This window comes from Erwinia sp. B116 (assembly GCF_002865965.1).
GTDB lineage: Bacteria > Pseudomonadota > Gammaproteobacteria > Enterobacterales > Enterobacteriaceae > Erwinia.
Window position 1 is genome coordinate 102,026 of sequence record NZ_JRZZ01000008.1, and the last position, 57,671, is coordinate 159,696.

49 protein-coding genes, 1 tRNA gene and 2 pseudogenes (1 of these 52 cut by a window edge) are annotated in these 57,671 nt (G+C 58.2%); 39 read left to right on the top strand and 13 right to left on the bottom strand.

Annotation, left to right across the window (positions count from 1 at the left end; genetic code table 11):
- Positions 1–129: 129 nt before the first annotated feature.
- The 3 genes from NV64_RS08525 to NV64_RS08535 form a co-directional block, all read right to left on the bottom strand.
- Positions 130–214: transfer RNA gene (locus tag NV64_RS08525), tRNA-Tyr, on the bottom strand.
- Between the two features lie 147 nt (positions 215–361).
- Entirely contained in the window at positions 362–1,210 is an 849-nt protein-coding gene (gene purU / locus NV64_RS08530) for a formyltetrahydrofolate deformylase (protein WP_056242134.1), read from the bottom strand.
- 40 nt (positions 1,211–1,250) lie between these two features.
- Positions 1,251–1,712: a YchJ family protein gene (locus NV64_RS08535; protein ID WP_056242138.1), complete on the bottom strand. Its 462-nt coding sequence runs from the start codon at positions 1,710–1,712 to the stop codon at positions 1,251–1,253.
- A 96-nt stretch (positions 1,713–1,808) separates the two neighbouring features.
- On the opposite strand from NV64_RS08535, the gene rssA reads away from it, so the two are divergent.
- From rssA to NV64_RS08560, 5 genes are all read left to right on the top strand, one after another.
- Positions 1,809–2,708: a patatin-like phospholipase RssA gene (gene rssA, locus NV64_RS08540; protein ID WP_056242141.1), complete on the top strand. Its 900-nt coding sequence runs from the start codon at positions 1,809–1,811 to the stop codon at positions 2,706–2,708.
- A 95-nt stretch (positions 2,709–2,803) separates the two neighbouring features.
- Positions 2,804–3,817 carry a two-component system response regulator RssB gene (rssB, locus tag NV64_RS08545; protein ID WP_056242145.1) on the top strand — a complete coding sequence of 338 codons (1,014 nt, stop codon included), beginning with the start codon at positions 2,804–2,806 and terminating at the stop codon, positions 3,815–3,817.
- A gap of 191 nt (positions 3,818–4,008) precedes the next feature.
- Positions 4,009–4,917, top strand: a complete 909-nt coding sequence (gene galU, locus NV64_RS08550) for a UTP--glucose-1-phosphate uridylyltransferase GalU (RefSeq protein WP_056242148.1) — start codon at positions 4,009–4,011, stop codon at positions 4,915–4,917.
- Positions 4,918–4,942: 25 nt separating this feature from the next.
- The gene (locus NV64_RS08555; protein WP_056242150.1) at positions 4,943–6,283 is read left to right on the top strand and encodes a UDP-glucose/GDP-mannose dehydrogenase family protein; all 1,341 of its coding nucleotides are present in this window, start codon (positions 4,943–4,945) and stop codon (positions 6,281–6,283) included.
- Between the two features lie 14 nt (positions 6,284–6,297).
- Complete coding sequence (locus NV64_RS08560) at positions 6,298–7,305, top strand: NAD-dependent epimerase (protein ID WP_056242153.1); 1,008 nt, start codon at positions 6,298–6,300, stop codon at positions 7,303–7,305.
- A 136-nt stretch (positions 7,306–7,441) separates the two neighbouring features.
- Here the strand turns inward: NV64_RS08560 and hns are convergent, their stop codons facing one another.
- Entirely contained in the window at positions 7,442–7,849 is a 408-nt protein-coding gene (gene hns / locus NV64_RS08565) for a histone-like nucleoid-structuring protein H-NS (protein ID WP_056242155.1), read from the bottom strand.
- 286 nt (positions 7,850–8,135) lie between these two features.
- On the opposite strand from hns, the gene tdk reads away from it, so the two are divergent.
- The gene (gene tdk, locus NV64_RS08570; protein ID WP_056242158.1) at positions 8,136–8,750 is read left to right on the top strand and encodes a thymidine kinase; all 615 of its coding nucleotides are present in this window, start codon (positions 8,136–8,138) and stop codon (positions 8,748–8,750) included.
- A 128-nt stretch (positions 8,751–8,878) separates the two neighbouring features.
- Here tdk and adhE read toward each other — a convergent pair whose 3' ends face one another.
- Positions 8,879–11,557, bottom strand: coding sequence for a bifunctional acetaldehyde-CoA/alcohol dehydrogenase (adhE, locus tag NV64_RS08575; RefSeq protein ID WP_101505735.1), 2,679 nt, complete (start codon positions 11,555–11,557; stop codon positions 8,879–8,881).
- A gap of 462 nt (positions 11,558–12,019) precedes the next feature.
- Here adhE and NV64_RS08580 point away from each other — a divergent pair, with 462 nt between their 5' ends.
- The 7 genes from NV64_RS08580 to oppF all read left to right on the top strand — a co-directional run bounded on the left by NV64_RS08580 (position 12,020) and on the right by oppF (position 20,640).
- Positions 12,020–12,667: a YchE family NAAT transporter gene (locus NV64_RS08580; RefSeq protein ID WP_056242164.1), complete on the top strand. Its 648-nt coding sequence runs from the start codon at positions 12,020–12,022 to the stop codon at positions 12,665–12,667.
- 606 nt (positions 12,668–13,273) lie between these two features.
- Positions 13,274–14,905, top strand: a complete 1,632-nt coding sequence (locus tag NV64_RS08585) for an ABC transporter substrate-binding protein (protein WP_101505736.1) — start codon at positions 13,274–13,276, stop codon at positions 14,903–14,905.
- 168 nt (positions 14,906–15,073) lie between these two features.
- On the top strand, positions 15,074–16,705 hold the full coding sequence (oppA, locus tag NV64_RS08590) for an oligopeptide ABC transporter substrate-binding protein OppA (RefSeq protein ID WP_056242170.1): 1,632 nt from the start codon (positions 15,074–15,076) through the stop codon (positions 16,703–16,705).
- 83 nt (positions 16,706–16,788) lie between these two features.
- A complete protein-coding gene (oppB, locus tag NV64_RS08595) occupies positions 16,789–17,709 on the top strand; it encodes an oligopeptide ABC transporter permease OppB (RefSeq protein ID WP_056242173.1) in 921 nt (306 codons plus the stop codon).
- A 14-nt stretch (positions 17,710–17,723) separates the two neighbouring features.
- Entirely contained in the window at positions 17,724–18,632 is a 909-nt protein-coding gene (gene oppC / locus NV64_RS08600) for an oligopeptide ABC transporter permease OppC (protein ID WP_101505737.1), read from the top strand.
- Positions 18,633–18,643: 11 nt separating this feature from the next.
- The gene (locus NV64_RS08605) at positions 18,644–19,642 is read left to right on the top strand and encodes an ABC transporter ATP-binding protein (RefSeq protein ID WP_056242180.1); all 999 of its coding nucleotides are present in this window, start codon (positions 18,644–18,646) and stop codon (positions 19,640–19,642) included.
- Entirely contained in the window at positions 19,639–20,640 is a 1,002-nt protein-coding gene (gene oppF / locus NV64_RS08610) for a murein tripeptide/oligopeptide ABC transporter ATP binding protein OppF (RefSeq protein WP_101505738.1), read from the top strand. The genes NV64_RS08605 and oppF overlap by 4 nt, the downstream gene beginning before the upstream one ends.
- A 183-nt stretch (positions 20,641–20,823) precedes the next feature.
- Here the strand turns inward: oppF and NV64_RS08615 are convergent, their stop codons facing one another.
- Together NV64_RS08615 and cls are read right to left on the bottom strand one after the other, a co-directional pair.
- Positions 20,824–21,147, bottom strand: a complete 324-nt coding sequence (locus NV64_RS08615) for an HI1450 family dsDNA-mimic protein (protein ID WP_056242186.1) — start codon at positions 21,145–21,147, stop codon at positions 20,824–20,826.
- A 45-nt stretch (positions 21,148–21,192) separates the two neighbouring features.
- Positions 21,193–22,653 (bottom strand): cardiolipin synthase, encoded by a 1,461-nt coding sequence (cls, locus tag NV64_RS08620; protein WP_056242190.1) that lies wholly within the window; start codon positions 22,651–22,653, stop codon positions 21,193–21,195.
- Between the two features lie 172 nt (positions 22,654–22,825).
- On the opposite strand from cls, the gene NV64_RS23130 reads away from it, so the two are divergent.
- On the top strand, positions 22,826–22,999 hold the full coding sequence (locus NV64_RS23130; protein ID WP_146005466.1) for a YciY family protein: 174 nt from the start codon (positions 22,826–22,828) through the stop codon (positions 22,997–22,999).
- A gap of 80 nt (positions 23,000–23,079) precedes the next feature.
- Here NV64_RS23130 and NV64_RS08625 read toward each other — a convergent pair whose 3' ends face one another.
- A complete protein-coding gene (locus NV64_RS08625; RefSeq protein ID WP_056242390.1) occupies positions 23,080–23,376 on the bottom strand; it encodes a YciI family protein in 297 nt (98 codons plus the stop codon).
- A gap of 198 nt (positions 23,377–23,574) precedes the next feature.
- On the opposite strand from NV64_RS08625, the gene tonB reads away from it, so the two are divergent.
- The 19 genes from tonB to NV64_RS08720 all read left to right on the top strand — a co-directional run bounded on the left by tonB (position 23,575) and on the right by NV64_RS08720 (position 48,367).
- Positions 23,575–24,315, top strand: coding sequence for a TonB system transport protein TonB (tonB, locus tag NV64_RS08630; protein ID WP_199177638.1), 741 nt, complete (start codon positions 23,575–23,577; stop codon positions 24,313–24,315).
- A gap of 333 nt (positions 24,316–24,648) precedes the next feature.
- Entirely contained in the window at positions 24,649–24,849 is a 201-nt protein-coding gene (locus NV64_RS08635; RefSeq protein WP_056242397.1) for a hypothetical protein, read from the top strand.
- A gap of 744 nt (positions 24,850–25,593) precedes the next feature.
- Complete coding sequence (locus NV64_RS08640; RefSeq protein ID WP_101505740.1) at positions 25,594–26,598, top strand: ImpA family type VI secretion system protein; 1,005 nt, start codon at positions 25,594–25,596, stop codon at positions 26,596–26,598.
- 18 nt (positions 26,599–26,616) lie between these two features.
- Positions 26,617–27,180 carry a type VI secretion system contractile sheath small subunit gene (gene tssB / locus NV64_RS08645; protein ID WP_056242401.1) on the top strand — a complete coding sequence of 188 codons (564 nt, stop codon included), beginning with the start codon at positions 26,617–26,619 and terminating at the stop codon, positions 27,178–27,180.
- Positions 27,177–28,700 carry a type VI secretion system contractile sheath large subunit gene (tssC, locus tag NV64_RS08650; protein ID WP_101505741.1) on the top strand — a complete coding sequence of 508 codons (1,524 nt, stop codon included), beginning with the start codon at positions 27,177–27,179 and terminating at the stop codon, positions 28,698–28,700. The genes tssB and tssC overlap by 4 nt, the downstream gene beginning before the upstream one ends.
- Before the next feature lie 125 nt (positions 28,701–28,825).
- Complete coding sequence (locus NV64_RS08655) at positions 28,826–29,344, top strand: type VI secretion system tube protein Hcp (RefSeq protein ID WP_056242405.1); 519 nt, start codon at positions 28,826–28,828, stop codon at positions 29,342–29,344.
- 50 nt (positions 29,345–29,394) lie between these two features.
- Positions 29,395–29,838, top strand: a complete 444-nt coding sequence (locus tag NV64_RS08660) for a type VI secretion system baseplate subunit TssE (RefSeq protein WP_101505742.1) — start codon at positions 29,395–29,397, stop codon at positions 29,836–29,838.
- A gap of 10 nt (positions 29,839–29,848) precedes the next feature.
- Positions 29,849–31,690 carry a type VI secretion system baseplate subunit TssF gene (gene tssF / locus NV64_RS08665; protein WP_101505743.1) on the top strand — a complete coding sequence of 614 codons (1,842 nt, stop codon included), beginning with the start codon at positions 29,849–29,851 and terminating at the stop codon, positions 31,688–31,690.
- The gene (gene tssG, locus NV64_RS08670; RefSeq protein WP_158239887.1) at positions 31,680–32,642 is read left to right on the top strand and encodes a type VI secretion system baseplate subunit TssG; all 963 of its coding nucleotides are present in this window, start codon (positions 31,680–31,682) and stop codon (positions 32,640–32,642) included. The genes tssF and tssG overlap by 11 nt, the downstream gene beginning before the upstream one ends.
- A gap of 17 nt (positions 32,643–32,659) precedes the next feature.
- On the top strand, positions 32,660–35,233 hold the full coding sequence (gene tssH / locus NV64_RS08675; RefSeq protein ID WP_101505745.1) for a type VI secretion system ATPase TssH: 2,574 nt from the start codon (positions 32,660–32,662) through the stop codon (positions 35,231–35,233).
- 27 nt (positions 35,234–35,260) lie between these two features.
- Positions 35,261–37,438 carry a type VI secretion system Vgr family protein gene (locus NV64_RS08680; protein ID WP_101505746.1) on the top strand — a complete coding sequence of 726 codons (2,178 nt, stop codon included), beginning with the start codon at positions 35,261–35,263 and terminating at the stop codon, positions 37,436–37,438.
- Between the two features lie 14 nt (positions 37,439–37,452).
- The gene (locus tag NV64_RS08685) at positions 37,453–39,642 is read left to right on the top strand and encodes a pentapeptide repeat-containing protein (RefSeq protein ID WP_056242420.1); all 2,190 of its coding nucleotides are present in this window, start codon (positions 37,453–37,455) and stop codon (positions 39,640–39,642) included.
- Positions 39,639–40,775, top strand: a complete 1,137-nt coding sequence (locus tag NV64_RS08690) for a pentapeptide repeat-containing protein (protein ID WP_101505747.1) — start codon at positions 39,639–39,641, stop codon at positions 40,773–40,775. The genes NV64_RS08685 and NV64_RS08690 overlap by 4 nt, the downstream gene beginning before the upstream one ends.
- A complete protein-coding gene (locus tag NV64_RS08695) occupies positions 40,768–41,376 on the top strand; it encodes a DUF3540 domain-containing protein (protein WP_158239888.1) in 609 nt (202 codons plus the stop codon). Before NV64_RS08690 ends, NV64_RS08695 begins: the two co-directional genes overlap by 8 nt.
- A gap of 3 nt (positions 41,377–41,379) precedes the next feature.
- Positions 41,380–41,745, top strand: a complete 366-nt coding sequence (locus NV64_RS08700) for a PAAR-like domain-containing protein (protein WP_056242428.1) — start codon at positions 41,380–41,382, stop codon at positions 41,743–41,745.
- Between the two features lie 34 nt (positions 41,746–41,779).
- Positions 41,780–43,141 carry a type VI secretion system baseplate subunit TssK gene (tssK, locus tag NV64_RS08705; protein WP_101505749.1) on the top strand — a complete coding sequence of 454 codons (1,362 nt, stop codon included), beginning with the start codon at positions 41,780–41,782 and terminating at the stop codon, positions 43,139–43,141.
- Positions 43,138–44,487, top strand: a complete 1,350-nt coding sequence (locus NV64_RS08710) for a DotU/TssL family secretion system protein (protein ID WP_101505750.1) — start codon at positions 43,138–43,140, stop codon at positions 44,485–44,487. The genes tssK and NV64_RS08710 overlap by 4 nt, the downstream gene beginning before the upstream one ends.
- Positions 44,488–44,496: 9 nt before the next feature.
- Positions 44,497–47,958, top strand: coding sequence for a type VI secretion system membrane subunit TssM (gene tssM, locus NV64_RS08715; protein WP_101505751.1), 3,462 nt, complete (start codon positions 44,497–44,499; stop codon positions 47,956–47,958).
- A 55-nt stretch (positions 47,959–48,013) separates the two neighbouring features.
- Entirely contained in the window at positions 48,014–48,367 is a 354-nt protein-coding gene (locus tag NV64_RS08720) for a DUF6277 family protein (protein WP_101505752.1), read from the top strand.
- 121 nt (positions 48,368–48,488) lie between these two features.
- On the opposite strand, the gene yciA is transcribed toward NV64_RS08720, so the two are convergent.
- The 3 genes from yciA to NV64_RS08735 all read right to left on the bottom strand — a co-directional run bounded on the left by yciA (position 48,489) and on the right by NV64_RS08735 (position 50,375).
- Entirely contained in the window at positions 48,489–48,908 is a 420-nt protein-coding gene (gene yciA, locus NV64_RS08725) for an acyl-CoA thioester hydrolase YciA (RefSeq protein ID WP_056242441.1), read from the bottom strand.
- A 113-nt stretch (positions 48,909–49,021) separates the two neighbouring features.
- Positions 49,022–49,561: a septation protein A gene (locus NV64_RS08730; protein WP_101505753.1), complete on the bottom strand. Its 540-nt coding sequence runs from the start codon at positions 49,559–49,561 to the stop codon at positions 49,022–49,024.
- A gap of 76 nt (positions 49,562–49,637) precedes the next feature.
- Entirely contained in the window at positions 49,638–50,375 is a 738-nt protein-coding gene (locus NV64_RS08735) for a YciC family protein (protein WP_101505754.1), read from the bottom strand.
- A gap of 318 nt (positions 50,376–50,693) precedes the next feature.
- Here NV64_RS08735 and ompW point away from each other — a divergent pair, with 318 nt between their 5' ends.
- Positions 50,694–51,326 (top strand): outer membrane protein OmpW, encoded by a 633-nt coding sequence (gene ompW, locus NV64_RS08740; protein WP_056242450.1) that lies wholly within the window; start codon positions 50,694–50,696, stop codon positions 51,324–51,326.
- Between the two features lie 130 nt (positions 51,327–51,456).
- On the opposite strand, the gene NV64_RS08745 is transcribed toward ompW, so the two are convergent.
- Positions 51,457–51,771, bottom strand: coding sequence for a BON domain-containing protein (locus NV64_RS08745; protein WP_056242453.1), 315 nt, complete (start codon positions 51,769–51,771; stop codon positions 51,457–51,459).
- Positions 51,772–52,192: 421 nt separating this feature from the next.
- Between NV64_RS08745 and NV64_RS08750 the strand changes: the two genes are divergently transcribed.
- The 3 genes from NV64_RS08750 to nagB all read left to right on the top strand — a co-directional run bounded on the left by NV64_RS08750 (position 52,193) and on the right by nagB (position 55,771).
- On the top strand, positions 52,193–53,692 hold the full coding sequence (locus tag NV64_RS08750; protein ID WP_101505755.1) for a PTS transporter subunit EIIC: 1,500 nt from the start codon (positions 52,193–52,195) through the stop codon (positions 53,690–53,692).
- A gap of 77 nt (positions 53,693–53,769) precedes the next feature.
- A complete protein-coding gene (gene malI / locus NV64_RS08755; RefSeq protein ID WP_101505756.1) occupies positions 53,770–54,786 on the top strand; it encodes a Mal regulon transcriptional regulator MalI in 1,017 nt (338 codons plus the stop codon).
- 184 nt (positions 54,787–54,970) lie between these two features.
- Positions 54,971–55,771: a glucosamine-6-phosphate deaminase gene (nagB, locus tag NV64_RS08760; protein WP_101505757.1), complete on the top strand. Its 801-nt coding sequence runs from the start codon at positions 54,971–54,973 to the stop codon at positions 55,769–55,771.
- Between the two features lie 236 nt (positions 55,772–56,007).
- Here nagB and NV64_RS23985 read toward each other — a convergent pair.
- Positions 56,008–56,106 (bottom strand): annotated as a pseudogene (locus tag NV64_RS23985) (N-acetyltransferase); the annotation flags it as partial.
- 536 nt (positions 56,107–56,642) lie between these two features.
- Here NV64_RS23985 and NV64_RS08770 point away from each other — a divergent pair.
- Together NV64_RS08770 and NV64_RS08780 are read left to right on the top strand one after the other, a co-directional pair.
- Positions 56,643–56,777, top strand: a pseudogene (locus tag NV64_RS08770) (YiaA/YiaB family inner membrane protein); the annotation flags it as partial.
- A gap of 358 nt (positions 56,778–57,135) precedes the next feature.
- Positions 57,136–57,671, top strand: part of the annotated coding region (locus NV64_RS08780; RefSeq protein WP_101505759.1) for a type VI secretion system Vgr family protein (this coding region is incomplete at its 3' end). Its footprint extends 1,173 nt past the window's final position; 536 of its 1,709 annotated nt are in view.

Sequence of the window (57,671 nt, forward strand, 5' to 3'; positions counted from 1 at the left end):
GGGGAAGCGTGTTAACTCAGCAACAGCGGTATCAGTGCCTGCTGTCCGTCAGGACTTAAGCGTCTTATCAACCCGGCCCGGGCGATAAATCTGAGAAGCCATCTTCAGCCGCTGGTCAGGTGAAGAAGATGGTGGTGGGGGAAGGATTCGAACCTTCGAAGTCGATGACGGCAGATTTACAGTCTGCTCCCTTTGGCCGCTCGGGAACCCCACCACTACTGGCCTTGCTGCTGTGCGTGTTAAGCGGGGCGCATCATATCAAATGCGATGACGCTGTAAAGCCCCGATTTGCATAAATGAATCCGTTTGCAGGATTTTTGCACATGATGCTGTTTTGTCAGCCAAAACAGCATCATGTGGCTTACAGAATAATGGTGCGGTTACCGTAGACAAACACCCGCTGCGCCAGTACCTGGTACAGCGCACGGCTGAGGGCGTTTTTCTCCACGTCACGACCGGCGCGCATCATATCTTCGGCGGTGTAGGTGTGATCGACGTGGATCACGTCCTGCATGATGATCGGGCCTTCATCCAGATTGTCATTCACGTAGTGCGCGGTGGCACCGATAATCTTCACGCCGCGCTCATATGCCTGGTGATACGGACGCGCACCGATAAACGCCGGCAGGAACGAGTGGTGAATATTGATGATCTGGTTCGGATAACGCTGCACGAAGCCCGGCGTCAGCACGCGCATATATTTTGCCAGCACCACGTAGTCCGGCTGATAGCGGTCAATCTCTGCGGCCATTCTGGTGTCGTGATCGTCCCGGGTCAGACCTTCGTGACTGACCAGCACGAACGGAATATCAAAACGTTCGACCAGCGTGCGCAGCGTTTCGTGGTTGCCGATCACCGCAGCGATCTCCACGTCGAGCCCGCCGTAGGCGCTTTTCATCAGCAGGTCGCCGAGGCAGTGCGCCTCTTTGGTCACCAGAATCACGATGCGGCGGCGGCCGGCAGGCTGCAGCTCACGTACGGAACCGACCGGCAGGGCGCTGTCGAGATCGGCCAGCAGGGTGCTGTCGTTAAAGATGCCTTCCAGCTCGGTGCGCATAAAGAAGCGCCCGGTGCGGTGGTCGACGAATTCATTGTTCTGCACAATGTTCAGTTCGTGCTTGTAACAGATATTGGTGATCTTGGCGATCAGCCCTTTAGCATCCGGGCAGATGGTGCGTAGTACTTTTCGTTGCATGGTTTGCGCTTGCATTGCGATGGTAATCCTGTCGATACAAAAGGGAAATCAGGGGTCAAGACTGACCACAGCACTTCTTATATTTACTGCCGGAACCGCACGGGCAGCGGTCGTTGCGGCCGACCGGCGGGAACACGCCGTCGATATAGTACCAGCGTTGATCCTCACGAAGGAAGCGTGAACGTTCATATATAAAGCGTTTATCTTCTTTTTCGAGGAATTGCGCGCAGAACGTCACGTAGCCCTCGTTGCCGCCGGGCTGCAGGGCGGTTTCAATCACCCGCAAACCCAGCCAGCGCGTCTGCGCGTAGCTCTCTTCGATACTGTCGGCGAAACGGGCGGCGTTACAGCTGGGGTGCCAGCTGGCCACCAGGTAGCCCGTCTGCTGCCTGACATAGGCGCTGTAGCGCGAGCGCATCAGCGCTTCAGGCGTCGCGGGATGGGACGTCCCGTTTAGATACGGCTCGCAACATAGGTTATACTGCGATCCGCTCCCGCATGGACAAGGTTCAGACACGGTTGACTCCGGTGATATGGGTCGTAAAAGTGGATGGCGCATGGTAACTGACGCAATGCGGTGATGTCATTTTTGTTATGTAAGACCAGGGGTGGAATGCGACAGATAAAAATCGGACTGGCGCTGGGCGCGGGCGCGGCCAAGGGCTGGTCACATATCGGGGTGATCCACGCGCTGGAACGCGCCGGCATCCGCATTGACGTCGTCGCCGGCTGCTCGGTTGGCGCGCTGGTCGGGGCGGCGTATGCCTGCCACCGGCTGAAACCACTGGAAAAATGGGTGCGCTCCTTCAGCTACTGGCAGGTGCTAAGGCTGATGGACTTCTCCTGGCAGCGCGGCGGCCTGCTGCGCGGCGAGCGGGTGTTCAGCCACGTGCGCCGGCTGATCGCGGAAGATCAAATTGCCGGCTGCGCATTGCCGTTTGGTGCGGTGACGACTAACCTCAGTACCGGCCGCGAGCTGTGGCTGACCGAAGGCGACCTGCATCAGGCGGTTCGCGCTTCCTGCAGTATGCCGGGGCTGCTGGCTCCGGTCAGCTGGAACGGCTACTGGCTGGTGGATGGCGCGGTGGTTAACCCGGTGCCGGTGTCGCTGACCCGGGCGCTGGGGGCCGACATAGTCATTGCGGTGGATCTGCAGCACGACGCGCACCTGATGCAGCAGGATCTGTTCTCGGTGACGCCGCAGCCCGACGATACGCCACAGGCGAGCAGCTGGGGCGGCCGGCTCCGTCAGCAGCTGGGCCGCATGACCCAGCGCCGCAGCGTGCAGTCGCCGGGTGCGATGGAGATCATGTCGACCTCGATCCAGATCCTTGAGAACCGTCTGAAACGTAGCCGTATGGCCGGCGATCCGCCGGACGTTCAGCTGCAGCCGTTCTGCCCGCAAATCTCGACGCTGGACTTCCACCGCGCGGACGAAGCCATAGAGGCCGGGCGTCTGGCGGTGGAGAAAAAACTGGATGAACTGTTACCTCTGATTCGTGACAGACAATAACGTGGTCAAATGAGACTGTTACTTAGGCCAATTCTGACAGGCACAATGTCAATTTTTGAACCACTATATAGGTATCTGTTATGCCGGGGGGAGCAATGGAAAAACCGTTAAGTGGGAAACGCATTCTGATCGTCGAGGACGAAGCCGTTTTCCGCACCCTGCTGGATAATTTTCTTGTGGCGCTGGGTGCGGTTACCAGCCTGGCTGAAGACGGCTTGCAGGCGCTGGAAAGCCTGAACCATACCGTGCCGGATCTGATGATTTGCGACCTGGCGATGCCGCGTATGAACGGTATGGCGCTGGTCGAGCATCTGCGCAGCTCCGGCAATACTTTACCGATTCTGGTGATCTCGGCCACCGAAAATATGGCTGATATCGCCAAAGTTTTACGGCTGGGCGTGCAGGACGTGCTGCTGAAACCGCTGAAAGATCTGGCTCGCCTGCGGGAAGCGGTGTTCGAGTGCCTCTATCCGTCGATGTTTACCTCGCAGGTTGAAGAAGAGGAGCAGCTGTTCCAGGACTGGGACGCGCTGGTCAGCGATCCCCAGGCGGCGGCTAAGCTGCTGCAACAGCTGCAGCCGCCGGTGCAGCAGACCCTCGCCAGCTGTCGCGTTAATTACCGTCAGCTGACCATGGCCGAGCAGCCGGGGCTGGTGCTTGACGTGGCCGCGCTGTCCGAACGCGATCTGGCATTTTACTGCCTTGACGTCACCCGGGCCGGGGATAACGGCGTGCTGGCCGCGCTGCTACTGCGCGCGCTGTTTAACAGCCTGCTACACGAACAGCTGTCGGGGATGTCGCAGCGGTTGCCGCAGCTGAATACGCTGTTAAGGCAGGTCAACCTGCTGTTGCGGCAGGCTAATCTGCAGGGACAGTTCCCGCTGCTGGTCGGCTATTATCACCGCGAACTGCGCAATCTGATCCTCGTTTCCGCCGGCCTGAACGCCACGCTGACCATTCCCAATCACCAGATCCAGCTCAGCAACGGCGTGCCGCTGGGCACGCTGGGCAGCACCCACCTTAACCAGATCAGCCAGCGCTGTGACGGCTGGCAGTGCCAGGTATGGGGCGCCGGCGGGCGGTTGCGGCTGATGTTGTCTACGGAGTAGGCGGTTCGCCGCCATTTGTCGCGCCGCGGGCAGACAGCGCCTAAGATAACCTTTACAATTGGGTAAAAGTCCTAATTTATGCACAAATGAATATCCAGGATAAATCCGCGTGAATTTGGCTGGTATACTCATTTCGTTTTTAACCAGACAGATCAAGCAATAACTTGAACGGCCTAACGAGAGGTATTTTGATGTCTGCCTATAAGTCTAAAGTAAAAAAAGCGGTTATCCCGGTTGCTGGTTTGGGAACGCGTATGTTGCCTGCTACCAAAGCTATCCCGAAAGAGATGTTGCCTCTGGTGGACAAGCCGTTAATCCAGTACGTGGTTAACGAGTGCATCGCAGCCGGTATCAACGAAATTGTTCTGGTTACCCACTCGTCTAAAAACTCGATCGAAAACCACTTCGATACCAGCTTCGAGCTGGAAGCGATGCTGGAAAAGCGCGTTAAACGTCAGCTGCTGGAAGAGATCCAGTCAATCTGCCCACCGCACGTGACCATCATGCAGGTGCGTCAGGGTCTGGCCAAAGGCCTTGGCCACGCGGTGATGTGTGCCCAGCCGGTGGTTGGCAACGAGCCGTTTGCGGTGATCCTGCCGGACGTGATCCTGGATGAGTACGAATCCGATCTGACCAAAGATAACCTGGCCGACATGATGAAGCGTTTCGATGAGACGGGCCACAGCCAGATTATGGTTGAGCCGGTTGCGGACGTGACCGCTTACGGCGTGGTCGACTGCCAGGGCGCTGAGCTGCAGGCGGGCCAGAGCGCACCGATGGTTGGCGTGGTTGAAAAACCGAAAGCCGATCAGGCTCCCTCTAACCTGGCGGTCGTCGGGCGTTACATTCTCTCTGCCGATATCTGGCCGCTGCTGGCGAAAACCCCTCCGGGCGCCGGTGATGAGATCCAGCTGACCGACTCCATCGCCATGCTGATGGAAAAACAGACCGTCGAAGCCTATCACCTGAAAGGCGTCAGTCACGACTGCGGAAACAAGCTGGGCTACATGCAGGCCTTCGTCGAGTACGGCGTTCGTCACAGCACGCTGGGCGATGATTTCAAGGCGTGGCTGGAAAGCGCCGTCGGCATTAAAAAGTAAGTTTCATTTTAACCGGGACAACTCAATGAAAGTCACCGTATTTGGTATCGGCTATGTCGGTCTGGTTCAGGCTGCGGTTTTAGCCGAAGTCGGCCATGACGTTCTTTGTATCGATGTCGACGCTAACAAGGTCGAGAATCTGAAGAAAGGGATCATTCCAATTTTTGAACCAGGGTTGACGCCGCTGGTTATGCAAAACTATGAGGCCGGTCGCCTCAGGTTTTCCACTAACGCTGAAGAGGGCGTTAACCACGGCGTGATGCAGTTTATCGCCGTGGGCACGCCTCCTGATGAAGACGGCTCTGCGGACCTGAAGTACGTTACCGCCGTCGCCCGTACCATTGCGCAGCATATGCAGGACCACAAAGTGGTGCTGGATAAGTCGACCGTGCCGGTCGGCACCGCTGACCGCGTGCGCAAGGTGATGGAAGAAACGCTGCAGGCGCGTGGTCAGAATCTGACCTTTGACGTGGTGTCTAACCCTGAGTTCCTGAAAGAAGGTGCCGCCGTCAGCGACTGCATGCGTCCTGAGCGCATCGTCATCGGTACGGACAATGACGACGTCGTTGAGTTGTTACGCGAGCTGTATGAGCCGTTTAACCGTAATCACGATCGCATGATCCTGATGGATATCCGCAGCGCCGAGCTGACCAAGTACGCCGCGAACTGCATGCTGGCGACCAAAATCAGCTTTATGAACGAAATCTCCAACCTGGCCGAACGGCTGGGGGCAGATATCGAAAAAGTGCGTCAGGGCATCGGTTCTGACTCACGCATCGGCTACTCGTTTATCTATCCTGGCTGCGGCTACGGTGGATCCTGCTTCCCGAAAGACGTGCAGGCGCTGATCCGCACCGCAGAGCAGATCGGCTACACGCCGCGTCTGCTGCAGGCCGTGGAAGACGTCAACGACGCGCAGAAGAACAAACTGCCGACCTTTATCAAGCATCATTTCGGTGACAATCTGCAGGGCAAAACCTTTGCGCTGTGGGGGCTGTCATTTAAGCCGAATACCGATGACATGCGTGAAGCCTCCAGCCGCGTGCTGATGGAAGCGCTGTGGCAGGCGGGTGCTACGGTGCAGGCGTTCGATCCGGAAGCTATGGATGAAGCCCAGCGCGTCTACGGCCACCGTGACGATCTGAAGCTGATGGGCACCAAAGAAGCGGCGCTGCAGGGCGCAGATGGCCTGGTGATCTGCACCGAATGGCAGAACTTCCGCGCTCCGGACTTTGACGTGATTAAAAATTCACTGAAAGAAGCCGTGATTTTTGACGGTCGTAACCTGTATGATCCGGAAAGAATCAGCAAGCGCGGCTTCGTTTATTATGCAATCGGCCGCGGAGCATCTCTGAACATTGCATAATATTTGAGGCGAGTATGAAATATCTGGTCACCGGCGCAGCAGGTTTTATTGGCTTTCACGTCACGCAACGTCTGCTTGCCGCCGGTCACCAGGTTGTCGGTCTCGACAACCTGAACGACTATTACGACGTTAATCTGAAGACCGCACGCCTGGCATTGATCGCCGACTGTCCCGACTTCATCTTTATTAAAGCCGACCTTGCCGACCGTGAGGGCATTGCGGCGCTGTTTCGTACCCACGCTCCTCAGCGCGTTATCCACCTGGCTGCCCAGGCCGGGGTGCGTTATTCGCTGGAGAATCCGCTGGCCTATGCTGACGCTAATCTGATCGGGCACCTTAATATCCTGGAAGGCTGCCGTCATCAGCGCGTTGAACACCTGCTGTACGCCTCCTCCAGCTCGGTGTATGGCCTGAACCGCAAGCTGCCGTTCTCTACCGACGACACCGTAGACCATCCGGTCTCGCTGTATGCTGCGACCAAAAAAGCCAATGAGCTGATGGCGCACACCTATTCCCATCTGTATGCTATTCCGACCACCGGGCTGCGCTTTTTTACCGTTTACGGCCCGTGGGGACGTCCGGATATGGCGCTGTTCAAATTTACCCGAGCGATGCTGGCGGGCGATGCTATCGACGTCTATAACAACGGCGAAATGCAGCGCGACTTTACCTATATCGATGATATTGCCGAGGCGATTATGCGCCTGCAGGACGTTATTCCCGCAGCGGATAATAACTGGACGGTAGAGAGCGGCAGCCCGGCGACCAGTTCTGCACCTTACCGCGTCTATAATATCGGTAACAGTCAGCCGGTGAAGCTGATGGACTATATTCAGGCGCTGGAGAAAGCGCTCGGTATCGTGGCGGTAAAAAATATGCTGCCGATGCAGCCGGGGGACGTGCTGGACACCAGCGCCGATACCCGTGCGCTGTATCAGGCGATCGGATTTAAACCCGCCACCGACGTTGAGCAGGGTGTGGCACGCTTTGTCGACTGGTACCGTGATTTTTACCGGGTCTGATGCCGAAAAGATGCCATAGAAAAAAGGAAGCCTGAGCTTCCTTTTTTTGCGCCTGGATAAAAATCAAAACAAAAATGGGACCAAATCCCCATCCGGGACGGGGATAATAAGCAGGCCCTGAGCGGTTTACCGCCAATTACAGCAGGAAGTCTTCCAGCTGTTTACCTTGTTCTTCGATCGCTTTTTTAATCACGGCTGGGGTACGGCCCTGGCCGGTCCAGGTTTTCACTTCGCCGTTCTCTTCGGTGTACTGATATTTAGCCGGACGCGCAGCACGTTTCGCTTTACCCGGAGCTTTCGCAACGGTCAGGCTGTTCAGCAATTCGTTAGGGTCGATACCGTCGGCCAGCAGCATTTCGCGGTACTGCTGCAGTTTACGGGTGCGTTCTTCAACTTCAGCCTGGGCGTGGCTGTCTTCCTCACGACGCTCGTTAACCACCACTTCCAGTTTCTCAAGCATCTCTTCCAGGGTTTCCAGGCTGCATTCTCTTGCCTGCGCACGCAGGGTGCGGATATTGTTTAATACTTTAAGCGCTTCGCTCATGGGCCAATTCTCTTAATAATATTGATGGGGATCGTTCTGTCCTGGCAATAATAGTGATGGCGTTTGCGAACTGCAATAGATAATTTTGTAAGAAGTTAAAAACTGCTAATTTCCAGGCATTTTCCCGGTTATGGCAATGCTAAATAGTCACAGACTATAAATAGCGGGCACGGAAGATGTCCACGGCGCCTCGCCGGCAGACAATAAACCAAAAGTGGTGCATCCACCTTCGCCGCGGCTTCATGATACACTGGCGGCCTACAGTTGACTTCCGGAGTGGGGCTTGATGGCTCAGCTATATTTCTATTACTCGGCGATGAATGCCGGTAAATCCACCGCATTACTGCAATCTTCCTATAATTATCAGGAGAGGGGGATGCGTACGCTGGTGTATACCGCAGAAATTGATAACCGCTACGGCGTGGGGACAGTCAGTTCGCGGATTGGCCTTTCTTCTCCAGCCCGGCTTTATAATAACAGCAGTGCATTATTTGACGAAATTAGTCAGCAGCATCAGCTGGAACCGGTTCACTGCGTGCTGGTGGATGAAAGTCAGTTTCTGACCCGTGAACAGGTCAGGGCGCTGGCAGATGTGGTGGATATTCTGGATATACCTGTACTTTGTTACGGCCTGCGTACAGATTTTCGCGGTGAGTTATTCACCGGCAGCCAGTATCTTCTGGCCTGGTCAGATAAGCTGGTGGAGCTGAAAACCATTTGCCACTGCGGCAGGAAAGCCAGCATGGTGCTGCGCCTCGATGAAAAGGGTAAGCCCTTTAACGAAGGGGAGCAGGTACAAATTGGCGGGAATGAACGTTACGTTTCGGTGTGCCGTAAACATTATACCGAAGCACTGAACGGCGGTTCAACGCAGGCCATTTTCGGCGGCAAAAAAACCTGATTCTGGAATAATTCCCAACCGTCCACCGGCGTATCGATCCGGCAGGGTGGTCTTTAGTTGATTAGCGCAGCTAACGAATTAAAAAAACAAACCCGCCGCATGGCGGGTTTATTCGGCTTACGGCGCGATTATCTTCTCGCTTTTTTTAATGCTTTGACGTTGCTTTCAGCGTCAGCCAGCGCCTCTTCAGGCTTAACCCCTTCGCTAAACTTGCGGCCGTAATAGCTGTCCAGCAGGATCTGTTTCAGCTCGGCAATCAGCGGATAACGTGGATTGGCCCCGGTACACTGGTCGTCAAAGGCGTTTTCCGCCAGCTGATCCACCTTCGCCAGGAAATCGGCCTCCTGTACGCCAGCCTCGCGAATCGACGCTGGAATATCCAGCTGTACTTTCAGCTCGTCCAGCCACGCCAGCAGCTTTTCAATTTTCTGCGCGGTGCGGTCGCCCGGTGCGCTGAGGTTCAGATGGTCAGCGACCTCGGCGTAACGACGGCGCGCCTGCGGGCGGTCGTACTGGCTGAACGCGGTCTGCTTGGTCGGGTTATCGTTGGCGTTATAACGAATGACGTTACACAGCAGCAGGGCGTTGGAGAGGCCGTGCGGAATATGGAACTCTGAGCCCAGCTTGTGTGCCATCGAGTGGCAGACGCCGAGGAAGGCGTTGGCAAACGCGATGCCGGCGATGGTCGCGGCATTGTGCACCCGCTCCCTGGCCTGCGGATTTTTCGCCCCTTCACGGTAGCTGGCCGGCAGGTTTTCCTGCAGCAGTTTCAGCGCCTGCAGCGCCTGGCCGTCTGAAAACTCGTTGGCCAGTACCGACACGTAGGCTTCCAGCGAGTGGGTAACCGCATCAATACCGCCGAAGGCACAGAGTGATTTCGGCATATCCATCACCAGGTTGGCATCGACAATCGCCATATTCGGGGTCAGCGCGTAGTCGGCCAGCGGGTATTTCTGCCCGGTGGCATCGTCGGTCACCACCGCAAACGGCGTCACTTCAGAACCGGTGCCCGAGGTAGTGGCAATCGCCACCATTTTGGCTTTCACGCCCATTTTTGGGAATTTATAGATGCGTTTACGGATGTCCATAAAGCGCAGCGCCAGCTCTTCGAAATGGGTTTCCGGGTGCTCGTACATGACCCACATGATTTTCGCCGCGTCCATCGGGGAACCGCCGCCGAGGGCGATAATCACGTCAGGCTTAAAGGCGTGCATCTGTTCTGCGCCTTTACGCACCGTGGTCAGCGTCGGGTCCGCTTCCACTTCGAAGAACACGTCCGTTTCCACGCCGTGCGACTTCAGCACGCGGGTTACCTGCTCGGTATAGCCGTTGTTAAACAGGAAACGGTCGGTAACGATAAACGCGCGTTTTGCGCCGTCGCTGGCCACTTCATCCAGCGCGATGGGCAGGGAGCCGCGGCGGAAGTAGATGGATTCAGGAAGCTTGTGCCACAACATATTTTCTGCTCGCTTAGCCACGGTTTTTCTGTTGATCAGATGTTTCGGGCCAACGTTCTCAGAGATTGAGTTGCCCCCCCATGAGCCACAGCCCAGCGTCAGCGACGGTGCCAGCTTGAAGTTGTACAGATCGCCGATACCACCCTGGGACGCTGGCGTGTTGATCAGGATACGCGCCGTTTTCATCCGCTCGCCGAACAGGCCCACGCGCTCGCGCTGGTTATCCTGGTCGGTATACAGGCAGGAGGTGTGGCCGATGCCGCCCATCGCCACCAGCTGTTCGGCTTTGCCGACCGCATCGCTGAAGTCTTTCGCCCGGTACATCGCCAGCAGCGGCGACAGTTTTTCGTGGGCAAAAGGTTCAGACTCATCAATCAGCTGTACTTCACCGATCAGAATTTTGGTGCCGGCCGGCACGCTGATACCGGCTAAGGCAGCAATCTGCTCCGCCGACTGGCCGACGATCGCCGCGTTCAGCGCGCCGTTTTTCAGGATCACCGCCTGCACCGCCCTGAGCGCATCGCCCTGCAGCAGGTAGCCGCCGTGGCTGGCGAAACGTTCGCGTACCGCATCATAGACGCTGCCGACCACGATCACCGACTGCTCGGAGGCGCAGATCACGCCGTTGTCGAAGGTTTTTGACATCAGAATCGACGCCACGGCACGTTTGATATCGGCGGTTTCATCAATCACCACCGGCGTGTTACCCGCGCCGACGCCGATGGCCGGTTTACCGGAGCTGTAGGCGGCTTTCACCATCCCCGGGCCACCGGTAGCGAGGATCAGGTTGATATCCGGGTGGTGCATTAACTGATTAGAGAGATCCACGGTGGGCGCATCGATCCAGCCGATAATATCCGCCGGGGCACCGGCCGCCACGGCGGCACGCAGCACAATTTCAGCGGCTTTATTGGTGGCATCTTTGGCACGCGGGTGCGGGGAGAAAATGATGCCGTTACGGGTTTTCAGGCTGATTAGCGCTTTAAAGATCGCGGTGGAGGTTGGGTTGGTGGTTGGCACGATGCCGCAGATCAGCCCGACGGGCTCGGCGATAATCATGGTGCCGAAGGTGTCATCGCTACTCAGCACGCCGCAGGTCTGTTCATCCTTGTAGGCGTTGTAAATGTACTCTGAGGCGAAGTGGTTTTTGATCACCTTATCTTCAACGATGCCCATGCCCGACTCGGCAACCGCCAGTTTGGCCAGCGGAATACGCGCATCGGCGGCGGCGAGGGCGGCAGCGCGGAAAATCCGGTCTACCTGAGACTGGGTGAAGCTGGCGTACTGCTGCTGAGCCAGTTTGACCCGGGCGACGAGCGCATTCAGTTCAGCGACATTAGTAACGGCCATAATAGCTCTCCTGATGGAAGTTTAAACTCTGTTAGTAAACCGGCTGCTGCCCGAGAGAGGGAAAGGCCATTCGGTTCAGACAAGGTCTGCGAAATGGCGTCAGGGCGGTTTACTAACAGCGTCTTTGTGGCTCTCCTCAGTGCCTGTATTCCGTGTCGAGGTTAGATTTATCTGATGCCTAAGCATAGTCACTGCCACCCGGAGAAATACTGATGCAGATCATGAAAAGTGCAAGCTGACACCATTCAGCATGGATAAAAAACGATCCGGATCAATAACGCCCACCCGTCAGCGGCGTGCAGCGGGCCTGGCCGCTGCACGCCGAGAGCTGGCAGCAGCAGGCATGGTGAGAAAATGCGTTATTTCAATAAATTGCAGGATAACTGACGGTGTCGTCCCTGCTTCAGATATACTTTACGCCAGCGCGTTACCTCATTTTATTACGTTTGTTCAGGAGCTGCCGTGAACCCTGCTATTTCAGACCTCTCCGTCTATATCAAATTCTTTATCGGCCTGTTTGCCCTGGTCAACCCGATCGGCATCATCCCGGTGTTTATCAGTATGACCAGCTATCAACCGCCTGCCGCCAGAAATAAAACCAACCTGACCGCCAACCTGTCGGTGGCGATCATTCTGTGGACCTCGCTGTTCCTCGGCGACGCCATTCTGCGCGTATTCGGTATCTCCATCGACTCGTTCCGTATTGCCGGCGGCATCCTGGTGGTGACCATTGCCATGTCGATGATCAGCGGCAAGCTGGGGGAGGATAAACAGAATAAACAGGAGAAGTCGGAGACGGCGATCCGCGAAAGTATCGGCGTGGTGCCGCTGGCGCTGCCGCTGATGGCCGGGCCGGGTGCCATCAGCTCGACCATCGTCTGGAGCAGCCGTTATCACAACTGGCAGAACCTGCTGGGCTTCAGCCTGGCGATCGCGCTGTTTGCCTTCTGCTGCTGGCTGGTGTTCCGCGCCGCACCCTTAATGGTGCGGCTGCTGGGGCAGACCGGCATCAACGTGGTGACGCGCATAATGGGCTTGCTGCTAATGGCTCTGGGGATTGAGTTTGTCGTCACCGGGGTGAAGGCGCTGTTCCCCGGCCTGTCAGCCTGAACGGATTATCCTGTGTAAGATGTAAAAGGCGCATAATATGCGCTTTTTTTTTTATGCGTTGAATTTGATGCACCATAACGGTGCATAAAAGGGATTATTTGCACCATTTTAGGATCGTTATCTGATTTTCTTATTTAACCCACCTCTGAATTAGTTGTTTTAATGAAAATGACTTTTCATCGCAGGTCGTTATGGCGGCATGTGATCTCTCTCACCTTTTTGTTATTCCTTTAAAATCCATAAAACCAGCATTTTTTGCTGGTTAATTACAACAATTATGATTTTTGCGCTGTATTGCGCTTCTGTAGCGATGTTGAATAAAATTTCTCCTTGATTTAGTCTCTTGGCGGTCATAACGCATTTTTTCAGGTTTTTTATATTTTATATCAATGAGTTAATCGATATTTCCTGTTGAAAAATAAGTGAGTGGCCCTGCCGTTGATGCGGATAAAAGAGAAATGGTTAACATTTTTGTTAAATGGTCTTAGGGAAAAGGCCTCCGCTCTGCTAGTTTTTTCCAAAAGGTGCAACAACTGGCACCGGATGTGCAGTATCACAACGGACTCGGCTGCCAAAGCCTGAGGTAAGTCGATGGAGGGATTCATAATGAACCAGTTTTTGTCAGCCGGTGCCGCAGGCAGCGGTGTGCTGCTGCTGGCGTCCGCTGCGCTGCCGGTGACGGCGGCGCAGGTTCCCGCCGGGGTCACGCTTAACCCTGCACAGCAGATGGTGATCAATAACGGCACCGAGGTGGCGACCCTCGACCCGCAAAAGAATCAGGGCGTGCCCGAGAGTAACGTGATGGTTAACCTGCTGGAGTCGCTGGTCGGCACCGACAATCAGGGGCGGCTGGTGCCGGGCGTGGCGGAGAGCTGGCAACAGCAGCAGTTTAAAGTCTGGACTTTTACGCTGCGCGACGATGCTAAATGGAGCAACGGCGACCCGGTCACCGCCGCCGACTTCGTCTGGAGCTGGCAGCGCCTCGGCGATCCTAAAACCGCCTCGCCCTATGCCAGCCTGCTGCATGACGCGCATCTGCTGAACGCCGACGCGGTCATCGCCGGCAAGCTGCCGGTCAGCGAGCTGGGGGTGAAGGCGCTGGACGACCGCCACCTGCAGGTAACCCTGAGTGCGCCGGTGCCCTGGTTCCTGGCGATGGCGGCCAACACCGCGCTCAGCCCGGTACACCGTAAAACCGTGGAGCAGTGGGGCGATAAGTGGACGCTGCCTGAGCATTACGTTGGCAATGGTGCCTACCGGCTCAGCCAGTGGGTGGTTAACGAAAAAATCGTGGTGACCCGCAACCCCCACTACTGGAACAACGCCACTACGGTAATTGAGCAGGGCACCTTTCTGCCGATCGCCTCATCATCCAGCGCCATTAACCGCTACCTGAGCGGTGAAATCGACATGACCGAAGGGGCGCTGCCGCCGGAGCGCTTTGCACAGCTGAAAAAAGATCTCGGTAGCCAGGTACACGTCAATCCGCTGCTCTGCACTTTCCTCTATCAGCTGAACAGCGGCCGGCCACCGTTTAACGACCAACGGGTACGTACGGCGGTGAAGATGACGCTGGATCGCGACGTTATCGCCAACAGGATTATGGGCCAGGGGCAGATCCCGGCGTACTCGCTGACGCCGCCGTTCACCCGCGGCGCCAGCCTAAGCCCGCCGGCCTGGTTCGGGCTGAGCCAGGCAGAGCGTAATCAGCAGGCGCGTGCGCTGCTGGCGGAAGCCGGCTACGGCGCGGCCAATCCGCTGCGCTTCTCGCTGCTTTACAACACCTCCGACGTGAATCAGAAGCAGGCGATTGCGGCGGCCTCGATGTGGAAAAAGAACCTCGGCGCCGAGGTCACGCTGCAGAACCAGGAGTGGAAAACCTCGCTGGACACCGTGCGACAGGGGCAGTATGACGCGGCGCGCGCCACCTGGTGCGGCGACTATAACGACCCCGCCAGCTTTCTGACCATGATGCTCAGCCACTCGTCCAGCAACACCTTTTTCTATCGCAGCCCGGCGTTTGACCAGCTGATGCAGCAGTCGCTGACCGCCGGCGATGACGCCGCCCGTGCGGCGATCTACCAGCAGGCCGAACGCCAGCTGGATAACGACTCTGCGCTGGTGCCGGTCTACTACCGGGTCAGCGCACGGCTGATTAAACCCTGGGTCGGCGGCTTTACCGGCCGCGACCCGGCCGATCTGACCAACCTGAAATACTATTATCTGACCCAACACTGACCCTGGGGCGTTGCCGTGGGGCGGGGTGATAGCAGCAGTACCACAATAATAAGCAGTAACACGATAACAGGAAGCACCGGGCGGCATCGTTCGTCGCCCGCAGACAGTATCCCGCTAAGGGGGCCGTTCGACGCCCTCACGGGTCATGACCATAACTGGAGTAGGACAATGATCAACATCACGAAAAAAAGTCTGATTGCGGCAGGCATCCTTACCGCGCTGGCGGGCACGGCGGCGCAGGCGGCGGTCGTACCGGCAGGAGTACAGCTGGCGGAAAAGCAGGAGCTGGTCAGGGGTAACGGCGCCGAAATCCAGTCGATGGATCCGCATAAAATTGAGGGCGTGCCGGAGTCAAACGTCAGCCGCGACGTGCTGGAAGGGCTGGTGATTACCGATGAAAGCGGCAAGCTGGCACCGGGCGTGGCCGAAAGCTGGGAGAGCAAAGAGGGCGGCAAGGTGTGGATTTTCCACCTGCGCAACACCGCCAAATGGTCAAACGGCGAGCCGGTGACCGCGAAAGACTTTGTCTACAGCTGGCGACGACTGGCCGACCCGAAAACCGCCTCGCCTTACGCCAGCTACCTGCAGTACGGTCACCTGCTGAACGTCGATCAGATTATTGATGGTAAAGCTGCCCCGGATACGCTGGGCGTAAAAGCGCTGGATGACCATACGCTGGAAGTGACGCTGAGCGAAGCGGTGCCGTACTTCGACAAGCTGGTGATCCACCCGCCGATGTCACCGCTGTATCAGCCGGTGATCGACAAGTTCGGTGAGAAGTGGACCCAGCCGGCTAATTTCGTCGGCAACGGCGCGTTTAAACCGAAAGAGTGGGTGGTGAATGAGCGCATCGTGCTGGAGCGCAATCCGCAGTACTGGGATAACGCCCACACTGTGCTGAATAAAGTCACCTTCCTGCCGATCCCGTCTGAGGTTACCGACACCAACCGCTACCGCAGCGGCAGCAGCGATATGACCTACAACTACCTGCCAATTGAGCTGTATCAGAAGCTGAAAAAAGAGATCCCGCAGGAGATCCGCGCCGAGCCTTACCTCTGCACCTACTACTATGAGATCAACAACCAGAAGCCACCGTTTAACGACGTGCGCGTGCGTACCGCGCTGAAGCTGGGCCTGGATCGCGACATCATGGTCAAGAAGGTCAAGGCGCAGGATGAAGATCCGGCCTGGAGCTTCACCCCGCCGTACATTGACGACATCAAGCTGCAGGCGCCGGAGTGGACCACCTGGACCCAGGAAAAACGTAACGAGGAAGCGAAAAAGCTGCTGGCCGAAGCGGGTTATACGGCGGATAAACCGCTGACCTTCGACCTGCTGTACAACACCTCCGATCTGCATAAAAAGCTGGCGATCGCCGCCGCCTCGATCTGGAAAAAGAACCTCGGCGTCAACGTTAAGCTACAGAACCAGGAGTGGAAAACCTTCCTCGATACCCGCCATCAGGGCAACTTTGACGTCGCGCGTGCCGCCTGGTGTGCCGACTACAACGAACCGAGCACCTTCCTGAACATCATGCAGTCGGACAGCAGCAGTAACACCTCGCACTATAAGAGCGCGGAGTTTGACAAAACGCTGGCCGAAGCGCTGACGGTGGCGGACGAAGGCAAGCGTGCTGAAGTCTATGCCCGCGCCGAGAAAATTCTCGATAACGACTCTGCGATTGCCCCGGTCTATTACTACAAAAACATCCGCCTGGTGAAACCGTACGTCGGTGGCTACACCGGTAAAGATCCGCTGGATAATATCCGCGATAAGAATCTGTACATCATTAAACATTAAGAAGCGCGGGTAACCGGGTTGCCCCTTTTAAGCAATGTCGCCGCAGCGCCTGTGCGCTGCGGCATCAGCCAGCAGGTACGGCAATGTTAAAATTTATTCTACGACGCTTCCTTGAAGCGATCCCGACGCTGTTTATTCTGATCACCATCTCGTTCTTTATGATGCGGCTGGCACCCGGCAGCCCGTTTACCGGCGAGCGGGTGCTCAGCCCGGAGGTGATGGCCAACATCGAGGCCAAATACCACCTCAACGATCCGATGTGGAAGCAGTACCTCAGCTACCTCGGCCAGCTGGCCCACGGCGACTTTGGCCCGTCGTTTAAGTACAAAGACTATTCGGTGAACGATCTGCTGGCCACCTCGTTCCCGGTTTCCGCTAAGCTCGGCGCGGCGGCCTTCCTGTTTGCGCTGGTGATCGGCGTGACCGCAGGCACCATTGCGGCGCTGAAGCAGAACACCCGCTGGGACTACGCGGTAATGGGAGTGGCCATGACCGGCATCGTCATTCCCGGCTTTGTGGTAGCACCACTGCTGGTGCTGCTGTTCTCGATTACCCTCAAGTGGCTGCCCGGCGGCGGCTGGAATGGCGGGGCGCTGAAATATATGATCCTGCCGATGGTGGCGCTGTCGCTGGCCTATATTGCCAGCATCGCCCGTATCACCCGCGGGTCGATGATTGAGGTGCTGCACTCCAACTTTATCCGCACCGCGCGCGCCAAGGGGCTGCCGATGCGCCGCATCATCCTGCGCCACGCGCTGAAGCCGGCGCTGCTGCCGGTGCTCTCCTATCTCGGCCCGGCCTTTGTCGGCATCATTACCGGCTCGATGGTGATTGAAACCATCTACGGCCTGCCGGGCATCGGCCAGCTGTTCGTTAACGGCGCGCTGAACCGGGACTACTCGCTGGTACTCAGCCTGACCATTCTGGTCGGTGGCCTGACTATCCTGTTTAACGCGATTGTTGACGTGCTGTACGCCGTGATCGATCCGAAAATCCGTTACTGAGCAGGGGTCGGATAATGATTTTAAGTAAGAAAAACAGCCAGACCATGGAGAACTTCAGCGAAAAGCTGGAGGTGGAAGGGCGCAGCCTGTGGCAGGACGCCCGCCGGCGCTTTATGCACAACCGCGCGGCGATCGCCAGCCTGGTCCTGCTGCTGCTGATTGCGCTGTTCGTGGTGCTGGCCCCGCTGCTGTCGCCGTTCACCTACGATGATACCGACTGGGCGATGATGTCGGCCGCGCCGGATCTCAGCAGCGGCCACTACTTCGGCACCGACTCCTCGGGGCGCGACCTGCTGGTGCGGGTGGCGATCGGCGGACGCATCTCGCTGATGGTCGGCCTCGCCGCCGCGCTGGTGGCGGTGGTGGTCGGCACCCTGTACGGCACGCTGGCGGGCTACCTTGGCGGTAAAACCGACGCGGTGATGATGCGCCTGCTGGAGATCCTCAACTCCTTCCCGTTTATGTTCTTTGTGATCCTGCTGGTGACGCTGTTTGGTCAGAACATCCTGCTGATCTTTATCGCCATCGGCATGGTATCGTGGCTGGATATGGCGCGTATCGTGCGCGGCCAGACGCTGAGCCTGAAGCGCAAAGAGTTTATCGAAGCGGCCGAAGTCGGCGGCGTCTCCACCTTTGCCATCGTGATGCGCCACATCGTGCCAAACGTGCTTGGCGTGGTGGTGGTCTACGCCTCGCTGCTGGTACCGGGGATGATCCTGTTTGAATCCTTCCTCAGCTTCCTCGGCCTTGGCACCCAGGAGCCGCTGAGCAGCTGGGGCGCGCTGCTCAGCGACGGCGCCAACTCGATGGAGGTCTCGCCGTGGCTGCTGCTCTGGCCTGCCGGCTTCCTGGTGGTGACATTGTTTTGTTTCAACTTTATCGGCGATGGCCTGCGTGATGCCCTCGACCCGAAAGATCGTTAAGGAAAGTGCTGATGAACAACACAGAAACGACGGCGGCTGAACCCCGCTTGCTGGAAGTCAGCGACCTGCGCGTTACCTTCCGCACCCCGGACGGTGACGTCACCGCCGTTAACGACCTGAACTTCAGCCTCAGCGCCGGTGAGACGCTGGGCATCGTCGGCGAGTCCGGCTCCGGCAAATCGCAGACCGCCTTTGCGCTGATGGGGCTGCTGGCCGCCAACGGCGTCACCGGCGGCTCGGCGCGCTTTAACGGCCAGCAGATCCTCAACCTGCCGGAAAAGCAGCTGAATACGCTGCGCGCGCAGCAGATGGCGATGATCTTCCAGGACCCGATGACCTCGCTGAACCCTTACATGCGCGTCGGCGAACAGCTGATGGAGGTACTGAAGCTGCACAACGGCCTCAGCAGCGCGCAGGCGTTTGAAGAGTCGGTACGCATGCTGGATGCGGTGAAAATGCCGGAAGCCCGCAAGCGCATGCGCATGTTCCCGCACGAATTCTCCGGCGGCATGCGCCAGCGCGTGATGATCGCCATGGCGCTGCTGTGCCGGCCAAAGCTGCTGATCGCCGATGAACCGACCACCGCGCTGGACGTCACCGTCCAGGCGCAGATTATGACCCTGCTGAACGAACTGAAGCGCGAGTTCAACACCGCGATTATTATGATCACCCACGATCTGGGGGTGGTGGCCGGGATCTGCGATCGGGTGCTGGTAATGTACGCCGGGCGCACCATGGAGTACGGCAGCGCGCGCGACGTGTTCTATCAGCCGTCGCACCCTTACTCGATCGGCCTGCTTAACGCGGTGCCGCGGCTGGACGCCGACGAAAACGACACGCTGGTGACTATTCCAGGTAACCCGCCCAACCTGCTGCGCCTGCCGAAAGGCTGCCCGTTCCAGCCGCGCTGCGCCCACGCCACCGAGCGCTGTGCCGACACGCCGCCGCTCAGCCCGTTTGGTCAGGGCCGCCTGCGCGCCTGCTTTAAATCACCGGAGGCACTGGTATGACGCTGCCTGCTGAGAAGAAGGTGCTGCTGGAGATCGCCGATCTGAAGGTGCACTTTGAGATTAAAGACGGACGCCAGTGGTTCTGGCAGCCGCCGAAAACGCTGAAGGCGGTCGACGGCGTCAGCCTGCGGCTGTACGAGGGCGAAACCCTCGGCGTGGTCGGCGAATCCGGCTGCGGTAAGTCGACGCTGGCGCGGGCGATCATCGGGCTGGTCAAGGCGACCGAAGGGCGGGTGGCCTGGCTGGGGCGCGATCTGCTGGGGCAGAGCGCCGAGCAGTGGCGCGAGGCGCGCAGCGATATCCAGATGATTTTCCAGGATCCGCTGGCTTCGCTCAACCCGCGCATGACCATCGGCGACATCATCGCCGAGCCGCTGCGCACCTACCACCCGGAGCTGACCCGGGCGCAGGTGACGGAGAAGGTGCGCAGCATGATGCAGAAGGTCGGCCTGCTGCCCAACCTCGTCAACCGCTACCCGCACGAGTTCTCCGGTGGCCAGTGTCAGCGCATCGGCATCGCCCGCGCGCTGATCCTTGAGCCGAAACTGATTATCTGCGATGAACCGGTCTCGGCGCTCGACGTGTCGATCCAGGCGCAGGTGGTAAACCTGCTGCAAAAGCTGCAGCGCGAGATGGGCCTGTCGCTGATCTTTATCGCCCACGATCTGGCGGTGGTAAAGCATATCTCCGACCGCGTGCTGGTGATGTACCTTGGCCACGCGGTGGAGCTCGGCACCTACAGCGAGGTGTACCAGAACCCGCAGCACCCTTATACCCGGGCGCTGATGTCGGCGGTGCCGGTGCCGGATCCGGATCGGGAGCGGAATAAAACCCTGCAGCTGCTGGAGGGGGAGCTGCCTTCGCCGATCAACCCGCCGTCCGGCTGCGTGTTCCGCACCCGCTGCCCGGTGGCCGGGCCGGAGTGCGCCATCACCCGGCCGCTGCTCGAGGGCAGCTTCCGTCACGCGGTCTCCTGCCTGAAGGTCGACCCGCTGTAATACCGCGCCAGGCGGGTGGTGGCGTCTGTCACCACCCGCTTCAACGGGCATCTGTTTTGCTGCGCGACAGGCAATAAAAAACGGCTACCGTTGTCCGGTAGCCGTTTTTTAATCGTCTGGCAGAGAGGGTGAGACCGTCGGTTACATCCTGCAGACAGCCTGCCTCACTGCTCTGGCAGCGGCCTACTCACGCCACAGAATATGGCACAGCTTGTGGTCTTTCTCGCGGCACAGCAGCACGCGGGCAAACACGTCGGTGATCGGCTCACCGTCGGCTTCACCCAGCCCAATCACCACTTCGGCGAAGAAGTCCGGGTTGAGATCGAAATCAACGTGCTCGGCCCAGTCTTCGGCCGGGTCAAACAGCTCCGCGCCGCCGCGCTCCTCAAACTGCAGGTTGAACAGAATCACATCGGCCGGATCGAGGTTATCGACGGCCAGCTCAAGAAAAATATCGTAAGCCTGTTCCAGCGTTTCATCTTCGGTAAGGCGGTTGTTTAAATCCATAACATTTCCTGTAAGCCCGCGGGCTGGTGAACAACTTCGCCCGTTTTACAGCAAAGGGCTGAAGAAGTAAAACAGACGTTCGACGATGCGCTGCCACCAGGCGCGACGGTTCCAGCGGCTGGCGTCCAGCAGCCGTGAGCGGGCGATATAATCCGCCTGTACGCAGGCCAGATCGGTACCGAAACCGTCATCGTCCACCACCAGCGTCACCTCAAAGTTCAGCCACAGGCTGCGCATATCGAGGTTAACGGTGCCGACCAGACTGAGCTGACCGTCGACCAGCACGCTTTTGGTGTGCAGCAGGCCGCCCTCGAACTGGTAGATTTTCACCCCCGCCTCCAGCAGTTCGGCGAAGAAGGCGCGGCTGGCCCAGCCGACCAGCAGCGAATCGTTGTGGCGCGGCACGATAATGCTCACCTCAACGCCGCGCCAGGCGGCGGTGCAGATGGCGTGCAGCAGGTCATCGCTGGGCACGAAATAGGGGGTGGTCATAATCAGCTGTTCGCGCGCCGAATAGATGGCGGTCAGCAGCGCCTGGTGGATCATATCCTCCGGGAAGCCCGGTCCGGAGGCGATGGTCTGAGTGGTATGGCCGCTTTCGGCTTCAAACGGCATCATATTGGCGTCCGGCGGCGGCGGCAGGATGCGCTTGCCGGTTTCAATCTCCCAGTCACAGGCGTAGATAATGCCCATGGTGGTGGTCACCGGGCCTTCCATCCGCGCCATCAGATCCACCCACTGGCCGACGCCCGCGTCCTGTTTAAAGAAGCGCGGGTCGACCATATTCATGCTGCCGGTGTAGGAGATGGCGTTGTCGATCAGCACCATCTTACGGTGCTGGCGCAGGTCCATACGGCGCAGGAACACGCGCAGCAGGCTGACCTTCAGCGCTTCCACCACGTCGACGCCGGCGTTACGCATCATCGCCGCCCACGGGCTGCGGAAAAAGGCCACGCTGCCGGCCGAGTCCAGCATCAGGCGGCAGTGCACGCCGCGCCGGGCGGCGGCCATCAGCGCTTCGGCCACCTCATCCGCCAGACCGCCCGGATTCCAGATGTAAAACACCATCTCGATGTTGTGCCGCGCCAGCCGGATATCGCGGATCAGCGCCTGCAGCGTCTCATCGGTGCTGGTCAGCAGCTGCAGCTGGTTGCCCTTAACCCCGCCAATGCCCTGGCGGTGTTCACACAGCTGAAACAGCGGGCGGGCTACATCGCTGTTGCCCTCGGCAAAAATCGCCCGGGTTGACTTCAGCTCGTTGAGCCAGCGGGCGGTAAACGGCCACATGGTGCGGGCACGTTCGGCCCGGCGCTTGCCAAGATGCAGTTCGCCAAACGACAGATAGGCGATAATGCCGACCAGCGGCAGAATGTAGATTACCAGCAGCCAGGCCATCGCCGAGGTCACGGCGCGGCGTTTCATCAGGATGCGCAGCGTCACGCTGGCGATCAGCAGCCAGTATCCGAAAACCAGCAGCCAGCTCATCACGGTGTAAAAAGTGGTCATTAAGTGGAAATCCTGTTCGCGCCCGGGTGCTCAGAGTTTACGTGCAGATGACAGCGCAGGGAACCTTTTCGAAAGTATTCACCGATTTAACAGGTCTGATTGGGTGCGGCGGAAAAAAAGGCTATACTCGCGCCGCAGGTTTTGCCGGTCCACAAATCCGAGAGAGGGTGTCATGAGGAAGAGCAGGAATGAAGTCGCGCGCTGGCGCATGATGCGGCAGGTGCACCGCCGCCGGTCGCGCTGGTTAGAAGGGCAGTCCCGCCGCTATGGCCGTATGCACTCCTTCCGCCACCAGGTGGCCCAGCAGCAGCGCCGTTCGATCCTGTTTATTACCCAGATCCCCTGAGCGTGAGTGACCGGGCGACAGACGCGCCCGGTTGACCCGATGGGTGAGCGTGGGCGGCAAAGCCGACCGCGCGCCACGGGTCAGAACACCCGTTTGAATGGCTTCACCGCCACTTGCCGGTATACACCCGCCGCGACATATGGGTCGTCCTGCGCCCAGGTCTGCGCCTCTTCCAGCGAGGTGAACTCGGCGATCACCGTAGAGCCGCTGAAGCCTGCGGCACCGGGGTCGTTGCTGTCGACGGCGGGCATTGGCCCGGCGATAATCAGGCGTCCTTCATCGCGCAGCAGCTGCAGCCGTGCCAGGTGTGCAGGGCGCACCGCCAGCCGTTTTTCCAGTGAATCAGCATGATCTTCAGCGTATATTACGTAGAGCACTTTCGAACCCCTGTCGAAATAAATAGTTGCGCCACGTTAAGTGATCACCAGCGTTTGTGCAAACGAAAGATAAACGGAGGGAATCTGACCCGCCGGGCGGTGATTTAAGGGCTTATTGTCAATTGGATGCCGCTGGTTGTTGAAATTGATTGCTATTTGCATTTAAACTCACCCCTTCACATTTTGACCATAAAGACTATGACGACGCTGACAACCCCACTACCAGGCCGTTCACCCCTCTCGTTGCTGGTTTCCGTTGTACTGCACGGTACGGTGATCGGTGCGCTGCTTTACGCCTCGTACCACCAGACGACTGAGATGCCGAAACCGGCACAGCCCATCAGCGTGTCGATGGTCGCGCCGGAAGTGCAGCCGGAAGTGCAGCCTGCGCCGCCAGAGCCGGTGATCGAACCTGAGCCGGAACCTGAGCCAGAAATCGTTCCCGAGCCGCCAAAAGCCGAGCCGGTTCCGATTCCGATCCCCGAGCCGAAGCCCAAACCGAAGCCGAAGCCGAAGCCGAAACCGAAGAAGGTGGAAGAGAAGCCGAAGCCACAGGTGAAGCCGCGTGAAACGCGTCCGCCAGCCCCGGTTGAAAAGCAGGTCACCGAAGCACCGAAAGCGTCTACCGCGCCGACAACCAACCCGGCGCCGCCGTCGAATACCGTCTCAACCGGTACGCGGGCGATTAGCCAGGGCAACCCTGATTATCCGTCGCGGGCGCTGGCGCTGCGCGTGGAGGGTGCGGTCAGGGTGATGTTCGACGTCAACGCCAGCGGGCAGGTAGAGAACGTGCGTATTGTCTCCGCCGAACCGCGCAATATGTTTGAGCGTGAGGTGAAAACGGCCATGCGCAAGTGGCGTTACGAACCCGGCAGGCCGGGGAAAGATCTGAAAATGACCATCAAGTTCAGGATCAACGGCACCACCAGCCTGGAATAAACGGCCGGAGTCAATCAACAGGGCGCAGCCCCTGCGGACGGGTAAACACCCCCACCTGGCGGTGGTGGGGCTGTTTACCCGTCTTTTTCTTTATTTTGTGCTTAGTGCTCTGCAACCTGCTGTAAATTGCCCGACGATACCTGCCGGCCCTGCACTTTCATCCCATTCCATCCTGTTCTGTGGTTGTTCAACCCACCCGTTTTGGCAAAAACAAACTGACCTGTTAAACGCTAAGCTGACGGTAAATGACGCTGTTTTCAGTCGGTCAGGGCATCCTGCTGAAGGCCGTAAACCATTAGCACCTTCTGACGGCAACCCATACCAGGAGGTTATATGTCGTTAATTGAAATCGGGAGTGCGGAACTCAAAGCACTGGGTGCTTTCCCGCTCAGCTTTGACGTGGAAGAGCGGGTATCCGGCAACGCGCAATACCGGCTGGATATCGAGTGCCGCAGTGCGTCGATAGATTTCGACGCACTGCTTGGTAAGAAGATGACGAGACGCAACAGCGAGCGTCATGGTCGCTATGCCTGACGAACGCAGCAGCGCCGACCTGTTGAATTCCCTTTTCCCCCTCTTTCTGACTCATGCTCGGGCACGCCGGGTATGAGCATTTCTGCGCAGGTAACAGTTTTTTCAGTTAATACTCTATCCACGTGAAGGGTGAGGGTACGTGGCGAATGATTCATTTTACTTATGAATGCAGCAAAGCTGAGGAATTTTGTCGGACGGGAATTAACGCTTATCGTAAAACATCCGGTCACCGTAAAAGCGTCTCTCCTGAAGTTAAAAAAAGCTCATGGAAAATATATTGTTCAAAAACATGATCTTACACTCACTACCGTTCTGTATTTATCACATTAACGCCCGATAAAAATCATTTTTTCAATGATTTCAACATGTCCAAAATTTTTATACTGCATTTGCAAAAAAAAGATTTCACTGCTGCAATTGTAGCCAGAAAATGAGGGTTCATTTTTTTTAATGATTTTAACTTGCGGAAAAACCTTATTTTTAGTTAACAAATATTATGATTATAATAATATTTGATTAAAAAAGTTTTTTATCGAAGTAATTATACGATTTTAACAGGTGGTTTTTTAGTAAAAACGATGACATAAAAAAACTTAAATGAACCGTTAATAATGCTTATTGCTTTTGACGATCGATATCAATTTATTGATAGATGAAATCTATAATTGAGTGCTGATTAATTCTCACAAACAATTGGGTGTTAATTAATTTTGTTTGATAAGGTGATTTATACAAGGACGAGCTATGCATGCCCCTGTGACAGAAAAAGTACTGCTAATCCACGCTGAGGATAGAATTATGGATGATTGCGCTTATTCTTACGGACCGAATGAAGATATCAAGTTTGATCCACTCTATGTTGATGTTGAATTATCTCTGGCTAAATTCGATGAAATTGACGATCCTCTGGGCTATACGCTTCCGGAAGAAAAGTTTGACTGGTATAAAATCAGAGATAACTGCAGTCACTTAATATCAAAAAATTTTGACCTGCGGGTTGAACTCTGGTTACTTCGTGCGGAGTTGAATCTGCGCGGTGGGATCGTACTCTTTGAGAGTATAAAAAAAATAGAACATTATCTTCTTGACCTGTCAATAACGGAAGTCGCTGAGGATAAGACGCTGTTACTCAATGGTGATGGAGCCGCAGCGCTGAGCTGGATTTCATCAGTACCGTGCCTGAGCCTGATAAAAAAGAGTCAGTTAATCCCTGGGGGAGGATTATCTTATGATGATATTTTTTCACGCGGGCTCTCATCCGACAGTACGGAATTGAGTTATTCACAAATTGTATCCGCTGTTTCTCAGGTAAATGAAGTCTACCATCAGGCCGGACTGCCGGCGTTATCAGAGCAGCTGCTGCTGATCCATGGTTCGCTGAAAAACATAGAGTTTTTGGTCAATAAGGATAACGAAGGATATCAACTGGATTGTCGGTTGCTGCTGGAATGGATTGATGTCCTGCGGAATAAAATAGCTCATATCACTGCAAGTAGTGATGACGACGCGGTTTTATTGGAAAGTCAGAGTTTGCCAGCACTCACGCCAGACGGTTTTTCGAGTCGTCAGGATGTGATTATCATGCTGGATAAAGTTATCGACTATTTTGAACGGTGTGAGCCGGGTCATCCGGCACCGGTGCTGATTCGGCGGTCGCAAAAAATGATCGGTATGGATTTTTTAGCGATCGTTGAAGATATGCTGCCGGACTCACTGTCGACGTTACAGCAGTTTATTGGTAATAAATAAAATACCGAGGAGAGGCTGATGGCCAGGGATACTGATTCACAAAAGTTTATCGGAAAGAACAATGCACCCCGCGTTCAGATTGAGTATGACGTTGAGCTTTATGGTTCGCAAAAGAAGATCGAGCTACCTTTTGTCACCGGTATCATGTCCGATCTTTCCGGTAATCGTAAAACCGATCTGCCTGCTATTGAAAAACGTAAATTTCTGACCTTCGATCAGGATAATTTTAATGACCGCATGCGGGCAATAAAACCCCATTTGCAATTCTACGTGGAAAATACGCTGAGTGAGGGCGATGACCTGATCGATATCGATCTGGAATTCGAATCCATGGAGGACTTTTCTCCCGCAGAACTGGCACGGCGCATTCCACAGATGGCGGCACTGCTGCAGGCCCGTGAGCATTTTTCCCAGCTGATCACCTATATGGACGGGAAAGCCAGCGCGGAAGAGGTAGTAAAAAATCTGTTAGAACGTCCCGATTTTCTTAACGATCTGATCGTGAAAGGCGCGGATATCTTCAGTGAGAGCGAAGGCGAGCCGGATCCAGGCAGCAGGACAGAGGAAGGGGAAGGGCAATGACAGAGACTAATCCGCTGGCTGAACATCTCATTCACGATCGGCGGGAATATGATGAACCTGTAGACGTCGGCGATGAGCTGGACGCGCTGTTGAAAAAGAGCTTTCGCCCACGCACGCAGGAAGCATCGCTGGCGGTACGCAGTGCGATCGGCACCCTGTCGGACTACGTGAGCCGAAGCCAGGTCAGGGTCAGCAAAGACGTGATTTTCACCCTCGAGCGTTTGATTGCTGAAATCGACGAGAAACTGTCACAGCAGATGAACCTGATCATTCATCAGCCGGCTTTTCAAAAACTGGAGGCGGCATGGCGCGGTCTTAGCTATCTTGTTGATAATACTAATGTTAATGAAACACAGAAAATCCGTGTTCTTAATATTACTCAGCAGGAACTCATGAGCACGCTGAGCCGCTACCGGGGTACGGCCTGGGATCAGAGCCCGATTTTCAAACAGATCTATGAAAATGAGTATGGGCAGTTTGGCGGTGAACCCTTTGGCTGTCTGGTTGGCGATTACCCGTTCGATCACAGCCCGATTGGCGTGTCGCTGCTGAGTGAAATTGCCAAAATTGCCGCCGCTGCGCACTGCCCGTTTATTGCTGCGGCGTCACCAGCGCTGCTGCAGATGAACAAATGGGCCGAACTGGGCAACCCGCGGGATATTGGCAAGATTTTTACCACGCCGGAATATGCGGCATGGCGACGATTGCGGGAAAGCAACGACGCGCGCTATCTGGTGCTGACGCTGCCCCGCTTCCTGGCCCGCCAGCCTTACGGGGCCAAAACCAATCCGGTAGAGGCGTTTTCTTTTGAAGAAGTGGTTCGCCCCGAGCAGAGTGACGATTTCTGCTGGGCCAACTCGGCCTATGCCATGGCGCTGAACATCAACCGGGCCTTCCATGAATATGGCTGGTGCTCAAGAATTCGCGGCATCGAATCCGGCGGCGCGGTGGAAGAGCTACCGGCGTATGCCTTTCCCTCGGAGGAGGGCGGTTATGAGCTGACCTGTCCCACCGAAGTCGCTATTTCTGATCGGCGGGAACAGGAGCTGTCGGATGCGGGATTTCTGCCGCTGGTTTACCGTAAACACTCTGACTTTGCCGCTTTCATTGGTTCATGCACGCTGCATGCGTCCAGGCGCTATGAAAATGATGATGCGACGGCGAATGCGAAGTTATCATCGCGATTGCCTTATATTTTTGCCACCTGCCGTTTTGCCCACTATCTGAAATGTATTGTCAGGGACAAAATAGGATCATTCCGCTCTCGTGATGATATGCAGTTATGGCTGAATGACTGGCTGATGAATTATGTTGACGGCGATCCTACGGTATCTACCGAAACTACCAAAGCTCGCCGCCCTCTCGCCGCAGCGGAAGTCAGCGTGGAAGAGGTGGCTGACGATCCGGGATATTATCGTGCGCATTTTTATTTGCGCCCCCATTACCAGTTAGAAGGCATGACCGTTTCATTACGGTTAGTGTCCAGACTTCCCTCTGCCAACATGGATGGGAAAAGATGAAAATGAATCAGAGTGATGAAAGCCGGATAGTGCGTTAAAGCACAAAATCCTGGCGTTCTGCACTGTGCATTTTTATCCGGATATCTGCCGGTACAAACCGGCGTAACGCAATCAAGGAGATTAAGATGGCAGCGTTAGTTGATTATTTTTTAAAAATAGATGGCGTTGATGGTGAATCGCCTGATGAACATTATCGTGGCTGGATCCAGCTTGATGCCTGGCAGTGGTCAGAAGAGAATGCCGGCCGCTGGGGAATGGGTAGCGGCGGTGGAGCAGGAAAAGTTGAAATGAAAGATTTTGAATTCCGCATGATCAATAACAAATCCTCCCCCAAACTCTTTCTGATGTGTGCAACGGGGGCGCATATTGAAAAAGCCCGGCTGGTCTGCCGTAAATCCGGTCAGGGTCAGCAGGACTTCCTCACGGTGGTGTTCAGCAACTGCCTGGTGTCGTCCTATAAAACCGTGGGTAATATGCCTATTGATCCTATGTATATTCACAAGGTCGATACGGTTTTGCCAACCGATCTGATCAGGCTCAATTTTGCCAGGATAGAGATTGAATATAAGGAGCAGAATAATGACGGAAGTATGGGGGCCGTTATCCAGTCCGGCTATGATCTTAAGCGAAATATAAAAATCTAATCCGCACCCTGGCTGCCCGTTTACGGGTGGCCAGGATAAAGGAAAATACAATGATAATATCACGGCCTGCGTTATTCGATAAGCTCAGCACGCTACCTGTGGCCATGAGTATGGCGGGGTGGCGGGAAATATTGCTGCGCGATATTGAAAGACTGCTGAATGATGCCACGCGCAGCGGCACGTTATCGTTAGAACATTACTCATTCTGCGCAGGCTCGGTGATCAATTACGGACTGCCTTCACTGAGTAAACAGATCCCGATCAGTGAAAATGTATCGGCGTTGGCCAGACACATACATCGCATCCTGGTGACGTTCGAGCCGCGTCTTGATCCGGTGAGAATTACGGTGAAGCCGGTATTTGAAACGCGACAAACGCTGGCACTGGCGATCTTATTTGATATCAGCGGCGTTCTGGCCGTTCCACAAGACGCCACGGTCATCAATTTACGCATTGCGCTGGATTACTCATGTGGTGCCATTCAGGTTATTTGAGGCGAAAATCATGCCCGACGACGACTTTTTAGCCCTGTACAACGATGAACTCCGTTACTTCCTGCAGGCCGGTGAGCAGTTCTCACGTGAAAATCCGCAGGTCGCCAGGCATCTGGGGATGCATCATGACGGGGTACGCGATCCTTTTGTTGAGCGACTGCTGGAGGGCGCAGCCTTTCTCAGCACCCGCGTTCAGCAGCGCCTCAATTATGAGCAGCCTGAGTTCGCACTCAATATGCTGGCCCGGCTGGCACCCTACTGGTCGGCCCCGGTGCCCTCAATGGCGCTGATCGCCATCCGTCCCGACCTGACTTATCCGCAGTGGGATACGCACACCACGCTGCCTCGCGGCAGCAAGGTGGTATTAAGCGATCCGTCACTGCACGGCAGGACGGCAACCTTCTCAACCGGCACAGCGCTGCACCTTCAGCCGGTGGTGATTGAGGAGGCCAGCTACGCGCTGCTGGCCCCCGCGTCCCTGCCTGAAGGGGTGGCACGTCATTTTCAACACAGTCAGTCCCACCTGCGCATCCGGCTGAGCACCCGGGGCGTGGTTGCCGTCTCACAGCTGCGATTTTCACCGCTGCAACTGACGCTGGCCGGTCACCAGGTCAAAGCCAGCCAGCTGCTCTCGCTGATCCTGCTGCACACGCAAAAAATAGTCGCCTGGGCGACCTGCGACCGGCAGACAAAGGTTGCAGAACTGCCCGCCAGCGCATTACGCCTGGGCGGGCTGGGTGATGAGGATTCACTGCTGCCGCAGGTCACGGGCGAGCTGCCGGGCTGCCGGATCCTGCGCGAGTACTTTGCCGCACCCGGCCTGTTCTGCCGTGTTGATATCGCCGGGTTGCAGCCTTTCCTCAGTGAGTGCCGGCAGGCGCGGGAGTTTGAACTGTTTATTCTGCTCGATCGGAAGGTGGTGACGCTGCTGAACCAGATTGGTGCAGCCGATTTCGCCCTGTTTGCCACGCCGGTGATTAACCTGTACCGCCGTCGCTGTGACCCGGTATTACTCAACCACGATCGCGTTGAACATCCGCTGATTGTCGACCGGCTGAACGCGTCGCTTTACGACGTTCACAGCCTGTGTCAGGTACAGGGCGTCAACCCGCAGGGGGAACCGATCCCGCTGGCCTCACCGCAGGGCGATCGCCGTTATCATCAGCCGGGCATTCCGGCCGTCTGGTCGTTACGCCGTCGGCGTGAGCCACGCGCATCGCGCTATCACAACAGCGGGTTACCGGAAGAAGAACTTTTTATCGCGCTCTCGATGGGGGAAGCCAGTGGACCAGCGCACGCGCTGAAAGCGCTGGCGGTGGAGGCGCTGGTCTGCGAACGGCATCTGATCCCGGCCGGGTTACAACAGCCGGTGTTCCAGCTGCAACAGACGTTGCCGGTGCATCAGACGGAGATTATTCGTCATCCCTCCAGCCCACAGGCGGTGCCGCCAGCGGATAAGAGCTGGCAGGCGTTACAGCTGCTGGCCGTTAACCCGCTGCACTATGCCCGGCCGCAGGTGGCGGACTGCTCTGCCTTACTGAAGGAGTGGCTGATGCTGTTTGCCGACCCCCTGCAGCCCACCCATCAACGCCGTCTGGACAGCATTGAGCACAGCGCGATCGGCCACCGCTTTGAGCGCTATCGCGGGGCGGGGCCGCTGGCCTGGACCCGCGGGGCAGAGATCGCGCTTAACCTGCGGCGCGACCATCATGCCGATCACGGTGCGGTGGTCTTCGCGGCGGTGATCCATCATGCGCTGAGCCAGTACTGTGAGCTGAGCCAGACGCTGCGCATGACGCTCTCTCTGGATGGCGAACCGCAAATCAGCTGGGAGCAAGAGCATGTCTGCTAAGCCGCTGCCGCCGCTGGCGTGGGGCACGTTCAGCGCCGATCGGGACTTTTTCGCCCTGCTGCGCGAGTTTGAACATCTCTGCCCCGGCCAGCCGCAGCTGGGAGAGAGTCGCGATGGTTCGTTGTCGCGCATACGCATTACCCAGCGGGCAGACGCGGCGTTCGCCCCGCGTGAGGTGGCGGATGTACAGACAAACGACGGCCGGCTGGAGGTGATCACCCGCTACTTTGGTTTTTTTGCGCCATACGGCCCGTTACCCCTGTACGTCACCGAACACGCGCATGCAGAGGCCTTTTCACAGCGCAACCGGGCCTTTGAGGCCTTTATGGCGATTTTCAGCCAGCGGCTGGCGCTGTTTTTTTACCGCGCATGGAGCCAGCTTAACCCGATAGTCGGGCACGATCGCCCGCCGGAGCAGAACCGGTTTGACCGCCGCCTGCGGATGGTCGCCGGGATACCGGCGGCCCAGCCTCTGGAAACTCACCTGAGCCGTCTGCGCCTGGCCTGGCCCGGCGCGTGGCTGCCGGGGCGGGGTTCGGTAGCGGAGTTGCAACGGATGCTGACCCACTACTTCTCCGTCCCGGTGCGGGTGCGCACCCGACAGGGCAGGTGGATTGGCGATGAGCCTGGCGTTCATCCGGTGGGCAACCTGCTGGGCGCCACCCGACTCGGAAGGCGTTTCTATGATGCGCAGCACGCCGTGCGGATAGATATTGGTCCGCTGGACGCCAGCGAGTATTCGACATTTCAACGCGGGGCACCGGCATTGCTCTCTCTGGCGCACTGCTGCCGGGCTTTTTTTCGCCACCGGTACGTGATGGATATTGTGCTGCTGATCCGCACCTCACCTGCGATGGCCTGCCGTCTGGGGCAGGGGCGTGCGGGGCGCAGCGGCTGGTTGCAGGCCAGGGAAAAGATCGTCTCCCAGCCTGTCTGGTATTCGACAACCTGAAATAAGGAAGGTTAAAGGTGTATCAGCGAGAACGTCTGTTTTCCCTGTTGGGAGCGTTTGCCAGGGCAACCTTTGTTGACGCAACCCGGCTGTGCCGCAGTTTCCGCCACGAGACCGTGGAGCTGGAGCACTGGCTGAGCGTGCTGGTCAGCGAGGATCGCGGTGATATCCCGCTGCTGTTCAACGCCTGTGAGGTCAGCCAGTCACGGGTGGCGAACGCGCTGAAGAAGATCCTGCACACTCAGCCAAACCGCGAGGGGACGGTGAGCGACCTGTCAGCCAGCCTGATCCGTGCGGTAGAGCACGGGGTGGTGGTCAGCCAGCTTAACCCGGCCGGTGGCCCGGTGCGCACCGCCCATATTCTGCTGGGTATCCTGCAGGATCCGGCGCTGCAGCGCGTGTTGTACCGACTCTGCGATGAGTTCAAAAAGCTGCCGCTGCCCAAAATTTTTGACGACTATCCGGCGATTATTGCCTGCTCCATTGAGCAGGTAAACGCTGACCCGTTGTCGGTCAGCCCGCCGCCCGCGGCCGCAGACGCCGGGGCAGAGAGCGCCGTGCTCACCCGCTGGTGTGCCGATCTGACCGCCCAGGCCGCCAGAGGTGAGATTGATCCGGTCATTGGTCGTGAGCAGGAGCTGCGCCAGCTGATCGATATTTTGCAGCGCCGGCGGCAGAACAACCCGATGCTGGTAGGCGAGGCGGGCGTAGGCAAAACCGCGGTGGTCGAGGCGCTGGCCAGCCAGATCGTCAGCGGCCAGGTGCCGCCACGCCTGCAGGGGGCGCGTCTGCTGTCGCTGGATCTCGGCAGCCTGCAGGCGGGTGCCACGGCGCGCGGGGAGTTTGAGGCCAGACTCTGCGCGTTGCTGGACGCCATCCTTGCCTCCGGCAGCCCGGTTGTGCTGTTCTGCGATGAGGCACATGGGCTGGTCGGTGCAGGAGGGCAGGCCGGAACCGGTGATGCGGTGAATCTGCTGAAACCGATGCTGGCGCGCGGTGAGCTGAGGATGATTGGGGCCACCACCTGGTCGGAGTATAAGCAGTTTATAGAGCCGGACGCCGCGCTGACCCGTCGTTTTCAGACCGTGCTGGTCAGTGAACCTGATGAGGCGCACGCGGTCGCCATGCTGCGCGCCATCGCGCCGAAATTTTCCGCCTTTCATCAGGTGTCGATCCGCGAATCCGCGCTGCTGGCGGCGGTGCGCCTGTCGCAGCGCAATCTGCCCTCGCGGCAGCTGCCCGACAAGGCGATTGCGCTACTGGACACCGCCTGCGTGCGGGTCGCCCTCAGCCAGCACGGGCAACCTTACGCCATCGGTGACGCCCTGGCCGAACTCGATGCGCTGCGGCGGGAAAGCGACAACCTGCGGCAGGAACCGCTGGCGGCGGAGGAGAAAGAACCACGGCTGGCGGCGCTGCAACAGCGACAGTCGGCGTGCCGGCAACGGCTGGACAGCCTGCGCCAGCAGCATCAGCAGGAGCAGCAGATCTTCCAGCGTTATCGTGCCAGGCAGCAGGAAGGGGCTGAGCCAGCGCTGGCGGAACCGCCGGACGGGCTGAACGAAACGCCGCTGGTCTCTCCGTGGGTGGATGAGCGGGTGATTGCCGACGTGCTGTCTGACTGGACCGGAATCCCCTCCGGCCGCATGTTGCAGAGCGATATCGACAACGTGCTGCAGCTGGAGTCACGGCTGGCGGCGCAGATCTTTGGCCAGCCTGCGGCAATAGAGCAGCTGGCCCAGGCGATACGGGTGTCGCGTGCTGGTTTACAGTCGCCGGAGCGCCCGTCTGGCGTCTTTCTGCTGGCCGGGCCGACCGGCACCGGGAAAACGGAAACCGCCCACGCGCTGGCCCGGGCGATCTATGGCGGAAGCCATAATCTGATCGCCTTTAACATGAGTGAATTCCAGGAAGCGCACAGCGTCTCCACGCTGAAGGGGGCACCGCCGGGTTATATCGGCTACGGCAAAGGGGGAAAGCTGACCGAAGCGGTCAGGCGTAAACCCTGGTCAGTTGTCCTGCTGGATGAGTTTGAGAAAGCGCACCCGGATATTCATGACCTGTTTTATCAGGTGTTTGATAAAGGGCTGATGGAGGATGGGGAAGGGCGGCAGATCAGCTTCCGCCACTGCTTCTTCCTGCTGACCTGCAATGCCGGCGGTGATGAAATTGAGGCCGCCGCCGCCGAACAGCCGCTCATGCTGTCCACGCTGCGGCCGCGGGTCCATCAGGCGCTGAGCCGGGTCTTCTCTCCGGCGTTGCTGGCGCGCATGACCCTGATCCCGTATCTGCCGCTCAGCGACGAGGCTCTGCGGGCGATCGTCCGCTACCAGCTGGACGCACTTAACGCCCGGCTGACGGCCGGTGCCGGGGCCGGAACCCGGCTGACGGTGGCGGCAGACGTTATGGACTGGCTGACGGCCCGCGCCCGACAGCACCCGTCCAGCGGGCGCGCCGTCGAGGGAATATTGCAACAGACGGTGCTGCCGCCGATCGGCCTTGAGCTGCTGCAACGCCAGCGCACCCGCCAGGTATTGCACGAAATTCAACTGAGTATCGAAGACGATTGCCTGACGCTGCATTTCGTCTGAACCGCGTCATCTGTACAAGGAGGTTGTATGTCTTTACTTGAGATCGTAAGTGATGAGCTGAACGCGCTGGACGCCTACCCGCTCAGTTTTAAGGTAGAGGAGGGGATGTCCGCCAATGCCGCGTACGCTCTGGAGGTCGAGTGCCGCAGCGCGGAGGTCGATTTCGACCCGCTGCTGGGTAAAAAGGTCACCGTCTCCGTTGAGTTGCCCGGCGGCAGGCGGCGGCCGTTTAATGCCTGGATTATCGCCGGGGCCGATCGCGGGCAGCAGGGCACGCATTTTGTTTATCAGTTCAGGCTGAGTGGCTGGCTGTGGTTTCTGCAGCAGAACCGCAACTGCCGGATCTTCCAGAATCTGAACGTGCCTGACATTGTCACGCAGATTTTCTCGCGTTATGGCGCGGCGGATTACCGCTTCGAGCTGGAAGGCACCTATCCGCCGCGGGAGTACTGCGTGCAGTTTGCCGAAAGTGACTTCGATTTCGTCAGCCGCCTGCTGGAGGATGAAGGCATCAGTTACGTGACGGAACACGGCGAGGATCGCCACACGCTGGTGATCCAGGACCGGCAGACCTGGCCCCTGCTGGATGCCCCCTGGCAGGGGCTGCGCTACATCCCCGACGGCGAAGAGGGGCGCGCCATTCGCGAAGGCATTCAGCGCATTCGTCGCCAGCGCAGGGTCAGCCCGAATGAGATTGTCCTGCGTGATTTTGACTATCTCAATCCGCGCAATAACCTGCAAACCCGGGCCGAACAGCAGGACAACCGGCTGCGGGAGACGCCGCTGCAGTGGTATGACTATGCCACGGGTTACCGGGATACCGAACGGGGCGAACGGCTGGCGCAGATACGCCTGCAGGAACTGCAGGCACAGGGGCTGCTGCTCAACGGCGAGAGCAATGCCACAGGCTTACGGCCCGCCCGCCGTTTTGCGCTGTCACTGCACCCTGACCCGCAGCGCAACCGGGGCTACAAACTGCTGCGCTGCGACTATGACTTTATTCAGGACGGGCCGGACAGCAGCAGCCAGGGGCGCAACGTCATCTGCCGTTTTATCGCGATAAACGACGACATCGCCTGGCGGCCACCCCGCGTCACGCCACGGCCGCAGATGTCCGGTTTGCAAAGCGCCACCGTGGTCGGCCCGGCTGAATCTGAAGTACACACCGACCAACACGGCCGTATCCGCGTGCATTTTCACTGGGATCGTGACAAGAGCCATGAGGAGGACTGCTCGTGCTGGATACGGGTGGTGCAGGCCTGGGCGGGCAAAGGCTGGGGCGTGCTGGCGATGCCGCGCGTCGGGCAGGAGGTGCTGATCACCTACCTTGACGGCTCGCCTGACCGGCCGGTGGTCACCGGCATCGTTTATAACGGCGATAATCCACCCCCTTACCGGTTGCCGGAGCAGATCAACTACAGCGGCCTGGTCTCCCGGTCGCTGAAGTTTGGTCAGCCGCAGCATGCCAGTCAGCTGACCTTTGATGACAAGCGCGGCGGTGAACGGGTGATGATGCACGCGGAGCGCGATCTGCAGACCTCGGTTGAGCGTAACAGCGCCACCGATGTCGGGCAGGATCTCTATCAGGTAGTCACCCGCACGCTGACGGAACAGCTGCAGAACGCGGTTTCTTACAAAGCGAACGCCATCGGAGTGACCGGTAACAGCGTTGCCGCCACCGGCAATCAGGCCAGCCTGACGGGCAATGCGGTCTCCCTGTCCGGCAACAATCTCTCCGTCACGGGCAATGGCAGCGCGTTTACCGGGATGAGCAGCGCGGTCATCGGCAGCAGCCTCTCCACTACCGGCAGCAGCGTCAGCCTCACCGGCTGTAGCAGCAGCTGTACCGGAAGTTCAACCGCCGTGATCGGGGATGCCAGCAACTTCACCGCCAGCTCAACCTCCTTCCTCGGACAGGGAACCGCCTTCACCGGCGTGTCATCATCGATGACTGGCGTGTCATCGTCGATGACCGGCAGCGAGGTGGTGATGACCGGGTCCAGCACCATGATGTATGGCTCGATGGTACAGATGTTAGGTTCCTGGGTGAACTTCACCGCTTCCGTGTTTATGAACAATGGTTCAAATATCACCAATATCGGCTCCAGCATCATAACCACCGGTTCAAGTATCACCACCACCGGTGTCGGCGTCTCGGTGGCCGGTGCCAGTATGCAAACCGTCGGCGTGAAAATGTCGAACTAAGGAAGGGTGAAAAGATGAGAATCATCAAACCGCAGCAGCTGATTGTGCTGAAGTCGGGCTATCAGATCGGTCAGGAAAGTTTTCTGGGGATCAGCGTGGTGGCGGGCTGCTATCTCAGCCGCCCTGACCAGTTTGCCACCGAGGCAAAAATCTGGCACGCCTGGAGCCGTGCCCCGCACATGATGTCGGTGCTCGACTGCGCCGAGCCGAAACCGCATGCGGAATATCTGCTGGCAGGCTGGGTGTTGCGCGATCCTCCCGCCACGCACGCCGAGGTGAGCATCGCGGTGGGGCGGCTGAGAAAAAGCTGGCATATCGTCGGCGATCGCGAAGCCGGGCGGCTCAGCCCTGAGCCCTTTACCCGGATGCCGCTCGACCACCCTCAGGGATGGTGCGGTGAAAATGGCAGGCTCAACCCGGCCGGTAAACCGCTGGCCAATATCGAAATCGCCGGTGAACCGCTGACGTGTAAGCTGGGCGCGGCCACGCCGGTACCCCATCATTTTCCGGAGCGTGATATCTACCTGCAGCCGGTACGGGCGGAGATGAACGGTGCCGCTTACCGCGATACGGTTTTTCCCGGCTTACCGGAGAATATCGACCCGCGTTACTTCCAGATGGCGGCAGCCGAACAGTGGCTGAACGCCCCGGAGTGGCCTGACGATGTCGCATTAACGCTGACCGGTTTCAATAATGACAGCGAGGTAAACTGCACGCTGCCTGCGGTACGGGCCGTGGTACTGGCGCGCAATGGCGACAAGCCCGTTGAACCGGTCAGGCTGGAACGTAAGACGCTGTGGCTGTTGCCGGACAGCGATCTGGCGTTAATTATTTTCACCGGCCGGCTGCCGCTGGACGATGCCCTGGATGAATCGGTGAGCCTGATTATGGCCGGTCTCGACGCCGTGCAGGCACCGCGTACCGCGCAGTACTACGCCGGGATCGTGACGCGGCGGACGGCAACGGACGCCCCGCCGCTCAGTTTCCTTTACGATCCGGAGCTGATGCCGGAAGGGGCCGCACTGGACGTGATCGCGTCTGCGGAGCAACATCCTGATTCTGCTGAAGCCCCGCACGGCCCGCAGGATCCGGCCATTGCCCGTGACTTTTATCAGCAGATCCAACAGCTGATCGCGGCGGACCACGCCAGGCCGGAACCGCTCTCCGCGCGGGATTTCACCGACTGTCATTTACCCGGTACGCCTGACGCCCTGTCACTGCTCCGGCAGCACAGCCTGCTGGAGGATAAGACCTTCTCAGCGCTGACCCTAAGCCAGCTGCACGGGAAAACGTTCCGCCGCTGCCGCTTCAGCCAGGTCAGTTTTCTGGCGGCCACGCTGCAGCAATGCCGGTTTGAGCACTGCAGCTTTGACCAGTGCTGCTGGCAGGGCAGCCGGCTGGAAGGGGTGCAGTTTGAACATGTCACCCTGACGGCGTGCGACCTGCGCAGCGCGCACTGGCAGCAGGTCAGCGCACAATATTTCAACGCTGAGCGCTGCCTGCTTGGTGAAATCCGCTGTGATAACTGCCAGTGGACCCACTGCCAGTTTGTGAAGTGCGATCTTGCGCAGAGCCGCTGGCACGATAACCACTGGCGGGGCGTTTCACTGGATGAGAGTCAGTTACCGGCGGCACAGCTGCTGCACAGTACCCTGACGCAGTGCCTGTTTAACCAGTGCGACGCGGCGCAGCTGCAGATGACCCGGGTCACGGCCACGGCCACCTCATTACTGGGCGGCAACTGGCAAAAAAGCGCGTTTAGCGAGTGTCAGCTGGTCAGCCTGACCGCCGCGCTGGAGAGTGATTTCACCGGCGTCCACTTTTCTCACTGCTGGCTGCAGAAAATGGGCTTTAAAGGCGGGATATTGCCCGAAGCCCTGCTGGAACACTGCGTGGTCGAAGAAGGCAACTTCGATCGGTGCAGGCTAACCGGCAGCCGTTTTCTGCGCTGTGATATGGCGGGGAGCCGCTGGAAAGATGCCCGGCTGGAAAACACCTACTGGCTGGACTCCAGCCTGCAGCAGGGGCAGTTCTACCGGGCCAATCTTTGTGCTGCCCACTTCCGCGACTGCAATCTGATCGGCGCGAGTCTGGCCAGAACCCGCTGCGACCGGGCCACGCAGTTCAGCGACTGTCTGCTGGAGGGGGCAACCCGTCTGCCTGCGCTGCCCCCGGATATGCCGAAGAAACGGGGGAGCGTATGACGGATAACCCGCAGATACCGCCGCAGGACCCGATGTGGACATCGCCGGACGCGGCGCTGGCCGGCGTGCCGGAGAGCCCGACCGTGCTCAGCGGGCAGCACTTTAGCGCGCACAACCCGCCCGCCGGGGCGTGGCGCAATATGCACGTCACCGACTGCCAGTTTAGCGGGCTGACACTGCAGGTGTGGCAGCTGGAAGGGGTACGCTTTGAACGGTGCCAGTTCACTGACGTCAGGGTCAACGGCGGATCGTTTCGCCACTGCGATCTCTTTCAGTGCCGGCTCAACAACGTCAGCCTGCATCAGCTGGAGGTCAGCCACCTCTACAGCCACCAGAGCCAGTGGGAAAACCTGCAGCTGACGCAAAGCCGGCTGAGCCACGTCACCCTGCAACAGGACAGCGGCCAGCTGCTGTGCGCGGAGCAGTGTCACACCGCACACTGGACGCTGATTGAGGTCACACTCAGCCAGCTGCGGCTGCTGAACGGCCAGGCGCAGGACTGGAATTTCAGCGACTGCACCCTTGAGCAGGGGCACTTCCAGGCGCTGGCGCTGGTCCGCTGGGTGGCGGCCAGCAGCCGCTTTGCGCACTGCCGCTTCAGCCTGCTGCCGGGGCGCGGACCGGTCTGGTTCAAATGCCAGCTGGAAGCGTGCGTGCTACAGCAGCAGACGCTGCCGGGCATCAGTTTCCACCAGAGCCGGTTAACCGGCTGCGACCTTTCAGCTAGTGATTTCAGCGGCGGGATCTTCAGCGCTGCCTGTCTGACGGACTGCCTGCTCAATGATACGGAGCTGCAGGCGGTGCAGGGGGCCGATCTGCAACTGGCGCAGTGCCAGCTGCGTGGGGCGCGGTTGACGGCGGCCCATCTGCAGCGGGCTGCGTTGAGCCATTGTGCGCTGGCCACCAGTGACTGGACGCGGGCTGACCTGCGCGATGCCTGCCTGGACAGGCTCGACGCCGCTGAACTGGCGACGGCACGACTGTACGGCAGCCATCTGCCGGAAGGCGAACCCGCCAGGCCTGCCGACCCGCTGCTGCAGGCTATCGAACGCTGGTATGCGCAGTTTCAACCCGGGCCGCACGCCGGCCTCTCATTTCCTTCTTTACCTTCAGGAGTCAGCCGTTATGTCTGATCACGCAACAGTATTACGCTTCAGAAAACTATCCCGCCGTCAGACAGGGGGCGCGCCCGTTGCCCCTTCTGCCCCCGAATGTATTGCCAGGCTGGCGACCTTAGAGGCCGATAAAACCGGGCTGCTCTATATCGCGGGTTATCGTCATCGGGTGTTGAAAATTGCCGTCAGCTGCCTGACCCAGCCCGAGGTGGGCGATCGGGTCAGATTTATTGAAGCGGGCGACGAACTGATCGTTCTCGATCTGCTCAGCTGCGCCGATACCGGACGTTGCCTGACCTTAAGCAGCCAGCAGGCCAGCCTGAAAATTTACGCGCAGCAGCTGGCTATCGAAGCCCGCGATACGCTCAGTCTGTCCAGCGATCATCTCTCCGTGGTCTCGCGCACCTGCCGCTGGCTGGCCGATTGCCTGCAGCAGTGCGCCCGTTTTCTGCATCAGCGCGCGGTACACGCCGAGCGGCGGGTGGAACAGTGCGACACCGTGCTGGCAAAACACCTTGTGCAGACTGCTGAACAGAGCTACCGGCTGGAAAGCAGGCTCGCCGCCATCAATGCCAGCGCCGTGCTGAAGATCGACGGCGCTCAGATCCATATGGGGTGAACGATGACCGCAGCCAACAACAACGCCGGCGGGCTGAGCTTCGCCGGCTGTGACCCGATGATCCCGGCCCCCGGCCCCAATATCGCGCCAAACGCCACCGGCGTGCCGAACGTGGCGAACTACTTCCTGATGGGCAGCAACCAGCAGAATATGGCGACGATCCGCACGACCACCGTGGATAGCGGCGGCGTGGTGGGGACCGGCTCGGGCACCCACTCTGCGCAGATGCAGCCGATGCAGGGATCAGGAAAGTATTTCCTGCAGGGGATGCCGGTGACGCGCCTTGGCGATATGAGCATGACCAACAACAACAACACCGTTGCTGCTCAGATCGCACCCAGCCAGACCAAATACTTTATCAACGCCTGATGGACACCAGACAGACTGACGCAGGGAGCAGCTAATGGAACGATTTTCTACACAACGTATCGCCTGGGTTGAAGGCATGCTGATGGAACCCCAGCATTTTCAGCAGCAGGAACGTTTCTTTGAGCACCGCATCAACCAGCGGGTGGACGCGCTGGAGCCCTTCCACTGGGGGTTCAGCCAGATTGAGATCAATCACGCGCTGCTGGAGCAGGGGAAGTTCGCCTTAACCCGCGCGCGGGGTATTTTCCCGGACGGCACGCCGTTCAGCCTGCCGGACGATGCTCCCTTGCCGCTGCCGCTGGTGGTGGATGAAACCAGCAGGGGTAAAAGCATCTGCCTGGTGGTGATGATGGATCTGCCCGGCGTTCCGCTGATGGACCTTAAACGGCAAAGTGAAAAAAGCCGTTTTAACACCACGGACGCCGATATCGCCGACAGCAACCTCGGCGTCAGTAGCGAAGGCTCGCCGCGCACGATCACGCTGGAGCTGGGGCGGCTGAACTGCCGCCTGCTGTTGCAGGAGGAGGTCAGCAGCGCCGAGTCGTCACTGGCGATCGCGATGATTACGGACCGACAGCACGATGGCCGCGTGCAGATAGCCGAGGAGATACTGCCCCCGCTGCTGGATGTGCATGCCTCCCGCTGGCTGATGGCCGCCACCACGGAACTGCTCGGGTTAATTACCCAGCGGCTGGAAAATGTATCCCGCGCCGACGTGCCCGCGGCGGTCGGCGGGCTGTCGGAGCTGCTGGAACTGCTGCTGTTGCAACTGCTCAGCGAATATCAACTGCGCTTCAGCCATCTGCTGGACAGCCCGCAAACCCACCCGGAAAAACTATACCAGACGCTGCTCGGGCTGCTGGGCCGGCTGAGCATCATTCCCGACGGTGAGAAAGCCTGGAGCCGCAGCGATCTGCACTATCAGCACCCTGCGCCACACCGCTGCTTCTTTCCGTTAATGCAGGCGATCAGGCGCGCGTTGTCACTGGTGATCGAAGCGCCTGCCGTAGCCCTGAACTTCAGCGAACGTGGCGACAATATTCTGGTCTGTCAGAACGACGGCCAGCTGAGGCTGGAAAAAGTGGTGTTTGCCGTCAGCTCCGCCTTACCGGGTGATATCCTGCGCAGCTATTTCCCGGCGCAGGTGAAACTGGGGCCGGTGGAAAAAATCGTGCATCTGATTGACCTGCAGCTGCCGGGCGCGCGCATTGTGCCGATGTCGTCGCCGCCGAGGCATGTGCCCTGGTACCCGAACAGCGTCTATTTCGAAACCGACACCGCAGACCCGCTCTACCGGGAGATGATGGCGGGGGCCGCGATGGCGCTGAGTATTGTCGGCGACTTCCCGGAACTGCGTATTGACAGCTGGGGCCTGCGCCAGGGACGAATTGGATGAGTGACGTTGAGCGCAGGATGAAAGCCGTGATACCGGGTGACGGTGCGGAGACATTCGCCACGGTGATGGCTGACGGCGGCCCGGCGGCGTTGGCAGTACAGGGTGCGCCCACCCAGCCGGCGGGCCGCAGCGGAAACTGGTCTAATCCGATTATCCAGGCGGCGATGCCCGCGCTGCTGCTGATGGAGCGCAACCGTGGCCAGCAACAGGATGAGGGGGGAGGGACGCGGGCTCAGCTGATCCGCGAGGCCGATCACTTTCAACAGGTGCTGCTGAAACGCTATCCGGCGGATGATGTTCATCGTCTGGTCTACCTGCTCTATTCCTGTATTGATGAAACACTGGGGGATACCAGGAGCAGGGAGGCGCTGGGCATCACGCTCAGCGTGGAGTTTTATCAGAATGCCTGGGGCGGTGAAAAATGTTTTGAACACCTGCAGCAGTACTGCCGCGAACCTGAAAAGCACGCTGAAATTCTCGCCTTCTACGACCTGATCCTCTCCCTCGGGTTTACGGGTAAGTACCGGATTATGGATCGAGGTGCCGTGCTGCTGGCGGATCTGCGGCATCAGCTGGACAAGCAGCTGTACGGTCAGCGTCCGCTGCAAAGTCTGGCACAGGTTGCCGGGGTTACGGCTCCCGCTGCGGGCAGACGGCTGCGGCCGCGCCACCTGTTTTGCGGCGGCTTACTGCTGCTGCTGGCCGGCTGGGCGGCGGCCGCCTGGTCTCTGCACGATGCGTCCCGTGCGCTGCGCAGCGCGATCCTCACCTGGACACCGGTTGCACCCCGGCGCATCAACCTGATGGCCACGCTGCCCCAGCCCCTGCCACGCATTCTCAGCGAAGGCTGGCTGGAGGTGCGGGAAGATCCGCGCGGCTGGCTGCTGATTTTCACCTCGGACGGCGCGTTTGCCACCGGTAAATCCGTGCTCTCCGCCGATTTTCAGCGCAGGCGTAACATCGAACGACTGGGCGAAGCGCTGGCTCCCTGGCCCGGCGATCTGGAGGTTATCGGCCACACCGACAGCCAGCCTTTCAGAAACAATACCCAGGCCTCGAACCTGAAACTCTCTGCCGCCCGGGCGGCAACCGTGGCCAGCGTATTACGCGCGGTGATGCAACCTGATGACCGGGTGCCGAGGGCGATCGTCTCGCTGGGGAAAGGAGAGAGCGAGCCGATCGGGGATAATGCCACCCCGCAGGGGCGCAGCAGGAACCGTCGCGTCGATATTCTGTGGAAGATTGGCCATCGCGACAACGGGCAGAGTAGCGGGGATGACGCGGACAGCAGTGACGTCAGGCAGCTGTTGCGCGATATCCGTGAGAAGAGACGTCAGACACCATAAGGAAGTGCTATGTTACGGCGAACGTTTATCGTGCTGCTGGCGCTGCTGCTGAGCGCCATTATCTGGTGGGTCGGGCCGCTGGTTTCCGTCGGCAGCTGGCGGCCACTAAGCAGCGTGGTTGTCCGGCTGCTGTTGATTGCCGCCCTGATCCTGCGGGCAGTCTGGCCGTGGATCGCGCAGTTTACCGGCGGGCTTTTCCGCCAGGCGCAGGCCAGACGCTCTGCCCCGGAAAAGAGCCGCGCGCGCGATCGGGTCAGCCAGCGGTTTTATGATGCCATGAGCACCCTGAAAAGTGCCGGCCTGGCGCAACAGCGCAGCGGCTGGCAGCGGCTGCGCTATCGTGTTTTTCAGCGTTACCTCGACGACCGCCCGTGGTTTATGATCCTCGGGCCAGCCGGCAGTGGCAAAACCGCACTGCTGAGCGAGAGCGACCGGCGGTTTATTTTTGCCGGACACTACGGCATGACGTCGACCGTGGAGCCGGGGCCGACCCGGGATTGCAACTGGTGGCTGACGGAGCAGGCGGTGTGGATCGACACCGCCGGTGACTGGGTGCAGCTTAACGGGCTGAGTGACGAGACGGCAAAAGGGCTGCCGCAGCTGTTCAGGTTATTGCGCCGCTTTCGCAAACGCCCGGTGCTCGACGGCGTGTTTCTCTGCCTGAACGCGCACGACATCCTGCATGCCTCGCTGACCGAACGCAAATCGCTGGCGGATGCCTTACGCGCCCGGCTGCTGGACATTCCCCTGCTGACCCGCAGCGATCAGCCGGTGTACCTGCTGCTCACCCATCTCGATCGGCTGACCGGTGGCGAGACGCTGCTGAGGCTGCTCAGCGAGGATCTGCTGCAGAAAGGCCTCGGTTTCAGCGTGCCTTTTGGCAACAGCGGGTTACAGAACTGGCCTGTCGCTGAACAGGGCTACCGGCAGATGGTCAGCCGCGTCAGTCAGTTTACGCTGGAACGGCTGCATGACATTTCATCGGCGCAGCAGCGCCAGCAGCTGCTGTTTTTTATCGAGGCGCTCGGCGCGCTTGGCAGGCCGCTGTTCAGCCTGCTGGAACAGATCTTCCCTGCCTCCTCGCGGGGCTACATGGCCCGCCTGCAGCAGGTGTGGCTGGGCAGCACGCGCACGCTGGGCGAAGACAATGCCGCCGCCGGTGGCAGCGATCCTGACGCAGCGGGGCCTGCCGGAACCCTCTACAACGCCGCCTGGCAACAGGCCATCGCCCGCCGCTATCTGCCGCTGCGCAACCACGGCAACGTGCCGGCGAGCGTGCGGTGGCGCAGGATGGCAAACTATGCCGCCGTGCTGCTGCTGTTAGCCGCTGCCGGCGGTCTACTGGTCAGCCGTTACGCCTGGGAAAATGACTATCTCGCATGGGTGGCTGCCCGTTTTGATGAGAGTCGCCGGGTCGCCAGTGAAGTACCGGTGACCAACCGGGCCGGCGACGATCTGCTCGTGGCCTACGCTCAGCTCGACTATATGAACGTACAGCTACAGGCGCGGCCTACACCGACGGCCAATCCTTACTTCGAACACCGGTTAATTAACGAGGCCTCACGGCACAGCTATCAACGCCATCTGCGGACGTTTTTCTGGCCCGCGGTGGAAAATTATGTTGCCTGGTCGCTGGCGCAGGACGCTGCCGCAAAGGATGACGATGTGTACGGCACGCTGAAAGTCTACCTGATGCTGGCAGAGCCGCAGCACCGTGAGGCGGATGCGCTGGTCAGCTGGTTTATGGCCCGCTGGGATCGCTTTGCCCCGCAGCAGGGGGGCGGCATGGACAAACGCCTGTTCCGTTATCATCTGCGGCAGCTGTTTGCTTCCGCTGGCACACCGGCGATGAAAGCCGATGACGCGCTGGTGCGGCGGGCGCGGGGTAAAGCGGCCGATATCCCGCTGCAACAGCGCGTCGTGCGCCGCGTTGAACAGAGCCTGGCCGGTTCGGTTCTGCCGGATATTACGCTGGCCCTGGCGGCCGGATCGGACGTTACGCTGACCCTGCGCCGCAAAAGCCAGGCCACGGTCAGCGATGTGGCGGTCAGCAAATTTTACACCCGCGCCAGCTACCGCGACCTGTTCCTGCCGCAGGTACAGCCGATGGCGGAAAGCGTCATTAAAGAGCAGGCCTGGGTAATGGGCAGCAGCGGCAGCGCCGACAACGTCAGGACGCTATTGTCGGGGCAGAAGCTGGCGGATGAAGCGCGTAAGCTCTACCTGCTGGAGTATGCCAACGGCTGGAACGCCTTCCTCACGGATATCCGGGCCCGGCCGGTCAATGGCCTGGAGGATGCCGCCCAGCTGGCGCGACAGCTGGGGGATCCCTCCTCGTCACTGGCTAACCTGGTGCGCTTTGCCACCCGTGAAACCAGCCTGACCGGGAAAGATTCGGCCGGGGCAACCAGCTGGTTTGACCGCCAGCGCTACCGCTTCGAACAGCAAAAGCGCGAGGTGGTGGATGAACTGAGCGGTGAGCGTAGCCGCTTTCGCCTGACGCCGGAAGACGCGGTGGAGGACCGTTTTCTGACGCTGCGGCGTACCGGCCTGGCGCTGTCACAGGCGAACCGCGGCGGTGGCGATCCGCTGTCGCGCCTGTTTGACGAGCTGTTCAACCAGCTCTCCGCGCTGGCGACCTCTCTGCACAGCGGCCAGCGGCTGCCGCAGGGCGGGCTGGAGCGCGCCCGGCTGGATGCCGCCCGACAGCCGGAACCGATCCGCAGCGTGGTGATGGACCTGATCCAGCAGGGCAGCCGTGAAAGCCAGCGGCAGAACCGTCTGAGCATCGGAAAAGGGGCCTCGTCGCTGGCGTCGGGTTTGTGCAACAGCACCGTCAGCCGTCGTTATCCTTTTTCGCGAAACGCGCGTACTGAAGTGGGCATTGACGACTTTGCACGCCTGTTTGGCCCCGCTGGAGCAATGAAAACCTTCTTCGACAGCCAGCTGGTCGACCTGATTGATATCAATGCCGACCCCTGGAAGGCTCGCGACGGCGGGGCGATTAACGCGGCCACGGTGCGGGCATTTGAGAATGCGGCAAAAATCCGTGAAACCTTCTTCGCCGGCGGCGAGCGTCCCGCCTTTACCCTGTTTATCCGCCCGGTCAGCCTCTCGCCGGACATCGCCAGCGCCACGCTGGATATTGATGGCCAGCCAATTGAATACGCTATCGGTGAGTCTCAGCCGGTACGTATCGACTGGCCGGGGCCGAAAGGCGGCAGCTATATCCGGCTGAGCTTTAAAACCGCACAGGGAGATATTCATACCGCCCTGTTTGAAGGCCCCTGGGCGCTGTTTCACCTGTACGACGCCAGCGACGTCACCCCGGTTGACGGCAACCGGCGTCAGCTGCGGATGCGAATGGCGGGCGTCAGCGGCAGCCTGCTGCTGGAGCTGCGTTCAACGATGAAAGATTTTCCACTGTGGTCGCGGGCACTGGGCAACTTCAGCTGCCCGCAGGCCCTGTAACGGGCTGGCCGGGTGGTCAGCTCATACGTGAGTGTTATCAAGGAGAGAGAAAACGATGTTAGATCCCAAAGCAATTATTGCCACCATCGAAGCCGCCATGAGCCAGGTCCAGGGGGCGCACGCGTCACTTTCGCAACAGTTTATGTCCGGCGTCAGCGGCATGAATTTGTCAGGCAGCGACTCGGCCAGCGCGGTGATGGACAGCACCAGCCAGAGCTGCCGGCAGATGATGGAGCAGATGGAGAAAACCTTCGCCAGCCTGCAAAGTAATCTGGATGCGCATCAGGCGATGCAACGGCAGGAGGTGACGGCCGATTTTAACCAGCAGAAGAACGATCTGCGGGACACCCTTGCCCGCGGCTTCCCGGCGGAGGATCCGGCATTTCTGCAGGGTAAACCCAGGCTGTAGAGCGGGTAACCGATGCTGATACGGGCTGAACGTGATGCCTGAAAACGCCTGAAAGCACTTTTCAGGCGTTTTATTCACCGTGCCGTAAGGCGGTTCGTCCGCACGGAGAGGATATCAGGCTTCAGTTATCCTCGAGCTGCTGTTTGTCCTCGGGCAGCGGGCGCGGTTTGCCGTCCTTATCCACGGCAACATAGAAAAATACCGCTTCGGTCGTACAGTAACGCTGGCCGATCGGCTCCGATGACACCTTCTTGATCCACACTTCAATATTAATGGTCATTGAGCTGGTGCCGGTGCGGATGCAGCGGGCGTGGCAGCTGACCACGTCGCCGACCGCCACCGGTTTCAGAAAGGTCATACCGTCGGCACGCACGGTGACCACGCGCCCGCCGGCAATCTCTTTGGCAAGAATTGCGCCGCCCATATCCATCTGTGACATCAGCCAGCCGCCAAAAATATCGCCGTTGGCGTTGGTATCCGCCGGCATTGCCAGGGTGCGCAGCACCATCTCGCCCTGCGGTGTTCGAACTGCTTCGCTCATGGTTTGCTTCCGGTTAATTCCCTGAGACACGCTTCTGCCGCCGGGATGAAGGCAGAGTGCGCAGTTAAGGGTGGGAGTAAAAAAATCCCGCTCAGAATAGCGGGACTGGCAGCTTATTTTTCTTCTTGTTGTGGCATTAAGCGATAGATATAGATCCCGCTGAGCAGGGTAAACAGCAGGGTCAGCGCCGTCAGGCCGAACACCTTAAAGTTGATCCAGACGTCCTGTGACAGCCAGAAGGCGACGTAGATGTTCGCCAGGCCGCAGACGAAGAAGAACAGCGCCCAGGCGAGGTTCAGGCGACGCCAGGCGAAGGCGGGCAGCTGCAGCTCTTTACCCAGCATCTTCTGAATCAGCGGCTGCTGCATAAACAGCTGGCTGAACAGCAGGGCGAGGGTAAACAGGCCGTAGATGATGGTCACCTTCCACTTGATAAAGTCCGGGTTATGCAGCGCGATGGTCAGGGTGCCAAACACCGCCACCAGGGCAAAGGTCACCAGACTCATCTTTTCAATCTTACGGTACAGCAACCAGCCGGCGGCCAGCGCCAGCGCGGAGGCGGCGATCAGCGCGCCGGAGGCAATATAAATGTCATACATCTTGTAAAACACAAAGAAGATGACCAGCGGGATAAAGTCGAGTAACTGCTTCATAGGGCTTCCAGATTACGGACCAACATGCGTTATCATCATTCAGGAAAATGCCTCCTGTCGAGGCATTCCCGCACAATTAACGTAACAACATGGTCAGTCGTGACAGATAGATAATCAGCAGCGCGGAGACCACGTTGCTCAGGCCGTTCAGCACTACCGAGGCGACGTTGGCCGGCAGTATGGTCAGCGAAGACGCCAGCAGCATCAGGATCAGCTTGGCGACGATCCACAGCAGCACCGCCGGGGCGACCAGCCTGACATGGCCCCAGACCAGCCGCAGGCTGGCGCGCATGGCGGCAAACACGCCGATCTTCTCATTGACCATGATCATCGGCGACAGCGCCAGCAGCACCGCAAGGATAATCCCCGGCAGCACCAGCACCATAAAGCCGAGCTGGATAACCAACGTCATCAGGAAGGTCAGCAGCAGCAGGCGCGGCAGCATCGGCGCGGAGGCACCGATCGCCCGCAGGGCGCTGATGCGCTGGCCGCCGGAGACCAGCGGGATCAGGCTCAGCATACCGCCCAGCAGCAGGGCGTTGCCGATCAGCGCGGCAAAGGTGCCCGCCGCCGAGGCGCGCAGCAGAACCTGCTGCTGCTCCGGCGACATATTCTGCACCATCTCCATCAGCGTGGCGGCCGAGCCGGCGTCGCCCTGGCTGAGGATCGCCATCTGATCGGCTCCCGGCGTCAGCGCCTGGCCGATCATCACGCTGATCAGCGAGGTCAGCATCGCCATCAGCACGATGGTAACTAACTGGTGGCGGAAAAAGTTTCCGGTGTCACGGTATAGCGAGGCCGCCGTGATAGACATGTACTCTCCTTGAAAGAAAACCGATTTAGACCGGAGGATTGTACATGCTCCGGCAAGGTGCTGGCACCTGAATAGACATAACTTTTGATTAATGACGGTGTTAGCGCAGAAGAGGGGCCCACCGCGGTGCGCGGGCAGAATCCGGTCTTAATTAGCGGTGAAAAAAAATCTGTAAATTGATCCAAATCAACTCATTGTTTTATATCAACTTTGCCGCAAATGATCTGCATGACCTTTCCGAAAAAAGAGCGTAAACCTGTGTCGCAACAATTTCTTGTGGCCTTAACGGCTTTCCGTGGAACTTTTACAGGAGTGTTCATGAAACTCAGAGCAGCAGTGCTGGCGGTCATCGCCTCTTTACCGGTGGTGGCTTCCGCCCACCAGGCCGGCGACTTCTTTATCCGTGCCGGTTCCGCCACGGTACGCCCGACCGGCGGTTCTGACGACGTGCTCGGCCTCGGTGAGTTTAAGGTCAGCAACGACACCCAGCTGGGCCTGACCTTTACTTATATGGCCACCGACAACATCGGCATCGAGCTGCTCGGGGCCACGCCGTTCCGCCACAAGGTTGGCCTGCAGCCGACCGGCACGCTGGCCACCGTGCGCCAGCTGCCGCCAACGCTGATGGCGCAGTGGTACTTTATGGGCAACACCAGCCCGTGGCAGCCGTACGTTGGCGTTGGCGTCAACTACACCATGTTCTACGACACCGACTTTAACCAGACCGGCCGCGCAGCGGGCTTAAGCAACCTCAGCGTGAAAAATTCCTGGGGCGTGGCCGGGCAGGCGGGCCTCGACTACCAGCTGAACGACAGCTGGATGCTTAACGCCTCGCTGTGGTATATGGATATCAACACCAAAGTGCGCTTTGACGCCGGTGACCAGCGCCAGAGCATCGATACCCATATCAACCCGTTTGTGTTCTTCTTCGGGGCGGGCTACAAGTTCTGACCTAAAGTAAGGCATTAAAAAAGGCGCGATTGCTCGCGCCTTCTGTCGGATCATGCTGGTTAACTGGTGGCCGAATCACCGGTCAATCGCTCAGCGGATCGGTTGGTCATCCTGCCAGCATCAGTCACCTTTACTTGATCTGCATATTGTTAACGACCGACTTCACGCCCGCCACGCCCTGCGTGATCTGTACCGCACGCTTAGCCGACTGCGGCGAGCTGACAAAGCCGCTCAGCTGAACGCGGCCTTTAAAGGTCTCCACGTTGATCTCGGTCGACTTCAGTGAATCATCACGCAGCAGTTCACCCTTCACCTTGGTGGTCACTACCGTGTCATCAATATAACCGCCGGTTCCCTCATGTGTCGCAGTCGGCGCACAGCCGCTCACGCCCAGTGCCAGTACCGCCGCCACCGCCATTGCCGACAAGACTTTAAATAACTTCATTGCTGTTCTCCCTGTTATCGATAAAAAAGCCTGGACCACCTGCTTAGGGGTCGGTTTAAGTGTTGGATAAGGTGGAGGAAATCGCAAGGGTGCGGCGATGAAAAACAGGGGGGGAATGTGCGGTGGGGCGGGATTAGCTCGGTTGTGGCAGGGCACCAGGCATCGAGTATGGCATTCATCCGCATTGCATTGTTCTTAGTGGGGAAGGTTCTCCAATCCTTCGCCCAGAACAGCCCCACATCCAGCCCCACTTGCCGAACTTTCAGCCATATGATTTTTATCTGTTAACGGTGTGAGTTTTTTGTTGCGGGGCAAAACTGTTTATTTTAGTATCGGTAGAACGTTCTACTAGAACGTTCTACTCACAAAAAAAACAGCGTGTGATCGACACTCAACGGGGTTACAACTCAGGGGAATCAGCATGAGTCTGGCATCAGGTTTCATGAAGTCACTATCTAAACTGTCAATGATCGGGCGTGCGTTAATGCTGCCGATTTCATTGCTTCCCGCCGCCGGTCTGCTGCTGGCCTTTGGCGATAAATTCAACCTGCCGCTGATGATGCACGCTGGCGGGGTTATTTTTGATAACCTGCCGATGCTGTTCGCCATCGGCTCGGCGGTGGGGCTGGCGTCGGAATCCGGTATTGCCGCGCTGTCGGCGGCGGTGTCGGTGTTTGTCACCAACATCACCATCAGCACCGTGCTGGGCATCACCCCGGAGATGGCCTCGCAGGGCGGAAAATATGCCATGGTGGTCGGTATCCCGTCGCTGCAGATGGGGGTGTTCGGGGGCCTGCTGTGCGGTATTCTCGCCGCCTGGTGTTATAACAAGTTCCATACCATGCGCCTGCCGGAGTTTCTCGGCTTCTTCGCCGGTAAGCGGTTTGTCGCTATCGCCACCGCGATCCTGTCGTTTGGTATGGGCATGCTGCTGCCGTATATCTGGCAACATATTCAGGCCGGTATCGATTCACTGTCGGTGATCGTCAACGGCGATAATCAGGCCGCCTCGACCTTTATCTTTGGCCTGGTTGAGCGCGCGCTGATCCCGCTGGGCCTGCACCATATCTGGTACCCTTCATTCTGGTATTCGTTTGGCGACTACACCACCCAGGCCGGCCAGGTGATCCACGGTGACCAGACCATCTGGTTCAAAATGCTGGAAGAGGGCGTCAAGTCGTTCAGCACCGACTCCTATCAGAACGCCGGTAAATTCATGCAGGGCGAGTTCCCGCTGATGCTGTTTGCTTTACCCGCAGCCTGCCTGGCGATGTACCATGAAGCGCATACCAAAAACAAAAAAATCGCCGCGGGTATTCTGTTCTCCGCCGCTCTGACCTGCTTCCTGACCGGTATTACCGAGCCGGTGGAATTCACCTTTATCTTTGTTGCGCCGATCCTCTACGTCTTTAACGCCATCATGGCCGGCCTGGCCTATATGTGTATGTACCTGCTGCATGCGCATATTGCTAAATCCTTCTCTGCCGGATTTATTGACTATCTCTCGTTCGGTATTCTGCCGTCATTTAACGGTTACCAGACCAACTATCTCAGCGCGATTATTATCGGCGTGCCGATGGCGCTGATTTACTACTTCACCTTCCGCTTCGTGATTCGTCGCTTTAACGTCAAAACGCCGGGGCGTACCGACGTCACCACCACGGCCAACGATAAGTCAGATGAAGAGCTGGCCAGCGAGATTATCGGCCTGTTAGGCGGTGAAAAGAACATCACCTCTGTCGGATCCTGCATCACCCGCCTGCGTCTGGAAGTGGCGCAAGGCGAGGCGGTGGATAAAGAAGGGCTCAACGCGCTGGGCGCGCGCGGCGTGGTCTTCGTCGGCGATAACGGCATTCAGGTTATCTTCGGCGCCCGGGCCCAGTTCATTGCACAAACCATGTCGAAAAAGACTGGAAAATGATAGGCTAAGCGGCCCTCCACCCAGGGTGGGTGGCCGCTGAATCTGGCTGGAAATGGCATTGAGTGAAAGGAGTTGATTTGAAGAAGGTGAGCATTATCGACGTGGCTAAACAGGCCGGTGTATCTGTTTCCACCGTCTCTCTGGTGCTGCGCCAGAAGGGAAAAATCTCCGATGCCACCATCAGTAAAGTTCGTGCCGCCATCGACGCGCTCGGCTACGTGCATAACGTGGCGGCGGCCAACCTTCGTTCAAATACCTCTAATCTGATTGGGCTGATCCTGCGTGACTTCAGCGACAGTTTTTCCATTAAGGTGATGGCGAGCATCGTGCAGTATCTGGAGCAGGAGGGCTATATGGTGTTCCTTGGCCAGCCTGCCGATGAAGATGAGCATCTTGAACGCTGCCTGCTGTCGTTTCAGCAGCAGGGCGTCGCGGGGGTGATCTACCTTGCGTCTGACCCGACGACGAAGCATCTGCCGGAAAAAATTCGCCAGTGCCCGCTGCCGTTAGTGGTCGTTTCACAGTCGCTGATGGAGGAGAACTGCAATCTGGTGATGCGCGACAATCGTCAGGCGGCCAGCCTGGCGACCCGCTATCTGATTGAACGCGGCCACCGCAGCATTGCCTATATCGGCGGTGATGAAAATGACCGCATCCGCCAGCAGCGGCTGGCGGGTTTCTACGGCGCGCTGAAGCAGTACGGGCTGGTGATGCGCGATGAGTCGACGCCGGCGTGCAGCGGCGGCACCCACGCCGCCGGCAGTGCCGCCCGCCAGCTGCTTGAGAGTAATAACAACATCACCGCGCTGCTCTGCCATTCGCCGGACGCGATGATCGGCTGTATCAGCGGTATTCATCAGGCAGGCCGTACGGTGGGTAAGGACGTATTCCTTGCTCAGCAGGTCGCCCTGGTCGGGTTCGAGGATATGTTGCATGTTAATTTAACCTCGCCCTCGTTTACCTATGTTTCGTCGGCCAGCGAAGAGAACGGCCGTCAGGCCGGGTCGCTGATGATCCGCAAGCTAAAGGATCCGGAACTGCAATTCCAGCGGATTACCCTCTCAGGGGAGCTGGTTATTCGCGAGTCGGCTTAACGCGGATAATAATTCGCGGGATTGATATTATTTAAATGTGATGATTTTTTAGTATTTAAAGAGTGCCGTTAATTTTAATTTATGCGCCGTCTCCTGATTATCAGGCGGTTCGCGCACGTCATAATATTGTTTAAACAGTGCAGAGCTATGCTATCTGCATTCTACTTTACGCATAAGGTTACGTATGAGACTGATCCCCCTGGCTACAGCTGAACACGTCGGTAAATGGGCCGCGCGCCATATCGTCAAGCGCATCAACGCTTTCAATCCAACGGCGGAACGTCCGTTTGTGCTGGGCCTGCCTACCGGCGGTACGCCGCTGACTGCCTATAAATCGCTGGTGGAGATGAATAAAGCCGGCCTGGTCAGCTTTCAGCACGTCGTCACCTTTAATATGGATGAGTACGTGGGCCTGCCGCAGGCACATCCGGAGAGCTATCACAGCTTTATGCACCGCAACTTCTTCGACCACGTGGATATTCAGCCGGAAAATATCAACCTGCTGAACGGCAACGCGCCGGATATCGACGCCGAATGCCGCCGCTACGAAGAGAAGATCCGCAGCTACGGCAAAATTAACCTGTTTATGGGCGGCGTGGGTAACGACGGGCATATCGCCTTTAACGAACCGGCCTCGTCGCTGGCTTCCCGCACCCGGGTTAAAACCCTGACCTTTGATACCCGCGTGGCCAACTCGCGCTTCTTCGGCGACGACGTTAGCCTGGTGCCGAAATGTGCGCTGACCGTTGGCGTCGGCACGCTGCTGGATGCCGAAGAGATGATGATCCTGGTGCAGGGGCAAGCGAAAGCGCAGGCGCTGCAGGCGGCCGTCGAAGGCAACGTCAACCATATGTGGACTATTACCTGCCTGCAGCTGCACCCGAAAGCGCTGATCGTCTGCGATGAACCCTCGACCATGGAGCTGAAGGTGAAGACGTTGAAGTACTTCACGGAAATCGAGGCTGAGAACGTTAAGGGGCTGTAGTTGAGATAGCCGACCGGGTTACTGCTGCACTGATGCCTGCCTCGTTCGCCTTGCGGGAGCGGCGCCGGGTATAGCGTAGTAAACGCTGGTGCAGCGTGACAGGGCAGGCTAATTTTTTGAAGCTGTGTGCCTGTTGTCTGAAATATGAGAGCAGACGCATTATCGCATCGACCCGCCCGATTCTGTTGACGTGATTAAATATCACGTCAACAAGCGAAGCTATCGCCCCGTTAAAATCAGAGCCGTCGCAACAGCCTCGCCGGATTCCCGGCATAAATTCCCTTTACCTCAACCGGCCTGACCACCACGCTACCCGCCCCGATCAACGAGCCGCTGCTCTATCATCAACTCTGCCGCACGCCCAGCGATTAAGATTTATACGACAATAACGTTTCATGACTGTCATTGAACTAAACAGTTAACATGGCGTGATGTTACGGGCGAAAAAGTGGCGATTTATCCTTGTGCCGGTGCCTGGTGCATTGATTAGTTGTTCAAATAAAACCAGGCGCTGTTTGGCTTTTTTTTCAGCTACTTAATTTGTTAATTAAGAGTATTCCTATATAAATCATATCACATTTCATGAATTTGCCTGTTGATTACATTGAGCTGGCTACTCTATAGTCACGTCTGTACACACAGGGAAAGTGTGCGAAATGCTCGCTTTCCGCTTCATTTTTACAGGAGTAATTATGAATGATGCTTATCAGAATGAAATCGCAAAAGCGTGCGTCACTATTTACCCTGGCCTGCATACTGTTCATGCCAGTGAGAAAATGGAGCTGCCGCTTAAATTTTTAGCCACCGGCACCCGCGTTCACACGCCATTTATCTTCCTTAGAGCTCCACTCATCCAGCCCGTAACTCTACAAGCGAGAAGGGTTTCTACGGCGTTTCGTTCTTTATGGCGTTGTTTGGTGCCGTCGCCGTGCAAAAAAATACCCGTGACAGTATGCACAGTATCAGGCACGAGCCTGTCGTTGCTGATGTGCAGCAGGAGTCCTGATCTGAAATTCTGAAGGGCAGAGTTTTTCTGTCCGCAGCTTTTCTCAGCGCCTGCGAGCCGGGCGCTGACTAAAAACCCCAATCTGCCTGACCTGATGCGCTTTGGTAAGTGAACAGCGATGGGCGGTAGCGTGTCCGGAAATAATGAGAGGGAAAATGGAAACTTCAGCCGTCCGGTTACGTCGCCTCAACCCTGACCCAGTGCACAAAGGCGAAGGCCGGGAGATCAACTTTTATAACATAGTGGTCCTGAAGGCCTCAAACCCTGGCAGCGATCGCCTGACGCAGCAGGCCGATGACGTTCCTGCCTGCTACTGGCCTCCTGATGGAATAACCGATTACATAATGGAGTCAACGCCATGAGCCTGACAGATACCCTGAATAATGCGCTGTCTGCGGTCGCCGGAAAGACCCTGAACCGCTATCGTCTCGATTTACCGTTCTGTACGGCGGATATCGACGTGGAGAACTTCAGCGGCTCGGAGGCGATGAGTGTGCTGTACAGCTACACCGTCAACTTCACCAGTGCAGACAAAAATATTGATGCCCGTCAGGTACTGAGCAAACCCGTCACCCTGACCATGGGAGCGGGTAACCTCACAGCCCTGACTGAGCGCAAGGTGGTGCATGGGGTGGTCACTCACTTCGAGCGCACCGGCGGCTCGGCGGATGAGACAAAATACTGCATCGTGCTGCAGCCGTTTCTGGCGCTGCTCGGGAATCAGTTTCGCACCCACCGATTTTTCGTTAACAAGTCGGTGCCGGAAGTGGTCACCGAAGTGCTTCAGGAGCATGGACTGAAAGGCTGGGAGTATGTGTTCACCCTTAAGGCGGACTATCCCAGGCGCGAACAGATTAACCAGTACCAGGAAAGTGATCTGGCGTTCATTGAACG

What these genes read in the sequence shown, in the direction of transcription:
- purU (WP_056242134.1), bottom strand. Translation starts at nt 1,210, where the DNA reads ATGCAAGCGCAAACCATGCAACGAAAAGTACTACGCACCATCTGCCCG.
- rssA (WP_056242141.1), top strand. Translation starts at nt 1,809, where the DNA reads ATGCGACAGATAAAAATCGGACTGGCGCTGGGCGCGGGCGCGGCCAAG.
- rssB (WP_056242145.1), top strand. Translation starts at nt 2,804, where the DNA reads ATGGAAAAACCGTTAAGTGGGAAACGCATTCTGATCGTCGAGGACGAA.
- galU (WP_056242148.1), top strand. Translation starts at nt 4,009, where the DNA reads ATGTCTGCCTATAAGTCTAAAGTAAAAAAAGCGGTTATCCCGGTTGCT.
- NV64_RS08555 (WP_056242150.1), top strand. Translation starts at nt 4,943, where the DNA reads ATGAAAGTCACCGTATTTGGTATCGGCTATGTCGGTCTGGTTCAGGCT.
- NV64_RS08560 (WP_056242153.1), top strand. Translation starts at nt 6,298, where the DNA reads ATGAAATATCTGGTCACCGGCGCAGCAGGTTTTATTGGCTTTCACGTC.
- hns (WP_056242155.1), bottom strand. Translation starts at nt 7,849, where the DNA reads ATGAGCGAAGCGCTTAAAGTATTAAACAATATCCGCACCCTGCGTGCG.
- tdk (WP_056242158.1), top strand. Translation starts at nt 8,136, where the DNA reads ATGGCTCAGCTATATTTCTATTACTCGGCGATGAATGCCGGTAAATCC.
- adhE (WP_101505735.1), bottom strand. Translation starts at nt 11,557, where the DNA reads ATGGCCGTTACTAATGTCGCTGAACTGAATGCGCTCGTCGCCCGGGTC.
- NV64_RS08585 (WP_101505736.1), top strand. Translation starts at nt 13,274, where the DNA reads ATGAACCAGTTTTTGTCAGCCGGTGCCGCAGGCAGCGGTGTGCTGCTG.
- oppA (WP_056242170.1), top strand. Translation starts at nt 15,074, where the DNA reads ATGATCAACATCACGAAAAAAAGTCTGATTGCGGCAGGCATCCTTACC.
- oppB (WP_056242173.1), top strand. Translation starts at nt 16,789, where the DNA reads ATGTTAAAATTTATTCTACGACGCTTCCTTGAAGCGATCCCGACGCTG.
- oppC (WP_101505737.1), top strand. Translation starts at nt 17,724, where the DNA reads ATGATTTTAAGTAAGAAAAACAGCCAGACCATGGAGAACTTCAGCGAA.
- NV64_RS08605 (WP_056242180.1), top strand. Translation starts at nt 18,644, where the DNA reads ATGAACAACACAGAAACGACGGCGGCTGAACCCCGCTTGCTGGAAGTC.
- oppF (WP_101505738.1), top strand. Translation starts at nt 19,639, where the DNA reads ATGACGCTGCCTGCTGAGAAGAAGGTGCTGCTGGAGATCGCCGATCTG.
- NV64_RS08615 (WP_056242186.1), bottom strand. Translation starts at nt 21,147, where the DNA reads ATGGATTTAAACAACCGCCTTACCGAAGATGAAACGCTGGAACAGGCT.
- cls (WP_056242190.1), bottom strand. Translation starts at nt 22,653, where the DNA reads ATGACCACTTTTTACACCGTGATGAGCTGGCTGCTGGTTTTCGGATAC.
- NV64_RS23130 (WP_146005466.1), top strand. Translation starts at nt 22,826, where the DNA reads ATGAGGAAGAGCAGGAATGAAGTCGCGCGCTGGCGCATGATGCGGCAG.
- tonB (WP_199177638.1), top strand. Translation starts at nt 23,575, where the DNA reads ATGACGACGCTGACAACCCCACTACCAGGCCGTTCACCCCTCTCGTTG.
- NV64_RS08635 (WP_056242397.1), top strand. Translation starts at nt 24,649, where the DNA reads ATGTCGTTAATTGAAATCGGGAGTGCGGAACTCAAAGCACTGGGTGCT.
- NV64_RS08640 (WP_101505740.1), top strand. Translation starts at nt 25,594, where the DNA reads ATGCATGCCCCTGTGACAGAAAAAGTACTGCTAATCCACGCTGAGGAT.
- tssB (WP_056242401.1), top strand. Translation starts at nt 26,617, where the DNA reads ATGGCCAGGGATACTGATTCACAAAAGTTTATCGGAAAGAACAATGCA.
- tssC (WP_101505741.1), top strand. Translation starts at nt 27,177, where the DNA reads ATGACAGAGACTAATCCGCTGGCTGAACATCTCATTCACGATCGGCGG.
- NV64_RS08655 (WP_056242405.1), top strand. Translation starts at nt 28,826, where the DNA reads ATGGCAGCGTTAGTTGATTATTTTTTAAAAATAGATGGCGTTGATGGT.
- NV64_RS08660 (WP_101505742.1), top strand. Translation starts at nt 29,395, where the DNA reads ATGATAATATCACGGCCTGCGTTATTCGATAAGCTCAGCACGCTACCT.
- tssF (WP_101505743.1), top strand. Translation starts at nt 29,849, where the DNA reads ATGCCCGACGACGACTTTTTAGCCCTGTACAACGATGAACTCCGTTAC.
- tssG (WP_158239887.1), top strand. Translation starts at nt 31,680, where the DNA reads ATGTCTGCTAAGCCGCTGCCGCCGCTGGCGTGGGGCACGTTCAGCGCC.
- NV64_RS08680 (WP_101505746.1), top strand. Translation starts at nt 35,261, where the DNA reads ATGTCTTTACTTGAGATCGTAAGTGATGAGCTGAACGCGCTGGACGCC.
- NV64_RS08685 (WP_056242420.1), top strand. Translation starts at nt 37,453, where the DNA reads ATGAGAATCATCAAACCGCAGCAGCTGATTGTGCTGAAGTCGGGCTAT.
- NV64_RS08690 (WP_101505747.1), top strand. Translation starts at nt 39,639, where the DNA reads ATGACGGATAACCCGCAGATACCGCCGCAGGACCCGATGTGGACATCG.
- NV64_RS08695 (WP_158239888.1), top strand. Translation starts at nt 40,768, where the DNA reads ATGTCTGATCACGCAACAGTATTACGCTTCAGAAAACTATCCCGCCGT.
- NV64_RS08700 (WP_056242428.1), top strand. Translation starts at nt 41,380, where the DNA reads ATGACCGCAGCCAACAACAACGCCGGCGGGCTGAGCTTCGCCGGCTGT.
- tssK (WP_101505749.1), top strand. Translation starts at nt 41,780, where the DNA reads ATGGAACGATTTTCTACACAACGTATCGCCTGGGTTGAAGGCATGCTG.
- NV64_RS08710 (WP_101505750.1), top strand. Translation starts at nt 43,138, where the DNA reads ATGAGTGACGTTGAGCGCAGGATGAAAGCCGTGATACCGGGTGACGGT.
- tssM (WP_101505751.1), top strand. Translation starts at nt 44,497, where the DNA reads ATGTTACGGCGAACGTTTATCGTGCTGCTGGCGCTGCTGCTGAGCGCC.
- NV64_RS08720 (WP_101505752.1), top strand. Translation starts at nt 48,014, where the DNA reads ATGTTAGATCCCAAAGCAATTATTGCCACCATCGAAGCCGCCATGAGC.
- yciA (WP_056242441.1), bottom strand. Translation starts at nt 48,908, where the DNA reads ATGAGCGAAGCAGTTCGAACACCGCAGGGCGAGATGGTGCTGCGCACC.
- NV64_RS08730 (WP_101505753.1), bottom strand. Translation starts at nt 49,561, where the DNA reads ATGAAGCAGTTACTCGACTTTATCCCGCTGGTCATCTTCTTTGTGTTT.
- NV64_RS08735 (WP_101505754.1), bottom strand. Translation starts at nt 50,375, where the DNA reads ATGTCTATCACGGCGGCCTCGCTATACCGTGACACCGGAAACTTTTTC.
- ompW (WP_056242450.1), top strand. Translation starts at nt 50,694, where the DNA reads ATGAAACTCAGAGCAGCAGTGCTGGCGGTCATCGCCTCTTTACCGGTG.
- NV64_RS08745 (WP_056242453.1), bottom strand. Translation starts at nt 51,771, where the DNA reads ATGAAGTTATTTAAAGTCTTGTCGGCAATGGCGGTGGCGGCGGTACTG.
- NV64_RS08750 (WP_101505755.1), top strand. Translation starts at nt 52,193, where the DNA reads ATGAGTCTGGCATCAGGTTTCATGAAGTCACTATCTAAACTGTCAATG.
- nagB (WP_101505757.1), top strand. Translation starts at nt 54,971, where the DNA reads ATGAGACTGATCCCCCTGGCTACAGCTGAACACGTCGGTAAATGGGCC.